Origin of the sequence: Psychrobacillus sp. NPDC058041, assembly GCF_042885655.1 — a bacterium.
In the GTDB taxonomy this organism is placed as follows: domain Bacteria; phylum Bacillota; class Bacilli; order Bacillales_A; family Planococcaceae; genus Psychrobacillus.
Genome location: NZ_JBHVRO010000011.1, coordinates 1 through 57,671 on the forward strand (window position 1 = coordinate 1; position 57,671 = coordinate 57,671).

63 protein-coding genes and 1 pseudogene are annotated in these 57,671 nt (G+C 35.2%); 48 read left to right on the forward strand and 16 right to left on the reverse strand.

Annotated features, from left to right (window positions below):
* Positions 1-938: 938 nt before the first annotated feature.
* The 3 genes from ACFVR1_RS15760 to ACFVR1_RS15770 all read right to left on the reverse strand — a co-directional run bounded on the left by ACFVR1_RS15760 (position 939) and on the right by ACFVR1_RS15770 (position 2,470).
* Positions 939-1,295: a YtxH domain-containing protein gene (locus ACFVR1_RS15760; RefSeq protein WP_387585373.1), complete on the reverse strand. Its 357-nt coding sequence runs from the start codon at positions 1,293-1,295 to the stop codon at positions 939-941.
* 104 nt (positions 1,296-1,399) lie between these two features.
* Entirely contained in the window at positions 1,400-1,924 is a 525-nt protein-coding gene (locus ACFVR1_RS15765; RefSeq protein WP_387585374.1) for a tryptophan transporter, read from the reverse strand.
* A gap of 120 nt (positions 1,925-2,044) precedes the next feature.
* The gene (locus ACFVR1_RS15770) at positions 2,045-2,470 is read right to left on the reverse strand and encodes an HIT family protein (protein ID WP_387585376.1); all 426 of its coding nucleotides are present in this window, start codon (positions 2,468-2,470) and stop codon (positions 2,045-2,047) included.
* A gap of 553 nt (positions 2,471-3,023) precedes the next feature.
* On the opposite strand from ACFVR1_RS15770, the gene ACFVR1_RS15775 reads away from it, so the two are divergent.
* The 3 genes from ACFVR1_RS15775 to ACFVR1_RS15785 all read left to right on the forward strand — a co-directional run bounded on the left by ACFVR1_RS15775 (position 3,024) and on the right by ACFVR1_RS15785 (position 6,336).
* Positions 3,024-3,773 (forward strand): ABC transporter ATP-binding protein, encoded by a 750-nt coding sequence (locus ACFVR1_RS15775; RefSeq protein ID WP_387585377.1) that lies wholly within the window; start codon positions 3,024-3,026, stop codon positions 3,771-3,773.
* On the forward strand, positions 3,757-4,953 hold the full coding sequence (locus ACFVR1_RS15780; protein ID WP_387585379.1) for an ABC transporter permease: 1,197 nt from the start codon (positions 3,757-3,759) through the stop codon (positions 4,951-4,953). Before ACFVR1_RS15775 ends, ACFVR1_RS15780 begins: the two co-directional genes overlap by 17 nt.
* A 396-nt stretch (positions 4,954-5,349) precedes the next feature.
* Positions 5,350-6,336, forward strand: coding sequence for an NAD(P)-dependent alcohol dehydrogenase (locus tag ACFVR1_RS15785; protein WP_387585380.1), 987 nt, complete (start codon positions 5,350-5,352; stop codon positions 6,334-6,336).
* Positions 6,337-6,501: 165 nt separating this feature from the next.
* On the opposite strand, the gene ACFVR1_RS15790 is transcribed toward ACFVR1_RS15785, so the two are convergent.
* Both ACFVR1_RS15790 and ACFVR1_RS15795 read right to left on the reverse strand, forming a co-directional pair.
* Complete coding sequence (locus ACFVR1_RS15790) at positions 6,502-7,671, reverse strand: M20 metallopeptidase family protein (RefSeq protein WP_387585382.1); 1,170 nt, start codon at positions 7,669-7,671, stop codon at positions 6,502-6,504.
* A 268-nt stretch (positions 7,672-7,939) separates the two neighbouring features.
* Positions 7,940-8,428, reverse strand: a complete 489-nt coding sequence (locus ACFVR1_RS15795; protein WP_387585384.1) for an antibiotic biosynthesis monooxygenase family protein — start codon at positions 8,426-8,428, stop codon at positions 7,940-7,942.
* 201 nt (positions 8,429-8,629) lie between these two features.
* On the opposite strand from ACFVR1_RS15795, the gene hemE reads away from it, so the two are divergent.
* Positions 8,630-9,682 (forward strand): uroporphyrinogen decarboxylase, encoded by a 1,053-nt coding sequence (gene hemE, locus ACFVR1_RS15800; RefSeq protein ID WP_387585386.1) that lies wholly within the window; start codon positions 8,630-8,632, stop codon positions 9,680-9,682.
* Positions 9,683-9,698: 16 nt separating this feature from the next.
* The gene (gene hemH, locus ACFVR1_RS15805) at positions 9,699-10,631 is read left to right on the forward strand and encodes a ferrochelatase (protein ID WP_387585568.1); all 933 of its coding nucleotides are present in this window, start codon (positions 9,699-9,701) and stop codon (positions 10,629-10,631) included.
* A 157-nt stretch (positions 10,632-10,788) separates the two neighbouring features.
* Here hemH and ACFVR1_RS15810 read toward each other — a convergent pair whose 3' ends face one another.
* Complete coding sequence (locus ACFVR1_RS15810; RefSeq protein WP_387585387.1) at positions 10,789-11,736, reverse strand: nuclease-related domain-containing protein; 948 nt, start codon at positions 11,734-11,736, stop codon at positions 10,789-10,791.
* 144 nt (positions 11,737-11,880) lie between these two features.
* Here ACFVR1_RS15810 and ACFVR1_RS15815 point away from each other — a divergent pair, with 144 nt between their 5' ends.
* From ACFVR1_RS15815 to ACFVR1_RS15880, 14 genes are all read left to right on the forward strand, one after another.
* Positions 11,881-12,825 (forward strand): YncE family protein, encoded by a 945-nt coding sequence (locus ACFVR1_RS15815; RefSeq protein WP_387585388.1) that lies wholly within the window; start codon positions 11,881-11,883, stop codon positions 12,823-12,825.
* Positions 12,822-13,496 (forward strand): response regulator transcription factor, encoded by a 675-nt coding sequence (locus tag ACFVR1_RS15820; RefSeq protein ID WP_387585389.1) that lies wholly within the window; start codon positions 12,822-12,824, stop codon positions 13,494-13,496. Before ACFVR1_RS15815 ends, ACFVR1_RS15820 begins: the two co-directional genes overlap by 4 nt.
* The gene (locus ACFVR1_RS15825; RefSeq protein ID WP_387585391.1) at positions 13,493-14,866 is read left to right on the forward strand and encodes a sensor histidine kinase; all 1,374 of its coding nucleotides are present in this window, start codon (positions 13,493-13,495) and stop codon (positions 14,864-14,866) included. The genes ACFVR1_RS15820 and ACFVR1_RS15825 overlap by 4 nt, the downstream gene beginning before the upstream one ends.
* A gap of 5 nt (positions 14,867-14,871) precedes the next feature.
* On the forward strand, positions 14,872-15,342 hold the full coding sequence (locus tag ACFVR1_RS15830; protein ID WP_387585393.1) for a FixH family protein: 471 nt from the start codon (positions 14,872-14,874) through the stop codon (positions 15,340-15,342).
* Positions 15,343-15,434: 92 nt separating this feature from the next.
* Positions 15,435-16,004: a TetR/AcrR family transcriptional regulator gene (locus ACFVR1_RS15835; RefSeq protein ID WP_387585570.1), complete on the forward strand. Its 570-nt coding sequence runs from the start codon at positions 15,435-15,437 to the stop codon at positions 16,002-16,004.
* Positions 16,005-16,071: 67 nt separating this feature from the next.
* Positions 16,072-18,261 carry a YhgE/Pip family protein gene (locus ACFVR1_RS15840; RefSeq protein WP_387585395.1) on the forward strand — a complete coding sequence of 730 codons (2,190 nt, stop codon included), beginning with the start codon at positions 16,072-16,074 and terminating at the stop codon, positions 18,259-18,261.
* A gap of 387 nt (positions 18,262-18,648) precedes the next feature.
* On the forward strand, positions 18,649-19,278 hold the full coding sequence (locus ACFVR1_RS15845) for a LysE family transporter (RefSeq protein ID WP_387585396.1): 630 nt from the start codon (positions 18,649-18,651) through the stop codon (positions 19,276-19,278).
* A gap of 99 nt (positions 19,279-19,377) precedes the next feature.
* Positions 19,378-19,827, forward strand: a complete 450-nt coding sequence (locus ACFVR1_RS15850) for an NUDIX domain-containing protein (RefSeq protein WP_387585397.1) — start codon at positions 19,378-19,380, stop codon at positions 19,825-19,827.
* 146 nt (positions 19,828-19,973) lie between these two features.
* Positions 19,974-20,372: a hypothetical protein gene (locus ACFVR1_RS15855; RefSeq protein ID WP_387585398.1), complete on the forward strand. Its 399-nt coding sequence runs from the start codon at positions 19,974-19,976 to the stop codon at positions 20,370-20,372.
* An 89-nt stretch (positions 20,373-20,461) separates the two neighbouring features.
* A complete protein-coding gene (gene plsY / locus ACFVR1_RS15860) occupies positions 20,462-21,040 on the forward strand; it encodes a glycerol-3-phosphate 1-O-acyltransferase PlsY (protein WP_053589499.1) in 579 nt (192 codons plus the stop codon).
* 133 nt (positions 21,041-21,173) lie between these two features.
* Entirely contained in the window at positions 21,174-21,461 is a 288-nt protein-coding gene (locus ACFVR1_RS15865; protein ID WP_387585400.1) for a TIGR04104 family putative zinc finger protein, read from the forward strand.
* Positions 21,462-21,694: 233 nt separating this feature from the next.
* Positions 21,695-22,120 (forward strand): ester cyclase, encoded by a 426-nt coding sequence (locus tag ACFVR1_RS15870; RefSeq protein ID WP_387585401.1) that lies wholly within the window; start codon positions 21,695-21,697, stop codon positions 22,118-22,120.
* A gap of 139 nt (positions 22,121-22,259) precedes the next feature.
* A complete protein-coding gene (locus tag ACFVR1_RS15875) occupies positions 22,260-22,799 on the forward strand; it encodes a VanZ family protein (protein ID WP_387585402.1) in 540 nt (179 codons plus the stop codon).
* Positions 22,800-22,919: 120 nt separating this feature from the next.
* The gene (locus tag ACFVR1_RS15880) at positions 22,920-23,258 is read left to right on the forward strand and encodes a hypothetical protein (protein ID WP_387585404.1); all 339 of its coding nucleotides are present in this window, start codon (positions 22,920-22,922) and stop codon (positions 23,256-23,258) included.
* Positions 23,259-23,556: 298 nt separating this feature from the next.
* On the opposite strand, the gene ACFVR1_RS15885 is transcribed toward ACFVR1_RS15880, so the two are convergent.
* Positions 23,557-24,510 carry an ATP-grasp domain-containing protein gene (locus ACFVR1_RS15885; protein ID WP_387585406.1) on the reverse strand — a complete coding sequence of 318 codons (954 nt, stop codon included), beginning with the start codon at positions 24,508-24,510 and terminating at the stop codon, positions 23,557-23,559.
* A gap of 1 nt (position 24,511) precedes the next feature.
* Positions 24,512-25,570, reverse strand: coding sequence for an LLM class flavin-dependent oxidoreductase (locus tag ACFVR1_RS15890; RefSeq protein WP_387585407.1), 1,059 nt, complete (start codon positions 25,568-25,570; stop codon positions 24,512-24,514).
* A gap of 256 nt (positions 25,571-25,826) precedes the next feature.
* Here ACFVR1_RS15890 and ACFVR1_RS15895 point away from each other — a divergent pair, with 256 nt between their 5' ends.
* Together ACFVR1_RS15895 and ACFVR1_RS15900 are read left to right on the forward strand one after the other, a co-directional pair.
* Entirely contained in the window at positions 25,827-26,594 is a 768-nt protein-coding gene (locus tag ACFVR1_RS15895) for a DeoR/GlpR family DNA-binding transcription regulator (protein WP_387585409.1), read from the forward strand.
* Between the two features lie 61 nt (positions 26,595-26,655).
* Positions 26,656-27,003 carry an NIPSNAP family protein gene (locus ACFVR1_RS15900; protein WP_387585410.1) on the forward strand — a complete coding sequence of 116 codons (348 nt, stop codon included), beginning with the start codon at positions 26,656-26,658 and terminating at the stop codon, positions 27,001-27,003.
* Positions 27,004-27,534: 531 nt separating this feature from the next.
* Here ACFVR1_RS15900 and yhfH read toward each other — a convergent pair.
* Entirely contained in the window at positions 27,535-27,660 is a 126-nt protein-coding gene (gene yhfH, locus ACFVR1_RS15905) for a protein YhfH (protein ID WP_387585412.1), read from the reverse strand.
* Positions 27,661-27,783: 123 nt separating this feature from the next.
* On the opposite strand from yhfH, the gene lplA reads away from it, so the two are divergent.
* The 7 genes from lplA (at position 27,784) to ACFVR1_RS15940 (ending at position 37,061) form a co-directional block, all read left to right on the forward strand.
* Positions 27,784-28,776, forward strand: a complete 993-nt coding sequence (gene lplA, locus ACFVR1_RS15910; RefSeq protein ID WP_387585413.1) for a lipoate--protein ligase — start codon at positions 27,784-27,786, stop codon at positions 28,774-28,776.
* Between the two features lie 126 nt (positions 28,777-28,902).
* Positions 28,903-29,604 (forward strand): response regulator transcription factor, encoded by a 702-nt coding sequence (locus ACFVR1_RS15915; RefSeq protein ID WP_387585414.1) that lies wholly within the window; start codon positions 28,903-28,905, stop codon positions 29,602-29,604.
* Between the two features lies 1 nt (position 29,605).
* Entirely contained in the window at positions 29,606-30,652 is a 1,047-nt protein-coding gene (locus tag ACFVR1_RS15920) for a sensor histidine kinase (protein ID WP_387585415.1), read from the forward strand.
* Positions 30,612-31,385, forward strand: a complete 774-nt coding sequence (locus tag ACFVR1_RS15925; protein WP_387585416.1) for an ABC transporter ATP-binding protein — start codon at positions 30,612-30,614, stop codon at positions 31,383-31,385. Before ACFVR1_RS15920 ends, ACFVR1_RS15925 begins: the two co-directional genes overlap by 41 nt.
* Entirely contained in the window at positions 31,357-33,294 is a 1,938-nt protein-coding gene (locus ACFVR1_RS15930; RefSeq protein WP_387585418.1) for an FtsX-like permease family protein, read from the forward strand. The genes ACFVR1_RS15925 and ACFVR1_RS15930 overlap by 29 nt, the downstream gene beginning before the upstream one ends.
* 113 nt (positions 33,295-33,407) lie before the next feature.
* On the forward strand, positions 33,408-34,970 hold the full coding sequence (locus ACFVR1_RS15935) for a fatty acid--CoA ligase family protein (protein WP_387585571.1): 1,563 nt from the start codon (positions 33,408-33,410) through the stop codon (positions 34,968-34,970).
* Positions 34,971-35,084: 114 nt separating this feature from the next.
* Complete coding sequence (locus ACFVR1_RS15940) at positions 35,085-37,061, forward strand: S9 family peptidase (RefSeq protein ID WP_387585419.1); 1,977 nt, start codon at positions 35,085-35,087, stop codon at positions 37,059-37,061.
* Positions 37,062-37,397: 336 nt separating this feature from the next.
* Here the strand turns inward: ACFVR1_RS15940 and ACFVR1_RS15945 are convergent, their stop codons facing one another.
* Complete coding sequence (locus ACFVR1_RS15945) at positions 37,398-38,753, reverse strand: amino acid permease (protein WP_387585421.1); 1,356 nt, start codon at positions 38,751-38,753, stop codon at positions 37,398-37,400.
* A gap of 128 nt (positions 38,754-38,881) precedes the next feature.
* Between ACFVR1_RS15945 and ACFVR1_RS15950 the strand changes: the two genes are divergently transcribed.
* The 4 genes from ACFVR1_RS15950 to ACFVR1_RS15965 are packed head-to-tail and all read left to right on the forward strand — an operon-like array spanning position 38,882 to position 41,637.
* Positions 38,882-39,409, forward strand: a complete 528-nt coding sequence (locus ACFVR1_RS15950; protein ID WP_387585422.1) for a GNAT family N-acetyltransferase — start codon at positions 38,882-38,884, stop codon at positions 39,407-39,409.
* The gene (locus ACFVR1_RS15955) at positions 39,406-40,131 is read left to right on the forward strand and encodes an ABC transporter ATP-binding protein (RefSeq protein WP_387585424.1); all 726 of its coding nucleotides are present in this window, start codon (positions 39,406-39,408) and stop codon (positions 40,129-40,131) included. Before ACFVR1_RS15950 ends, ACFVR1_RS15955 begins: the two co-directional genes overlap by 4 nt.
* Positions 40,128-40,883, forward strand: a complete 756-nt coding sequence (locus tag ACFVR1_RS15960) for an ABC transporter permease (RefSeq protein ID WP_387585425.1) — start codon at positions 40,128-40,130, stop codon at positions 40,881-40,883. Before ACFVR1_RS15955 ends, ACFVR1_RS15960 begins: the two co-directional genes overlap by 4 nt.
* Before the next feature lies 1 nt (position 40,884).
* On the forward strand, positions 40,885-41,637 hold the full coding sequence (locus ACFVR1_RS15965) for a hypothetical protein (RefSeq protein ID WP_387585427.1): 753 nt from the start codon (positions 40,885-40,887) through the stop codon (positions 41,635-41,637).
* A gap of 226 nt (positions 41,638-41,863) precedes the next feature.
* Here the strand turns inward: ACFVR1_RS15965 and ACFVR1_RS15970 are convergent, their stop codons facing one another.
* From ACFVR1_RS15970 to ACFVR1_RS15980, 3 genes are read right to left on the reverse strand one after another with little or no spacing between them, the layout of a single operon-like run.
* A complete protein-coding gene (locus tag ACFVR1_RS15970) occupies positions 41,864-42,400 on the reverse strand; it encodes an HAD-IIIA family hydrolase (RefSeq protein ID WP_387585428.1) in 537 nt (178 codons plus the stop codon).
* A complete protein-coding gene (locus tag ACFVR1_RS15975) occupies positions 42,400-43,401 on the reverse strand; it encodes a S66 family peptidase (protein ID WP_387585430.1) in 1,002 nt (333 codons plus the stop codon). Before ACFVR1_RS15975 ends, ACFVR1_RS15970 begins: the two co-directional genes overlap by 1 nt.
* Positions 43,402-43,432: 31 nt before the next feature.
* Positions 43,433-43,573 (reverse strand): hypothetical protein, encoded by a 141-nt coding sequence (locus ACFVR1_RS15980; RefSeq protein ID WP_387585431.1) that lies wholly within the window; start codon positions 43,571-43,573, stop codon positions 43,433-43,435.
* Between the two features lie 166 nt (positions 43,574-43,739).
* Here ACFVR1_RS15980 and ACFVR1_RS15985 point away from each other — a divergent pair, with 166 nt between their 5' ends.
* The 8 genes from ACFVR1_RS15985 (at position 43,740) to ACFVR1_RS16020 (ending at position 49,287) form a co-directional block, all read left to right on the forward strand.
* Positions 43,740-44,237 carry a GNAT family N-acetyltransferase gene (locus ACFVR1_RS15985; RefSeq protein ID WP_387585432.1) on the forward strand — a complete coding sequence of 166 codons (498 nt, stop codon included), beginning with the start codon at positions 43,740-43,742 and terminating at the stop codon, positions 44,235-44,237.
* Between the two features lie 176 nt (positions 44,238-44,413).
* Complete coding sequence (locus tag ACFVR1_RS15990) at positions 44,414-45,019, forward strand: protein kinase (RefSeq protein ID WP_387585434.1); 606 nt, start codon at positions 44,414-44,416, stop codon at positions 45,017-45,019.
* Positions 45,020-45,052: 33 nt separating this feature from the next.
* Positions 45,053-45,550, forward strand: coding sequence for a GNAT family N-acetyltransferase (locus ACFVR1_RS15995; RefSeq protein ID WP_387585435.1), 498 nt, complete (start codon positions 45,053-45,055; stop codon positions 45,548-45,550).
* 117 nt (positions 45,551-45,667) lie between these two features.
* Positions 45,668-45,919, forward strand: coding sequence for a hypothetical protein (locus tag ACFVR1_RS16000; RefSeq protein ID WP_387585437.1), 252 nt, complete (start codon positions 45,668-45,670; stop codon positions 45,917-45,919).
* 179 nt (positions 45,920-46,098) lie between these two features.
* On the forward strand, positions 46,099-46,737 hold the full coding sequence (locus ACFVR1_RS16005) for a class I SAM-dependent methyltransferase (protein ID WP_387585438.1): 639 nt from the start codon (positions 46,099-46,101) through the stop codon (positions 46,735-46,737).
* Positions 46,738-46,749: 12 nt separating this feature from the next.
* Positions 46,750-47,220, forward strand: coding sequence for an S-ribosylhomocysteine lyase (locus ACFVR1_RS16010; RefSeq protein ID WP_387585440.1), 471 nt, complete (start codon positions 46,750-46,752; stop codon positions 47,218-47,220).
* Entirely contained in the window at positions 47,220-48,152 is a 933-nt protein-coding gene (locus ACFVR1_RS16015; protein ID WP_387585441.1) for a PLP-dependent cysteine synthase family protein, read from the forward strand. Before ACFVR1_RS16010 ends, ACFVR1_RS16015 begins: the two co-directional genes overlap by 1 nt.
* Before the next feature lies 1 nt (position 48,153).
* Positions 48,154-49,287, forward strand: a complete 1,134-nt coding sequence (locus ACFVR1_RS16020) for a bifunctional cystathionine gamma-lyase/homocysteine desulfhydrase (protein WP_387585443.1) — start codon at positions 48,154-48,156, stop codon at positions 49,285-49,287.
* Positions 49,288-49,804: 517 nt separating this feature from the next.
* Here the strand turns inward: ACFVR1_RS16020 and ACFVR1_RS16025 are convergent.
* A complete protein-coding gene (locus tag ACFVR1_RS16025) occupies positions 49,805-50,077 on the reverse strand; it encodes a hypothetical protein (protein WP_387585444.1) in 273 nt (90 codons plus the stop codon).
* A gap of 176 nt (positions 50,078-50,253) precedes the next feature.
* Between ACFVR1_RS16025 and ACFVR1_RS16030 the strand changes: the two genes are divergently transcribed.
* Entirely contained in the window at positions 50,254-51,096 is an 843-nt protein-coding gene (locus tag ACFVR1_RS16030; protein WP_387585446.1) for a DUF2268 domain-containing putative Zn-dependent protease, read from the forward strand.
* Here ACFVR1_RS16030 and ACFVR1_RS16035 read toward each other — a convergent pair.
* A complete protein-coding gene (locus ACFVR1_RS16035; RefSeq protein ID WP_387585448.1) occupies positions 51,086-51,796 on the reverse strand; it encodes a class I SAM-dependent methyltransferase in 711 nt (236 codons plus the stop codon). The genes ACFVR1_RS16030 and ACFVR1_RS16035 overlap by 11 nt on opposite strands.
* Positions 51,797-51,962: 166 nt before the next feature.
* On the opposite strand from ACFVR1_RS16035, the gene ACFVR1_RS16040 reads away from it, so the two are divergent.
* The 6 genes and pseudogenes from ACFVR1_RS16040 (at position 51,963) to ACFVR1_RS16065 (ending at position 55,385) form a co-directional block, all read left to right on the forward strand.
* Positions 51,963-52,427 (forward strand): hypothetical protein, encoded by a 465-nt coding sequence (locus ACFVR1_RS16040; RefSeq protein ID WP_387585449.1) that lies wholly within the window; start codon positions 51,963-51,965, stop codon positions 52,425-52,427.
* A gap of 94 nt (positions 52,428-52,521) precedes the next feature.
* A complete protein-coding gene (locus ACFVR1_RS16045; RefSeq protein WP_387585450.1) occupies positions 52,522-52,884 on the forward strand; it encodes a hypothetical protein in 363 nt (120 codons plus the stop codon).
* Between the two features lie 42 nt (positions 52,885-52,926).
* Positions 52,927-53,460 (forward strand): annotated as a pseudogene (locus ACFVR1_RS16050) (GNAT family N-acetyltransferase); the annotation flags it as partial.
* A gap of 9 nt (positions 53,461-53,469) precedes the next feature.
* On the forward strand, positions 53,470-53,880 hold the full coding sequence (locus tag ACFVR1_RS16055) for a GNAT family N-acetyltransferase (protein ID WP_387585572.1): 411 nt from the start codon (positions 53,470-53,472) through the stop codon (positions 53,878-53,880).
* Positions 53,881-53,988: 108 nt separating this feature from the next.
* Entirely contained in the window at positions 53,989-54,486 is a 498-nt protein-coding gene (locus ACFVR1_RS16060) for an NUDIX hydrolase (protein ID WP_387585451.1), read from the forward strand.
* Positions 54,487-54,572: 86 nt separating this feature from the next.
* The gene (locus ACFVR1_RS16065) at positions 54,573-55,385 is read left to right on the forward strand and encodes a class I SAM-dependent methyltransferase (protein WP_387585452.1); all 813 of its coding nucleotides are present in this window, start codon (positions 54,573-54,575) and stop codon (positions 55,383-55,385) included.
* A gap of 135 nt (positions 55,386-55,520) precedes the next feature.
* On the opposite strand, the gene ACFVR1_RS16070 is transcribed toward ACFVR1_RS16065, so the two are convergent.
* Positions 55,521-56,399, reverse strand: coding sequence for a LysR family transcriptional regulator (locus tag ACFVR1_RS16070; protein ID WP_387585453.1), 879 nt, complete (start codon positions 56,397-56,399; stop codon positions 55,521-55,523).
* A gap of 136 nt (positions 56,400-56,535) precedes the next feature.
* Here ACFVR1_RS16070 and ACFVR1_RS16075 point away from each other — a divergent pair, with 136 nt between their 5' ends.
* Positions 56,536-57,504, forward strand: a complete 969-nt coding sequence (locus ACFVR1_RS16075) for a DMT family transporter (protein WP_387585455.1) — start codon at positions 56,536-56,538, stop codon at positions 57,502-57,504.
* The last annotated feature ends 167 nt before the right edge of the window (positions 57,505-57,671 follow it).

The window sequence follows — 57,671 nt, forward strand, 5'->3', positions numbered from 1 at the left end:
AGCGCCACATCGTGTGGCAACGCCTTCGTGACCAACATCCTGTTGGCCTCCGACTGGAGTCACCACCTTTCACTACAATCCATTAAGTGAGTAGTGACAAACAAGAAGATTTAGCTCAGCTATCGCTAAGAGGATAGAATTAGTTTAAGTAAAAGTAGTAATCATGCCATCCTGAAATCGTTGTTGAATAAGATGCTATTACTTTTTAAAATTGGTGAAATTTTGTGCATCCGGATAAAATGTAGTTCCTTAACTAATGAACTTGAAAGAATTAAATAATACTGGGGATTTTCGTTTCAGGTGGACGCGTTCCGTGGGGGCGCCGCTTTCGCGTCGTTTGTGATGGCTCATCTGTCTCACATAGGAACAAAGGCTAAGAGCGCCACATCGTGTGGCAACGCCTTCGTGACCAACATCCTGTTGGCCTCCGACTGGAGTCGCCACCTTTCACTACAATTCATTAAGTGAGTAGTGACAAACAAGAAGATTTAGCTCATATATCGCTAAGAGGATAGAATTAGTTTAAGTAAAAGTAGTGATCATGCCATTCTGTAATCGTTGTTGAATAAGAGATGCTATTGCTTTTTAAAACTTTGGTGAAATATTATGTATCCGATAAAATGTAGTTCACTTCTAATATTCATGGGATTTAAATGTTTCCTACGAAGCAATTATAAATCGTCCCATACATACTAGTTGGATAGGAGTTGACGGCGATTTCTGTGGGATAAGTTTGAGAGGAAGGTCCCGCAGGAACGTGAGAGAGGGGATTAAGGCTAAAGATGCTTCTTCCCTGAGGCAAAGCCTTCATGGTTTTGGAGACTGAAGTCATGCACGTAAAAAGCGTCCGTCGTTGCGGAAATCAGGCGACATTCATATGCTATTCTTCATGAAAGGACCGGGCATCTATTTGCCCGGTTTTTAAAAAAAAAATCTTCTTATGGTTTTGGTAAAGTTTTTTCTAATTCTTCGATTGCTTGTTGGATGGAATGGATTTCGGTTTGTAGTTGCTGCTGGATTGGAGCCGTTTCATTTTTCCACTCTGCAATGCTCTTTTTTAAATCATCGATAGCATCTGGGATAACTTCTTTTGACTCCTTATTTAATAGACTAACTGAGTTTTTAAGATTTTGTATTTGTAATTTTACATCTGATAGTTTGTCTTTAAAATCAAGTGAAGTAGATTTTATAGATGATCGAAGCTCTCCACCCGATTGCGGGGTAGAAAGAAGTACAGTAGTTGCCCCTGCGATTGCTCCTGTTGCAATACCTAATAAGAAATGTGTTGCTTTCATTTTATTCACCCCTTGTTTATATGTATTATTCCTTTCCTTGACCTAATTAAAACATAATTTTCTATACAAAAAAAGCTTTCCTTATAAAAGGAAAGCAAGTAATTTTAAGCTGTAATGGCAATTTCGAATTTTGTTCTTTTTATAATCTTTCCGATAATTGGATATATAATAAAGAATGCTACAGCATTGATAGCTATCGCTGGCAAAACTACACCAACTAAAAGCCCAACGAAAGGTATATTTGCTCCGATTAAGAAAATAGCACTTGATAAGAAAACTGTGCCAGAAACTAGAGTACCCACGCATGTTAGAACAACAGCTACCGCTAATTTATTTGCAACATTGTGAAGTAATACTACCAATCCGAAGAAAACGAATGCTGTGACAAATTTATCAATGATATTCGGAACAAATCCACCTGGGAATGTGGAAAACAATCCAGATATAACTCCTGTAGAAACCCCTAGTAAAAAAACACTTTTTACATTTGGAAATAATAAAATCCCTATAAACATCATTGTTAACATAAAGTCTGGTTTCATCCCACCATTAAATCCTGGGATAACAATATAAAGTACTGCTCCGACACCAATTAATAATGACATTAAAACTAAATTTTTTGTATTCAATTCTCATCTCTCCTCAGCTTTTCTAAGCTATAGTTTGTAAGATTCCTCTAATGTATCCTCTTGATCATTAGCAAGAAACTTAATTAGATTGTAAGTCTTTTTAAATTTATTTGCAACCTGTTAATTATTTAACTTTTCGAACAATTCGCCTGCTAAATTTTGAATAAATTCAGAAGTCATAGTTTTTTCTTTTGTATTCCACGTAGCACGGAAGCCATCTGTTTGATCATATCGAGGAATAAAGTGTAAATGAAAATGGAAGACACTTTGCCCAGCAGCAGCTCCATTATTATTTAAAAGGTTCATTCCAACGGGTCCATATGCTTCTTTCAATGCCGAAGCAATTTTAGGAACAACTTTAAATAAATTACTTGCCTCTTCTTCTGATAAATCATAAACGTTTTCTTTATGATTTTTTGGAATCACAAGTGCATGCCCTTTTGTAAGAGGCATTATATCCATAAAAGCATAAACATGCTCATCCTCATAAATTTTAGCGCTTGGAATCGAGCCGTCAATTATTTTGCAAAAAATACATTCACTCATGTAAAAACCTCCTATTCATTGTTACGAAAAGTTTAACATATAATAGGACAGGTTTGTTTATTAGAAGGTACTTAAAATTATTACTTCAAGTTATAGGGTTTAGTGCGGTGGCAATTTGCTTGCGATGAGCTTAAGCAGGGGAGATTAAACGTTGAAACGGCTCCCTATCCGCGGTCGTTGCTTCAGCTACCGCTATTCCCGCAGGAGTGTCGCCTTTTTCAACGATTTTCTAGAATTTAAAAGTATAGTGTAGAAATGTTAAAGCTTCCACTCTATTTCTAGGAGCGCTTTGAAAAAGTCTATACGATTTAGTATCAAATTACTGTGTCTATAAGTTATGTATTTAGGACGGCGGCAATTTTTTTTGCGACGAGCTTGCGCAGGAGCATGAGACTCGTCGCTCGCCACTCGGAAAGCGAATGCCAGAGCGCTAATCTTAACAGTAAATATCTAATGGAAAATTTGCTAGAATAATACTTAGTGCCATCGTTTAATGAAAGAAGATTTTTCCTACTAGCTTTGGTAAACTATCAATTAGAGATGAGGTGCAGATATGACAGTATTGGAAGTAAATAATGTCACAGGAGGCTATACAAAAAAGCCTGTTTTACATGATCTAAATTTTTCGATAGGGAAAGGTGAATTAGTTGGTTTAATTGGATTGAACGGTGCAGGAAAGAGTACAACGATTAAGCATATTATCGGTACAATGAATGCCACACATGGAGAAATTCGATTAGAAGGAAAAACTATGAAAGAAGATCCAGCAATATATCGTTCTTCTTTTTCATACATTCCAGAAACTCCCGTCTTATATGATGAACTAACGTTAATGGAACATCTGAAACTAACAGCTATGGCATACAACATAGATTCATCTGTATTTGAAGCGCGGAAAGATGCACTTCTAAAAGAGTTTCGAATGGAAAAGAGATTGAACTGGTTTCCAGCGCATTTTTCTAAAGGAATGCGGCAAAAAGTAATGATTATGTGTGCTTTTTTAGTAAGTCCTTCTTTATATATTATAGACGAGCCATTTGTTGGTTTAGATCCTCTAGGGATTCAATCACTACTTGATCAAATGAAAGCGAGAAAAGAAGAAGGGGCCTCAGTCCTTATGTCGACCCATATTTTATCCACAGCAGAAAAATATTGTGATCGAATCTTACTTTTACACAATGGGAAAATTAGAGCGCAAGGAACAATGAATGATTTGCGAGCAGTTTTTAATATGCCACATGCAACGCTAGATGATTTATATATCGAAATGACGAAGGAACAACAAGATGAAAAATTTGCGTGAAGTATGGAATAAACGTTTCGTATTTTATATAAATGAATTACAAAAATACTTAAAGTATATTGTTTCTGGTCATATTGCGATTGTGCTAGTTTTCGCAATTGGAGCAGCAGGATATGCTTACAGTGAATGGCTAAAAACTGCGCCAACTGATTTTCCTTCATTTTTACTTGTTGCTTTCTTATTAAGTCTATTTCTCATAATAAGCCCTCCTGTTTCGCTAATGAAACATGCAGATGGAGTCTATTTTTTACCTTTAGAAACAAAGCTGAAAGAATATTTTAAGCTAGCATTAAGATGGACTTACTTTTCGAGTGTCTTTGTTTCACTAGCGGTTTTTGTTGTTTCTATTCCACTACTTACCAAAATAGGTGGTATGGCAAAAAATGAGGTTTTTATTCTCTTTTTCGTTGTTCTAGTACTAAAAGGTTGGAACATGTTTGTGGAATTCAATTATCGTTGGGCAGCTAATGGAAAATATGTGTGGATGGATCGATTTGTCCGGTTTCTATTATTATTCTCCGCGTTATATTTCCTAATGAGTGGTTATTTAATAATTGCGATAGGAATAGCGATTATTGGAATAATTTATCTTGTTGTTTGGCAAAAGAAAAAGAAAGATATACCTTTTCCATTCGATCATTTCATTGAAGTGGAACAATCACGTATGATGCGTTTTTATCGATTTGCGAACTATTTCACGGATGTTCCGCATATTAAAGGTAAAAAAAGAAGAAGAAGATGGTTAGATGCTTTTTATAAATTTGCACCATACGCGCAACATAACGCACAATTTTATCTAGTGTTACGTACATTTGTACGAACAGATGATTATTTTTATTTATGGGTTAGATTAACTTTTTTATCGACTTTAGGAGCTATATTCATACCGTTTCCAATCGTAGCATTAATTTTTACAGGTGCACTTGGCTTTGCGACAGTTATACAGTTAAAGCATTCATTACTATCCGGTCATGAATTCCGTATGGATTTGTTATTTCCAATTGATTCGAATGCTAGAAAGCTAGCTGTAAATAAATTACTTCGTATGATTCAATTCGTACAAGCTTTATTTGTTTTACTTGGAATAACCGTCCAAGGTAATTTTGCTTTATCGTGGATGATAATACCGGTTATCGTGTTTGTCATATCCGAACTAACACTTCGCATGAGTAAAAAATAGACGAAATTCTGAACTTCAATCTAAGTGGTTCTCTTGTGGAGTACCCACATAGGAAAAAGTTGATATAAAAACAAGCATAAAAGTAGTGGATTTCGCAGCTGAAATCCACTACTTTTAGTATTTTTTCGAGGAAACATATGGTGCAATTACTAGAGGTGCTTATTCAACTTATCTAGCAGTTTTGTTGAAGAAATTTAAATTAAAAAACCACCAATTAATGGTGGTTAAATTGTCCAATCACAAGCAATATCTTGTTTCTACATTGAGCTGTTTGGACAGCTCTTTTTTCTTATTCAACTAAAGTAGGAGGATAGTTTAAGATCAGCTATTTGACTAATGGTCTATTTGTTCGAAAAACGTATTATATTAAGTATAAAACGAATTTGAGGTGGATAAATGAAAGCAATTGTGTACACAAGGTACGGTCCCCCAGATGTTCTTGAACTAAAACAGTTAGAAAAACCTATTCCGAAAGAAAATGAAATCTTAGTTAAAGTGAAAGCAACAACCGTAACAGTAGCAGACATTAGGACACGAAGTTTTACAGTTCCTCCTGCTTTCTGGCTGCCTGCACGTATAACACTTGGTTTAAGACGACCAAAAAAAGAAATCTTAGGAATGGAATTAGCTGGAGAAGTGGAATTGGTCGGAAAAAGTGTAAAAAAGTTTAATCCAGGGGACCAAATTTTTGCGTCATCCTTGGCTGGGTTTGGTGCTTATGCCGAATATAAGTGTTTGGAGGAAGATGGTCCTGTAGCTATTAAGCCTTGCAATATAACTTATGGAGAAGCTGCTGCCATTCCTATTGGAGCTCGCACAGCATTGTATTTTCTTAGAAAAGCAGGTATAAAGAGCGGTCAATCAATTTTAGTGTATGGTGCTTCAGGAAGTGTAGGAAGTTATGCAGTTCAGATTGCCAAACATTTCGGAGCAAACGTTACAGGGGTATGTAGTTACAATAATTTGGAATTAGTTAAATCTCTTGGAGCAGACAAAGTAATTGATTATACAGCTGAGGATTTTTCGAGTACAGATGAAACATATGATATCATCTTTGAAGCGGTAAACAAGAGTTCCTTTTCAGCTTGTATGAAATTGTTAAAGAACAACGGTACCTATATAAATGTTACTGAACCGCTACCAAGTGTACAAATGCTATGGACTAAATTGACGAGTAGCAAGAAACTATTATTGAGCCGAAATTCACCTGAAACTTCAGAAGCATTAAACTTCCTTAAAGAACTTGTTGAGATGGGGAAGATAAGAGCGGTCATTGACAGATATTATTCGTTTGATGAGATTGTGGAGGCTCATAGATATGTAGAGAAAGGACACAAGAGGGGAAATGTTGTTATAAATGTTGAACATAACAACAAATCCTAATTAATGAAGCAACCCCAAGTTGAATAAAATGGTAGTGTAAATGACCAAATAAGAGGATTTATACTTAAGCTAACTGGGCTTTAGTTGAATAAAAAAAACAGTGGCAAATTGGATTATTTGCCACTGTTTTGTATTGCATCTAAATTATATCGCTTGCACTAAATTTTATTGTGTTTGATATTTGATAGCTGCACATCCTAATGTTTTTGCTGCAATTAGCATTGCTCGCTCATCAAAATCGAATTTTGGACTATGATGAGGGAAAACCTCTCCTTGTGGCATAGCACCTGTGAAGAAAAAGGTTCCAGGAACTTTTTCCATGTAATAGCCAAAATCTTCACCAATCATGTGTAGAATGGATTCTTCTACCTTTTCAACACCTGGCACTTCATTTGCAACCTTCTCTAAAAACTCTGTTTCTGCTAGATGATTAATGACAGGTGGGTATCCTCTGTCGTAAGAAAAAGAATAGGTACAATCAGCTGAGATACAAGTGCCCTTAATAACTCTTTCTAATTCATGCTCCATCAAATCACGAACTTCTGGATTAAAAGTACGCACCGTTCCCGAAAGTTTTGCAGAATCTGCAATTATATTAAAAGCATTTTCAGCTACAAATGAACCAACTGAAAGAACTGCGGCTTCTGTTGGATTGACTCTTCTTGAAACTAATTGTTGTAAGTTTACAACTAACTGGGAAGCGACTACGATTGCATCCTTAGATTGATGGGGATTAGCTCCATGCCCACCTCTACCTTGAATGGTTATTTCAAATCGATCAGCAGCTGCCATAATAGGACCGGATTTATATTCAATCGTGCCAAGAGGAGTTAACGACCACAAATGTGTACCGAAAATAACATCTACACCTTCTAAACATCCTTCATCGATCATTGGTTTCGCTCCACCAGGTGCATATTCCTCTGCATGTTGATGAATAAACACGTATTCTCCTACTAATTGATCTTTTATTTCATTTAATGTGCGTGCAAGAATGAGAAGAGAAGCGGTATGTCCATCATGTCCGCAAGCATGCATCACACCGTCAATCGTAGATTTGTAGTCTACTTCTTTTTCATCTTGGATTGGTAGAGCATCAAAATCGGCACGAATAGCTACAGTTTTACCAGGTGATGCCCCTTTAATTCTTGCAACAACGCCATTTCCCCCAACATTTGCTTGAAAAGAAATTCCTAAATCCCTATAAAAGTCTTGAATGTACTTTGCTGTTTTCGTTTCTTGAAATGATACCTCTGGGTGCATATGTAAATAACGACGAATTGTAACCATGTCTCCGAAAGACTTCTCCAGCTTTTCTATTAACGCTACTGTCATACGTTTTACCCTCCGTTTTTACTTTTAATAAGATTATAGCAGAAAAAACCATTTATTTAGGCGTCCTTAATTGAAGACAAAAGCTTTTCTGAATAATACTTAACGAAATTTCACGTTAACTATTGTAATCAAGTAAGCAAAACCTCTTAAAATTAGGCTAGTCCGCGAAAACAAATGCCAAAGCGCGCTAAATCCTAGAAGTAAATAATAAAAAAAACAGTAAGCGAACTCTTCTTCGGGTTCGTTTACTGTCTAGGAAGTCTTTTATTTAGTCTTCATCTGTCGTTGACCTATAAGTTGAAATATAAGGTGCGCTCGTAAAAATATGTTGTTTATCAGCGACATGATCAAAATTCAGTGAAATCGATTTCTCCCATACGTCGAAACTGTTAGGACCTGACCACTCTGTTAAAATAATATACGTATCGGTCTGTAAAGGTTTAAGTACACGAAGTGCAATAAAACCTGGTTCTTTTTCCACTGTGCTCGTTAATTTGGTATACTGGAATTCGAATATAGGGCGGCCTTCATCCGAAACAGGAATATGTTGCAATACGAAATAACCTTTTCCGGTAAAGTTACCGTAAGATTCAAGTACTTCGTATTTCATAGGAGCCTGGAAAATAGATTTGCCAGTTGTTTCGTGGATAAGAAAGGAGTTCCCTACTCCATGTAGAAGAAATAGTTCTTCATTTGAGTATTTCTTTTTAATTGTTTCCATAAATTCTGGAGTTCCCGATGTCATATACAAGTTCATTAAAATTCCTCCAATCATAATTGATATTACTTTTCCCATTAAAGTCAATTTAAAAACTCAGTGTCTGAAGAAAGACTGGAAATACAGGACAAATTTATGACAATTACACTATATTTATATACAATTAGTTAGAGAACGTCTATAGTGAAAACGTATATTCAAACATAGAACGGTTATATAGAAGAAAGGCAGGAAAAGAAAATGACAACTTTTAATGATACATTACTACGTGCAGCTCGTGGAGAAGCCGTAGATCACACGCCAGTATGGTACATGAGGCAAGCAGGACGTTCACAACCGGAGTATAGAAAAATAAAAGAAAAATACTCGTTAGAACAAATTACCCATGAGCCAGAATTATGTGCTTATGTGACACGTCTTCCAGTTGAGAATTACAATGTAGATGCCGCAATATTGTATAAAGATATCGTAACACCTTTACCAGGTATTGGGGTAGATGTAAAAATAAAAGCGGGTGTTGGCCCAGTCATTTCGAATCCAATTCGTACTGTACAAGATGTCTACAATTTAGGCGATTTATCACCAGAAGATGATGTACCTTTTGTGTTAGAAACGATCAAATTGCTAACAACCGAACAATTAAATGTTCCATTAATCGGATTTGCAGGGGCTCCGTTTACGCTCTCCAGTTATATGATTGAAGGCGGACCATCTAGAAGTTATAACAAAACAAAAGCTTTTATGGTATCAGAGCCTCAAGCGTGGTTTGCACTAATGGATAAGCTTGCTGATATGATAATTGTATATATTAAAGCACAAGTGAAGGCAGGAGCGAAAGCAATTCAAATTTTTGATTCATGGGTTGGAGCTTTAAATGTAGAGGATTATCGTATTTTTATTAAACCAGTAATGACACGAATTTTCACGGAACTTCGTGAATTAGGTGTCCCACTTATTACATTTGGGGTAGGAGCGAGCCATCTAGCAATGGAATGGAATGATCTACCAGTAGATGTAGTTGGTCTTGATTGGCGCTTATCGATTGAAGAAGCTCGTGCAAAAGGTATTACGAAAACACTTCAAGGAAATCTTGATCCATCGTATTTAATCGGGGACTGGGCTGAAGTAGAGAAACGTGCCAAAGTTATTGTGGAACAAGGGGTAGCACAGCCAGGACATATCTTTAATATTGGACATGGCGTTTTCCCAGAAGTAAATCCAGATACATTAAAACGTTTAACAGCATTTGTACATGACTACAGTAGAGAACTAATTGCTGCTAAAAATAACTAAACTTTTTGAGGAGACTATTATGAAAAAAACAATGGGATTATTAGTAATGGCGTACGGAACTCCATACTCAGAAGCAGATATTGAACGTTACTACACACATATTCGTCACGGACGTAAACCAAGTGATGAACAATTAGCGGACTTAACAGGTCGATACCAAGCAATAGGTGGTATTTCTCCACTTGCTAAAATTACTGAAAATCAAGCAAAAGGTCTTTGCAATCGATTGAATGAAGTGCAAGATGAAATCGAATTTAAGCTATATATTGGGTTAAAACATATCGAACCTTACTTAGAAGATGCAGTTGCTGCAATGCATAAAGACGGTATTACAGAAGCCGTTTCTATGGTATTAGCACCTCATTTCTCTACCTTCTCGATTAAATCATATAATGGTCGAATTAAGGAGGAAGCGGAAAAGCTAGGTAATTTAACAATTACTTCAGTAGAAAGTTGGTATGATGAGCCTAAATTCATTCAATATTGGACAGAAAAAGTACAAGCTGCATTCGCAGCAATGTCCGAAGAACAACGTGAAAAAGCATGTTTAATTGTTTCTGCTCACTCACTTCCTGAAAAAATTAAAGAATTGGGAGATCCTTACCCAGACCAATTAAAAGAAACTGCAGATCTAATTGCTAAAGAAGCAGGCGTAAAAAATTATGCAGTTGGCTGGCAAAGTGCAGGACAAACTCCAGAGCCTTGGATCGGTCCCGATGTGCAAGATTTAACAAAAGAATTACATGAAGAAAAAGGATTTAATACATTTGTCTATACACCAGTTGGATTCGTAGCAGAACATCTAGAAGTACTGTACGATAACGATTACGAATGTAAAGTTGTCTGTGATGAAATTGGTGCAGCATATATTCGTCCAGCAATGCCAAATGATCAACCTCTCTTTATCGATGCAATGGCAGATGTTGTATTAAAGCATATTCGTGCATAAATAGAAATAGAAAGCCTCTAGCGTTTATTCGCTAGAGGCTTTTAGCTTCAAGAATCTAGGAATCTCGGAGTATCTCAGAAAATCTCAGAGTATCTCAGAAAATCCCGGAGTATCTCAGAAAATCTCAGAGTATCTCAGAAAATCCTAGAGTATCTCATTAAACCTCAATATTCTTTTGATAGACACTTTTCCTAGCAAAGTTTAGTCTACTTAAATTGCTTTTTTTTAGCATATAATATGCTTCGTGCGTTGAGGATAAGTGAAAAAAGTCCTTACATTCGGCAGTAGTAATGGTATCTTTAACTAAGAAGAAGTAGTCGTCGATATTATGGTCTATCGGATTTCTGTCAATTAATTCACATTTTGTGCACTTCCATGTTTTATTTGATATTTTCTTTAAAATGTTTCCGCAAACTTTACATAGTAATCCTTTGATAAGCGAATCCGGAGAAATTCTCCATCTGTCGCAAAGCGGTTTTCGTTGGACTACATGTTGCGTGGATTGAATTCTCCTAATTAGTTCATTAAATTGTGAAGTGTTTATTCGATCTTCTTTTTGATTTAAGTCTTGGATAAAAGAGGGTAGGTTTTTTCTAAAGAAGATAGGCTCGTCCATTGGAATGTTTTCTAATATTACTCGATTTGAAGAAAAAACGATTGCTTTGAAAATAGGTAGAGGTAGTTTCATTTGTTCGAGAGCTTGTATATGCCGATTGATTTGCGCAATTGGGCATTCAAAAGGAGTCTTTACGCCATCGAGCGTGCGTATTGTTTGTCCACTATGCTTTTGGAAAGTCATGGTTCCAACTATATTTTTCACTTCAATAACTAGCAGATACTTTTTAGTAATAATTAGAGTATCCATCTGAATGATGAGATGATCATGAATTTTCAAATGGACATCTGTTAAGGTACAACAGTGGGGAGGAAATTTTACTTCTAACAAAGTATTATCCACTAATTTTTCACCAAAATAGCCTGCCTCTATTTGATAAAACTTTTTTTCAAAATCTTTTTTACTAGGGTGTGTGGGCTCCAGTCGCATAAGAAGTCGACTTAACTCTATATAAGATTGAGGAAAAAAACGAGATATAATTGATATCACCACCTTTCCATTATCATAACAAGAGAGTTAATTATCTCCAAATCGAGACAATTTCATTTTGAATAGATTTTCCAAACATATTCATTTGCATTTCAAACTTTTTTCACATATTTTCGATAGACTAGAAGAAAAGGAGGCGAATTTTTGAGAAAAATACTGGGCTTTTTATTTTTATGTGGAATTCTTGTGGCATGTTCAGATTCCACACTTCCATCCATTAATTCGTCTACTGATTTTGTTGCAAGTTTAAACACAACAGAGCATTCCATTGATTTTATTTCAAAAGAACAAGAAGTGTTCAAAAGTTGGAAATTGGATGAGGCTTACACTGGCTTTACCCTTGTTTCAAAAGACTATATTCTCCTGTACGGCTATTCACTTAATAAAGCAGTGCTGATCCAACTTTCTACTGGGAAAATTGTAGAAACGTATGCTGTTCATGAAGGAACCTCAAATGCCTATGCAGTTGGAGACACCATTTATGTAGCCAATGGAAAAGAAAACACGGTAACTTTATTCGACTTAAATGGAAAAGAACTAGCGAAAGCTGAAACAGGTAGATACCCTATGTCGATGATCGCGGATGAGAAGTACTTGTATGTAGTTAATTTCAAGGATACTTTCTTGTCGGTTTTTACTATAAAAGATTTACAACTTGTTAAAACATGGGACATTCCAAACTCTTCTCATGGACTCTATTTGAATGGCGATGAGCTTTGGATAGGTGGACATGGAGCGGGAAGTCAGCCAAACAAAGGAATTCGCAAATACAATTTACAAAGTGGACAGTTACAAGGGGAAATGGAAGCTCCAATGATGCCTATTGGGTTTGCACAAACTTCTAATGGACATATTTATGTTGTTAGTCACGGAAATAGTAGTGTTCGAGAATTTACTAAAGACGGCGAGCTAGTTTCTTCTAATATAGTAGGAGCGAATCCCTTTTCTATTAATACTTTTGGTGATACGGTAGTTATTGCTGGGTATGATGATCACGAAGTATACTTTTTACGAAATGGAAAGATAATAAATAAGGTTCAAGTAGGAAAAGGCCCATTTCAGCTCATAACGAGGGAGGTAAGCAAATGACAACTATTTTAGTCGTAGATGATGAACAGGACATGCGCAGACTAATTGAGATGCATTTGCACCAAGCTGGATTTCAAGTAATTCAGGCTGGGAATGGAAATGAAGCAATTGACATTCTCCAAAGTAGAATAATAGATCTTGTGCTTTTAGATGTTATGATGCCTGAAAAAGATGGTTTTACCGTATGTAAGGAGATTCGTCAATTTTCAAAGATTCCAATTATTTTCTTAACAGCTCTCGATGCAAAAAAAGATTTGGTAAAAGGGCTTCAGCTGGGTGGGGATGATTACATTGTAAAACCATTCACTGCAGTAGAACTGACCGCAAGAATTAGTTCTCTTTTGAGAAGAACGGGATTTACAATGAATAGTAGCACGATAACTAAAGGACTACTAGTAAATGATACTTTGTCGAGACAAATAAAATTAGAAAATAAAAAGATTATCCTTACTCTAAAGGAATATGAACTTATTCGCCTCTTTATGGAGAATGAGGGAAAGGTCTTTTCACGGGAGCAGCTATTAGAACTTCTTTGGGGACTAAGTTATGAAGGTGGCACTAGAACAGTTGATACACATATTAAAACATTGCGTTTGAAACTCGGAGAAGTTGCTGGGAAATACATTGAAACAGTATGGGGAATAGGATACCGTTTTGAGGTAACAGAATGAAAAAGTTATCCTTTAAAATTTGGATGCTCTTACTTGCCTTTATTTCTATTACCATTGTTTTTTTAGTATTATTCACAAATTTCCTATATGAAGAACTTTACGTGCAACATACCGAAACGGCTATGAAAGAAGTTGCAGAAAATATCCAACATACATATCATGGTGGGGTTGTAACAGACGATTTTATTAAACAAACGGAGGACTATAATCGTTTTTCCGATATAGAAGTGTTTACTGTTCGAAACCCAAGGGAATTAAGTGCATGTATCCCTTTCGATATTGATTATGATAGTTTAATCGGAGCGGATGAACGTGCAGAGTTAATTGCGGGAAACCCTGTTTCAAAGCGAGGATTTGAGAGTCGATTTAATCGAGAAGTAGTATCGGTTATTTATCCACTTGTTGATGAAAATCGATTAGAAGGAATCATTTATTTGTATGTACCATTAACAAAAATAACAGAGCTCGCATCCAATGATGTCCTCTACTTATTAATATTCGTCTCATTCTTATTAATAGGAATGGCGTTCATTAGTTTAAAAAGCTTACAAAGAGTTCTGAATCCTTTAGAAAAACTAAAGCAAGCATCTATATCGATGGCGGCAGGAAATTACGAGACACGAGTAGATGTAAAATCCCAAGATGAAGTGGGCGAACTTGCAAGAACGTTTAACCAAATGGCCGCTTCAATTCAAGAAGAGGATGAAAAAAAGCGAGACTTTCTTTCTATCGTTTCACATGAATTAAGAACGCCTATTAGTTATATTAAAGGGTATAGTGAAGCATTTGCTCAAAAATTAGTCACCGAGGAACAAAAGGAAGAAATCTTACATCTCATTGTTCGAGAAGCAAACCGTATGCAGAAGCTGACTAATGATTTGCTAACTGTTTCAAGAGCTGAAAATTTAGAGGTTGTGGAGAAATCTCCTCTTATCATAGCGGAAACTATTCGTGAAGTAATTCACCTCATACAATCGAATATAGATGCCAAGAAATTAAAATTATCAGTGGATATAGATGAAGAACTAATATTAGTTGCAGATGAACAAATGACGAAACAAATCCTCATAAATATATTGGAAAACGCAATTCGGTATTCACCAGAGGGGTCAACTATATATATTTTAAATAACCATAATACTATCCAGGTAATAGATGAAGGATGCGGAATTGAAAAAGAGCATCTAACTCATATTACCGATCGTTTTTACAGAGTAAATAAAGCTAGAAGTCGTTTCGATGGAGGAACTGGATTGGGACTATCTATTGCTTTGCAATTAGTTACCAGTCAAAATGGAACACTCAATTTTACAAGCGAAGTAGGAAAAGGGACGACAGTACACATTACATTACCAATTTGGGAGGATTAACTCATATGAAAAAAATATTAACGGTATTAGCTTTAACGACACTCACTTTAGCAGGGTGCGGCGGTAAAGAAGCAACAACACATGACTCTCACTCACATAATGAAGGAACGCTTGAAGAAGTAGTAGTAAATATTCAGACTCCAGAGGCACTACCAGTAGGTGAAAAAGTTGCATTATCTGCAAAAGTTACCCAAGGAGATAAAACGGTGGATGATGCAGATAAAGTAGAATTTGAAGTCTGGGAATCTGGAATGCGTGAACATGGTACGATGCTAGAGGGCAAATTAACGAAAGATGGAGTATACGAAGCAAAATATACTTTTGATCATGATGGTATTTACTATATGTTTGCCCATACGAACGCGCGCGGCCTACATGTGATGCCAAAACAAGAACTAAAAGTCGGCAATCCCGATATGAGCAAAGTAATTCCAGACGATAGTGATAATTCAATGAGCCATAACGATCACAAATAAATACTTGCACAAAAAATAAAATAAGCGTATTATAATGACTAGATGACCAAAATGGTTTTCTGGTCATTTTTTATTTTAGGAGATGAGTAATGGTGGACCGTAGACAAGAAATAATTCTAGCTGCTACAAAATCCTTTTCTCTATTTGGTTTCAAAGCAACTACCATGGACCAAATTGCTAAAATTGCTAATGTAGGAAAAGGTACTATTTATACTTTTTTTGAAAATAAAGATATCCTTTTTCAAGAAATTGTACTTCGGATGATAAATGAAATGAAAACGGAAGCACAAAATGTCTTGAAAGAAGAAGCCTCGTTTCAAGAAAATGCTCATCGTGCACTAATGAAGATGTTGGAATTCCGTGAAACACATCAGCTATTTGCTAAAATTATTGCTGAAGAGAAGGAGTTGCGAACTCCCGCAGTACAGCAAGTTTTAATACAAATTGAACAAGAGATAGTTTCATTCATTCAAACGAAAATGGAAAAGGCAATTGTAAAAGGTGAAATTAGTAATGTGAATAGTGAACTTGTTGCTTATCTATTATTTAAAGCTTACTTAGCATTTATTGTAGATTGGGATTTGACACATAAAGAACCACTCTCTGAAGAGTGTATTGCTACCTTGTTTCAGGATACTATTTTTCGTAGTCTCTTAATTTGAGACTTCTTTTTTTGAACATAAATGACCAAATGAGTAAAATAGTCATTCGGTATTAGGGGGATTTAAAATGATTAAATCAGAATGGAAAAGTATATTTAAAGATAAAAAAATGTTGATTTCTATTATTGCTGTTTTATTTATTCCGGTTTTGTATGCAGTAGTGTATTTATGGGCTTTTTGGGATCCATATTCAAACTTAAATAATTTACCAGTAGCTATTGTCAATTCCGATAAAGGTGCTGATTTCGATGGTAAACAGCTTGTTCTTGGAAAGGAATTGACCGATAAGTTAGAGGAAAGTGACCAATTCCATTTTGTTTCAATGAATAAAGAAGAAGCAGAACAAGGTTTATTAAATCGAGATTATTATTTATTAATTGAAATACCGGAAAATTTTTCTCAGCATGCAACTACTTTATTGGATGATCATCCCCAAAAAATGGTGATAACATATAAGCCAAATGAAGGGTACAACTTCCTTTCCTCTCAAATTGGAACAACAGCGATGGAACGAATTCGTGCACAAGTGAATGAAGAAGTTACTACTACTTATGCGGAGCAACTTTTTGATTCGATTTCAAAACTAGGGAACGGTTTTGCAGATGCATCAAATGGTGCAGGGAAATTAAAAGATGGAGCATCTGAAGTCAATAATGGTGCAAGTGATCTAAAAGGATATTTAGAGCAATTGGCGAGTAGCACGATTGAGCTTCGTGAGGGAACAGGAAAAGTTACGACAGGTATACAAACAGCAGTAACTGGTTCGACCCAATTAAACGATGGTCTTTCTAAATTATCTAATGGTTCGACGCAATTAACTGAAGGTGCAAGCCAAACAGCAACGGGAGCTGAATCATTAAAAACTGGTATTTCCCAGTATACTGCGAGTGTTGCAAAATTGAATGAAAGCTATCAATTGCTTAGTGAAAAAGACAAAGCATTGATTGATTCATTAGCGCAATTACAAACTAGTTCAACTACATTAAAGAGCAGTGCAGAGCAACTGACGAAAGGTTCTTCCCAAGTAACATCCGGTATTCAAGCACTATCTAAACAAATTGCAGAATTAAGCACAACACTTCCAGCAGAACAAGCTGCTGCTTTAACGGAAACATTGAAGCAACTGGAGAATGGAAGTACAACTGTAACGGCGGGCTTAGAGAAACTAACAGATGGAACAACGGCGTTATCAAGTGGTACAGCTCAAGTACGTAGTGGAGCAGAACAATTAAGTGATGGATATAAACAAGCTAGTCAAGGCGTTGCAAAGTTAAATGAATCATCTGCTTCATTGGTAGAAGGCTCTGCTAATTTAGCAACAGGTACAAATACGCTTGCTGAAAAAATGAAAGAGTTAAACATGGGAATTGAGCAAGCATATGCGGGTTCAAATAGCTTAGTTAGTGGTTTAAATCAGTTGAAATCAGGTTCATCTCAATTACAACAAGGTACAGGAACGCTAGCTGAAAAATCTGGAGAACTTGCAGATGGATCTACAAAATTAGCGGATGGAACGAAAGCATTAGTAGATGGTACAAATACATTGCAATCGAGTTTACAAGATGCAAGTAGCGAAGCTGGAGAAGTAAGTGCGAATAACTCAACTTATGACATGGTAGCCTCTCCGGTAGATGTGAAGAAGGAAGAAATAAATGCCGTACCAAACTATGGAACAGGTCTAACCCCTTATTTCTTATCGCTCGGTTTATTTGTAGGGGCATTAATCATTTCCGTCGTATTCCCATTAGTACAAACAGCTGTTAAGCCAACTAGTGGAGCAAAATGGTTTGCAAGTAAAACAACAGTCCTTGCAGTTGTAGGTGTTTTACAATCTTTAATTGTAGTTGCTATTGCATTATTTGTACTTAAATTAGAAACACAAAGCGTTGGCATGCTCATCCTTACTGCGATTATTACAAGCTTTACGTACTTAGCAATCGTACAGCTATTAGTATCGGTTTTAGATAATCCAGGAAGATTTGTTGCTATTCTCATATTAATACTACAACTATCAACAAGTGCTGGAACATTTCCTTTAGAATTGATTCCACACCAATTACAAGTTTTTAATAAGTTATTACCGATGGCTTATTCAATTCAAAGTTTTAGAGCAGCGATATCAACAGGAGATACAAGCTTTTATTGGCATAACAATAGTGTATTAATAGGATTTATGATCGTGTGTTTAGCATTAACATTTGGGTACTTTATGTTATTGTTTAAAAAACGTTATTCTAAGCAATCGACAGAAGCTTAAATATTTAGAACGCCTATCTCATGAAAGGATGAGATAGGCGTTTTTAATTATGGTTATGTAAAAGGAAAAGGTTGAAACGTTCTACCTCGACGGAATCTAACATGCGACAAATGCGCAGGTGATTAATGTCGTCGAAGACTACATTACCTATTGTAACAATATCCTTATTCAAACGAAGTCCATGCTTTTGACAGTAACAATTCCATTCGCCCTAAAAATTAAAAGGTTTATTGCCAACTTAATAGAATTATAGACATAAGGTGTATTTTTACAAATTCACAGTTTAGTAGAAGTTGAGGTTGAATTAACCACACTTTTTTCTATATAATAATTCACATAAACGGACGAAAGAAGCTATCTATCTTTACTTATGAGAGAAGTGGTTATGTGAGTTTGTATTTTGCTTATGTAATGGTAGGGTTGGCCATTGCAATGCCTGTTGGGGCAATTACTGTCGAAATGACAAAACAAGGATTGAAAAATGGATTTATACATGGATGGGCAGTAGGATTAGGCGGTATGACAATTGATGTTGCGCTAATCATTTTGCTATCAACAGGACTTGCTTCTATATTGGCGTTACCTATTGTTCAAATTCCAATGTGGCTGATCGGAGCTGGTTTTTTATTGTATTTAGGTTACGATTCAATAAAAAATGCTGATAAAGATATCAGTTTATCTGGAGAAAAAGTATCAAAGTCTTTTATTAGCTCTTATAAAAATGGTCTTCTTGTGGCTATATCTCCAGGTAATCTTGTTTTTTGGGTAAATGTATTTGGAGTAGTGCTTGCAAAAAATTATGCAAGCGATGAAAATTATTTTTTCATAGTTGCATTAGGAATTTTAAGTGGAATATTGCTACATGATATTGGATTACTCACCATTATATCCATTACAAGAAAAGCACTAAATCGAAATATGATTAAATGGTTAACAATAATATCTGGGATTTTATTAATTGGTTTTGCAGGATATTTTATTTATGAGTTTATTCAAAGTGTAAAGTTATATATATAAAATTCTTTGAAAAAGTGATTGTTTCAATGACAATCACTTTTTCACTAACGGAGCAGGATAGTTTAAGAAGTAATGTATCAAGAACGAGGAGGTGTTTAATTGAAAACCACTAAGAACAATGGTTTTAATTTTCTTGATTTTCTTATTGTAAGAGAAGATGAAATATACGATTATCAACGATTAGCTGGCTCATATGCAGTAATCAAGTGTGATGACAAATATCTTTTATGTTATAACACGTGGAGAAAACAATGGGAATTGCCAGCAGGGCTAAGGGAGGAGAATGAAACGTCAAAGGATTGTGCAATCAGAGAACTTTACGAGGAAACTGGTCAAATCGTTTCAGATTTAGAATTTATGGGTTTGTTAAAAGTAAAAAGCCTATCGAATGATGAAGTGAAATATAATCCTATCTATTTTACTACTCTTGAAGAACTCCAACCATTTCAAAAAAATAATGAGACGTCTGAAATAAAATTGTGGGATTTAAAAGAACAGATTGGATATATAGATGAGGTAGACATTAAAATATTTGACTATATAAAATAGAATTTTGCTGTGGTCCTTATCGCACTACCGGGTGCTTTAGCTAATAAAAGTAGCTGCCTGTAAGGGTAGCTTTTTCTTGTTGAACTAAAGAAGCAGGTTAGTTGAACAAGCATAAGTGTAATAACTAAGTAAAAGGTGGAATTCTTATGATAGAAAAAAGTAATCGAAATATATGGATAGAAGCCGAAGAGTGGGAATCTAAAGAATGGGATGTTGAGGATGTAAATACGGATGTAAAGGTAACTCTTCCAGACCGTTCTGTTTGGATGGCAACATTTTTCACATACAAAAACATTCAGAATCTAAGAGAGAAGAATGAAAAGACAGGCGAATGTATGAATGGAACGTACTTTCAAGCAAGCGATATGGTTCTAATTGATATAGCAAGTAGAGAACGAATTGTTGAAGTTATTAAATACCTCACCGATAGTGGTGAGTTTGAGTCAGTTTTTACTAAGTACCCAGATGTAGATGCTGAAGAGGACCATTTGTATCCAAAGGGTTTCTTTAATAACGGTGAAGAAGAAACATCCTTATTGAACTAACGAAGCAGGTTAATGTAAGAAGGATTGCAGGAAATTATGTGCAATAAATAGAAAGACTTACTTAATAAACTATGTAAGGAGATAATACTGTGAACATTTTAACTTTGATTCTAAGTTATTTAATTGGCTCAATCTCATTTGCTTTAGTAATCGGTAAAATATTTTATAAGAAAGATATTCGTGATTACGGTAGTGGTAATCTTGGTGCAACTAATGCTTATAGAGTTTTAGGCATAAAAGCAGGAGTAATTGTTGCAATTGCTGATATATTAAAAGGTACATTTGCTTGTTTACTTCCCCTAATACTTGGTTCTACAGTTAACCCTATTGTATGTGGTTTATTAGCCATATTAGGGCACATATTTTCTGTTTTTGCTAGTTTTAAAGGTGGAAAGGCTGTTGCGACAGCAACTGGAGTTTTCTTGTTTTTGACTCCTTTAGGTGTTTTTGTTGGTTTTGTTATGTTTGTCTTAACTTTGCTATTTACAAAGTATGTATCACTAAGTTCAATGTTGGCTAGTATAGCATTATTCATTTACAGTCTTATATTTGAAGATAAAGTTATCATAGCACTTTCTCTACTAATAAGCGTATCAATAATCATACTACATCGACAAAATATAAAGAGAATTGTAAATGGAACAGAGAACAAAATAGTTGAAAATTAGTGTTTACTTGTTAAGCTAACGGTATGCTTTACATCAAGAAGGGGGTAAAGCTTTTTTTCTTGTTGAACTAACGGAGCAGGTTAATAAATCGACGCCTTAGAAAATTCGAAAATTATACTGGAGGTTATTAGCTTTGCAAAAATGCGAGAAATGCAATGCACATTTTAGTTGGAGTAAAATCTATGAATCCTTCTGGCTAAGTTATAAACCTATTGAATGTAACGAATGCGGGACAACACATAAGATAACATTACCAAGCAGGTTAATTTTTGTCTCTTTAACTATTCTTCCAATGCTCACCTTCGGTTATTTTCTGTCTCCTTTTAGCGATGGTCTTGTGACACTTGGCTTAGCTATTTTTATTTTTATAATTGGTTCTTTGTTGGCACCTTTTCTTGTTACTTATAAAGAGTCTTTGTGAACTAATGTACATAAGCTAACGGTGCTTTACTTCAAGAAGGAGTAAAGCCTTTTTCTTTTTAAATTAAAGCAACAGGTTAGTTGAATAAGAACTTAAATCTAGTTTCGGGCTTTTTAACTTTATCTATAACCCTGGATTAGGTAGAGAGGTTCCCTTCTACTCGACTAGTTTAATAGTAATAATAGCATCAATTCTGGTAGAATAAGCATTGAAATAAATATGGAGGTGTTCAAATGACACCAGAACAAATAATTAGAGAATTTTTTGAAGAAGTACGATCAGGTAAAAATCCTGACTACTCAAATCAATTAATGTCCGAACAAGTATTGGCTCATCAGATTGTATCCGAGGAAGAACAAACAGTCTTAAGGACGCCTAAAGATTATGCTGAACACGTTAGAGAAATGATTGAAGCCTATGGTAATTATTCTTTAGAAATTCAAGAATTATTGGTACAAGGACATAAAGTATATGTCCGCTGGAAACAAGTAGGTGCACACGTAGGAGTAGTCGATGGATATCAACCTACAGGACTTCCAATAACTCAAATAACAAGTGCCGTATATAAGATAGAAGATGAAAAAATTTCCGAGTATTGGATTCAAATTGATAGGTCAGGAGTACACAAACAATTAGAGTACAATAAACATATTAAATAGTTGGTTAATATTTTAAAGTGTTAGGATAATAACCTCTTCTTGAACTAATCCAGCTAATAGTTTGTCAATAAAAGGCCTTCATTCTTCAAGAATCTTATCGTAAAAATCACGCATTTCTTTATTGTTGGGATGGATTTATATGGAAAAATCGAAAAATAATCAAAATAAAATATCTGCTGGCTTGTTGGCCGTATATTTATTTGTATTAACATGGATTATACTCTTTAAAATGCAATTTTCATTTCAAGACTTGCATCATTTCACGGATTTTAGGGGAATCAACTTAACCCCTTTTGCTGGTTCAGTTATTGTTAATAATCAAATAGATTTTAATGAAATAATCTTAAATGTACTTGCATTTATCCCATTTGGAATTTATATCAGTATGGTAAAATCAAATTGGTCTTTCTTGAAAAAAATTGTACCAATAGCAGGAGTTAGTTTGTTATTTGAAGTATTGCAATTCATCTTTGCTATTGGAGGTAGTGATATAACTGACCTTATGGGAAATACATTAGGTGGAGTTATTGGAGTTGGAGTTTATATTGTATTTTGTAAGCTGTTTAGTACAAAAGCAAATAAAATCCTTAATGTTTTAGCTTTAATCGGAACTATATGTATTTTTGCATTAGTGCTGATATTAAAAATTGGTGTTATTAGGTACGGGAATTACGGATAATTATTAATGTGTCGGGGCTTCAATGTGAAATATTGCACTTCAACTAACGCAGCAGGTTAGTTGAAGAAGAACATCCGATAAAATAAACAATAAATTATACTAATAAGGGTGTTGTTATAAATGGAAAATCACCCGTTACTTGTTAATGTTTTACCTCATTTGGCAAATAGAATAAAAAACTATTTTACCAGTATATCCAGATTAGATATATTAGCTCAAGTAGATAATCTTCGAATAAAAGAACTCTGCAATTGCGGTGAACCCAGTTGTGGTTCATTTTATTTTTCTCATTATATAGAAAATGAAAATGAAAATGAAGATGAACTTGAAGGTTTTGCATTTGAAGGGATAGGAACAATTGAAGTAATAGAAGGTAAAATAGTTTTTGTAGAAATCTTCCCAAGTAATTATGGATATGAAATACGTTCAATATTAAAGAAATACAGTATATCTTATTAAACTAACGAAGGATTTTGTTGGGAAATGGAAAATAAAATACAATGAGCTTGGAGATACATCTCCGAGCTCATTTTTATGTGCATTTTTATTTTATATGAAATAACATCTATAATCTTGTCACATAGAATGCGAAGGACTACTACCGCCACAAGAATACCGAAAAAAATGGTTGAGAAGTGAAACAATCACTTCTCAATCCACAAAAGTCCCCGGTAACAGTCTAGCCAATGTTTCGTACAAAGCACTCAGGAAATGGAGGAGACAAGATGCACTTACGGGGTACTTTCGGTTTTTTTTATTACACCATTATTTTATTTTGTTCATTCAACAAAGCTTTTTCTAAAAACTTGGCTAGCTCCAGCATGCCATATTTTCCAGCTTTAGCTTCTGCATCCGCATTGTAGTTTGTATTCGTATTCACATCATACGTATATACTGTACCATTTGCGTCTGATATGAATTCAATACCGGCGACAGCAATTTTATTCGCTTCCAGGAATGATTCATATCTACCGATTTGTTCTCTATTAATATCTTGGATAATTTCAAACTTTGGTTTTTCTTCTTTTTCTTCACCGATCGGGCAAAATAAGTCATCTATTTGGCAGGCATCTGCAGGACATAATTCGAATCCTTTCGATGTATCTACACGTACAGCGTAGACGAACTTTCCACCAATAAATTCCGCTCTTGTTATAAAGGAAGCAGGAGATTGTATATATTCTTGGATGAGTGTGATTCCATCAACTGGCTGCTCATAGGATTCACTATCTAAGTAGTTTTCAAGTGCTTCAACAGAATGAAATAATTGCACACCTAATCCTTTACCAGCACGATTATGCTTCGTTATGAATGAAGACACACCAATTTTTTTAGCCGCGCGGACTATTTGATCCCGTCCTACCGCACCAATTGTTTTCGGTGTACGTACACCTGCCTTTTCTAAAGCGAGCTGTTGATTAATTTTGCTAATTTCCAACTGCAATGCCTTCGTACCATTAAATACGGTTTTACCGTGAAACTCTAGCCAAGTAAGAATGCTAGCAGTTAATTCAGGTGCATATCGATGGTTACGTGTATGAGAGGATGCACTCATTCTGCTATAAAAAACTCCTTCTGGTGGTTCAGAAGTTAAATCTACTATTCCTTCATCTAAATGCCAAAGTTCATAGGGAAGGTTCAATTCTTCCAATCGATTAGTTAGATGCACTGTCCATTCATCATTTTCATGTATTACATATATTTTTGACATATTAATTGACCCCTTGCTTATCTTGTTTTAATTGTTCAACTAGTGGCATCACTTGCTCGGAGAAGCGTTTCATTTCGGTATGTTGTGGTGAAAATTGTAAAATTAATAAATTGAGCCCTGCTTCTTCAAATGCAATAATCTTTTTAGCAATTTGTTCTGGTGTTCCGATTAAATTTGGACGTAGCCCACGATTCGAAACCGAGTAATCTTGCAGTTGTATGTCTACATTTAAATGTGACTTGCTTACAAAGTCTTTATAGCCTGCATAGCCAGCTGTTCCTTCTGTTACATTAGTAATTCGTGCAAGTTCCTCTTGCACTTCTTCTTCCGTATCTCTGCAAATAATGTAAGCTGCCATACCGAAATTTTCTAGAGGCACTTTTCCTAAGTTATGACGTCGATGTTTCATATCTGTAATTTTTTCCACAATTTCTTCTACTGTACCACCGTGCATGACATAGGAATCGCATGTATTTGCGATTGTTTGTTTTCCTGTTTCACTTTCGCCACCAGCATATAACGAGATATGTTTGTTCCGAACTGGTTTAGGCTCTAAATAAGTATTCTCGTAATCATAGAAGTTTCCTTTGAATGAATAAGGAGTATCGGTCCATAAACCTTTTAACACTGAAATAAACTCTTCCGTACGAGCATAGCGCTCATCGTGGGCAGTAAAGATACCTCCATATTGTCTTGCTTCTTCTTCCCACCAGGCAGATACTACATTTAATGACAAACGTCCCCCACTAATATGATCGATATTAGTTGCGGTTTTGGCTAACAATGCAGGGTTGTGAAAACCAGGGCGAATCGCTGTTAATATTTCTAATTTACTTGTTACTGCTGCAATAGCAGCTGCAGTAGACCAAGCATCTAAAGCAGGAGCATCTATTCCTTTAATATCATTTAAGTTTAATTCCGCGATTAACGTTAAGTCGTATCCCCATTGCTCCGCATTTTGAGCCAACTCTTTTACATATTCAAATGAAGCGGACATCTCCTCATTTTCCACATTTCGTAACCATCCTCCGAAAATCGGTAACCAAAAACCATATCTCATGTAAGAATGCACCTCACTTTTCATATATTCAGAAATATTTAATTAAGAGTAATCCTACCATAATACTTTGTTTTGAACAATAGGATATTTAATATCTAAAACATGCATAAAGAAGAATAAAAATGAATACTAAAGAACGTTAAAGTTGATAAAAATGAATAAACATAAAAAAATAAGAATGTAATGAGAGAAAAGGTGGGAGAAAACCCTAACAAACATGAAATTAGAAGAATAATTTAGAATAGGGGATGAATAAATGTTTTCCGAAGAAAGACGTGAACAGATTTTAGAGAAGTTGAAAAAAGAAGATCGTGTGTTAGCGAAAGAATTAGCAAACGAATACAATCTTTCCCTTGATTCCATTCGTCGTGATTTATCAATAATGGAAGAACAAGGATTACTAAAAAGAACACATGGAGGGGCAATTCCCATTCCGAATGTTCGAACGATGCCACAACCTCCTTCTAAGAGGTATGGAGAAGGAACGGTATATCAAAACGCAATTGCAAAAAGTGCAGCGACTTTTATTAAAGAAGGGCAAACTGTATTTATCGGTGGAGCGGCAATTCATTTTGTGCTGCTAAAGTATTTGCCTATGGATGTATCCTTCAGCGTTATTACGAATTCTGTGGAAGTTGCCTATAATTTGCGTGAGGTGGATAATATTCAACTATATTTGATTGGTGGGGAAGTGAAGAGTTCAGGAAATATGACGGATGCATTGGCTAATGAATTTGCTTGCCAATTCACGATGGATTTATGTTTTGCAGCAGGGGGTGGTTTATCACAAAGGGGCTTGAGCACAGCGACACCAGAAGTGTCCATTTTCCACAAAACCGTTTATGACAACTCTAAAGAAGTAATAGGACTTATTGAACACTCAAAGTTTGGAGTAGATCTCTTTAGCAGAATGTATCCGCTTCATAAACTGGATATGATTATTACAGATGAAGAGACCAGCAATGATAACATAGATATAATTAGTGCAAGTGGAGTTAATGTGATTGTAGCTAAAATCACTTAGTCAATTGTAATTATTCAATGCATTCTAAAAAAAAAATAAAAATGTAATTGGAGATTCGTATATGTTTTATAGGAGAAAATTTTATACTGTAAAAAGCAATTTTGTAGAGAAATTAAATGAACATTTCAACCAAACTAATTTACCGAACCAACTAAGGTATGGAGCACGTTTGGTTGGGCGATGGATGAAGGATAACAAAGATAATACCGTTGAAATTTTTGCCATTTGGGAATATGACAGTTATGAAGATTACATAGAAATAGAGAATAATGTAAAAGGTGACAGTGCTCATGTTAAACGAGTGAATGACTGGTACGAGAAAAATGGTGGTAAAGAACATGTACATAATAAGTATATTTTGGAAGTTAGAAACGAAGCGTTAGTGTCCACTCTAAATAAAGATAACTAATAATGTTAACTACTTCTTCAACTAATGGCTTTAGTTCAATCAAGAAAAAGAAAATATTTATAATCAAATAATTAAACGCTGATATAATAATCAGCGTTTTTTTATATCTTTTGCCATCCCCCCGCACGAAGTGTAGCGATGGAGGCTCGCTAGTTTGTATGCAGAAAGCAAAGTTCTTTTTCGGGATTCGATTTTCCTTACAATTTGAGTTAATTTCATAAATACCAATTAAATTATTGGAGCGACAGGCGGCGACTCCAGCGGGATGAGTGAGACAGATGAGACATCGCAAACGACGCGAATGCGGCGCCCCCGCGGAAAGCGTCCGCCGATAGCGGAAATCATGCTTTCACGTTAATATTGTTCGTGTTTTATGCTCTAAATTTGAATAATGAAATTGATTCATTTATTTTTTAAAAGAAAAGAGACTGTAAACAAACTCGATTTTTATAGAGTTTGTTTACAGTCTGCGTGAAGTGACTCAATTCCTCCGATAATGCACTTAAAGAAGGATTAGGCATTTTATATTTATTAAAGAGTATTGCATTTATCACATTGATTTCCATAGCACTCATGCTGCTCTTCAATTTTCTCACCGCATGTAACACATTTTTTTTCAGGTAGGTTTCGGAAAAATTCAATTACGTTTTCTAACATAGTTGTTCCACCTCCATCTGTTATATAACTGTTTAAGTTATACGGATTGTAATATAACACAAGCACTTTTGTCAACATATCGAGTGGACTTTCGGTTAAAATAAAAATAAAGGAGAGATGAAGATGTATTTTATAGATAACAAAGGAATTACTGACCCGCGTATTAACCTTGCAATTGAAGAGTATGCATTGAAAACAATGGATGTAGAAAAAGACTCTTTTCTGTTGTTTTACATAAACGAGCCTTCTATCATTATTGGTAGAAATCAAAACACGATAGAAGAAATTAATACTGAATTTGTGGAAAGTAACGGGATAATTCCTGTACGGAGACTTTCTGGTGGCGGTGCCGTATATCATGATTTAGGGAATCTGAACTTTAGTTTTTTAACAAAAGATGATGGGGATAGCTTCCGTAACTTTAAAAAGTTCACACAACCAGTGGTGGATGCCCTTCAAAAAATGGGTGTAGATGCAGAGCTTTCCGGGCGAAATGATATTTTAGCAGAAGGTAAAAAAATCTCTGGGAATGCTCAGTTTTCAACAAAAGGTAGAATGTTTAGTCATGGAACATTAATGTTCGATACAGAAATTGATGCAGTTGTTTCTGCTTTAAAAGTAAGCAAAGAAAAAATTGAATCAAAAGGAATAAAATCAATTAGAAGCCGTGTGACAAACATTGCTGAATTACTAAAAGAACCGATGACAATTGAAAAATTTAGAACTGAAATTCTTTCATCCATTTTCGGGGGAGCCGAGAATATTCAATATTGGGAGCTCACAGCGGAAGATTGGGAAAATATCCATAAACTTTCGGAAGAACGCTATCAACAATGGGAATGGAATTACGGAAAATCGCCTAAGTTTAATATGAAGCATTCTCACCGTTTTCCAACAGGTGGTGTAGATGTGCGATTAGAAGTGAACAAAGGGATTATGGAAGAAGTGAAGATTTACGGTGACTTCTTTGGTGTTGGTGATATGGAAGAAGTAGAAGATCTATTGACAGGAAAGCCGTATAGTAAACAGGCAATTGAAAAGGCACTTGAAAATATTGATGTACCAAAGTATTTTGGTGGTATTTCTAAGGAAGAATTAGTCCAACTAATTTATTAATTTTCGTTAGCTTGTTTATACGCCGTGGTGTTTTTGAATAATTATGGAAGAGTCTAACATATTAACGTATGTTGGGCTCTTTTTTGATATGATAGAGAGAGACTGTTTGTGAGGAGGATCCATGTGATGATACATCGAATCTTAGTTGTAGAAGATGATCGAAAAATTGCTGCATTACTTGCAGAAACATTACGTAAATATCATTATGAAGTGCATACTATACAAAACTTCGATTCCATTTTGGAGGAATTTGAAGCTTTTGACCCTCATTTAATATTATTAGATGTAAACTTACCATCTTATGATGGATATTATTGGTGTCGCCAGCTCCGTCAATTTACAACGTGTCCAATTATATTTGTTTCCGCACGATCAGGAGAAATGGACCAAGTTTTTGCTTTAGAAAATGGTGGCGATGATTTTATTACGAAACCTTTTCACTATGAAATCGTCCTTGCAAAAATACGAAGCCATTTAAGAAGAACTTATGGCGAATATGCTGCAAAGCAAGAGGAACGTATTGTTAAGGCAGGAAAGCTACAATTATTTTTAGAGAGAATGGAACTTCATATATCTTCAGAGGAAATACCTCTGCAAAAGAAAGAATGTACAATTCTAGAGTTGCTTATGAGAAATTATCCTAAGCTTGTTACAAGAGAGCAGTTATTAGAAGAATTATGGGATGATCAGTCATTCGTAGATGAAAATACTCTAAACGTGAATATGACGAGGGTTCGTAAAAAGCTAGCTGATTATGATGTCACATCGACAATAGAAACGGTTAGAGGAGCGGGCTATCGATTGATACTCAGTTCGGAGGAATCTTAATATGTTCCGATTGTTTATACGAGAACATTTAATCTTTCTTGTTTTTCAATTTTTATTAGTGTTATTTATAATGCTCTTATATTGGCTAGACGGGTTTCGAAACTTAGATACAGCAATATATTCAATTGTTATTAGTAGTATATTAACGATTACTTTTTTAGGAACATTATTTGTAAAGAAATATTCTTTTTATAAAAAGATACTTTCCGTACCAACAAAAATAGAAGTGGTTCTGCAACGAGAAGCGCAATCCCCTGAGATTAAACAGGTAGAAAAGTACTTGCATCATATTTATCGGCTTTATCAGAAAGAAGTGCAATTATTATATGCAAGGCAAAATAGGCATCTACAGTTTATGAATAGTTGGGTACATCAGATGAAAACACCAATTTCTGTACTCGAGCTGATGGCACAAAATGGAGATCAAATCGATTCAATGAGTGTATCGGAAGAAGCGGATCGGTTAAAAAGAGGACTAGACGCTGTTTTAATGAATGCAAGGTTAGATACGTTCGAAGAGGATATGCAAATTGAGCTAGTAGATTTAAAACAAATAGTTAGCCAAGTTGTGACGGAAAATAAACGCTTATTTATAACTCATCATGTTTTTCCAGTTATTTCAATTGAAGGGAATTGTATTATTACATCGGACACGAAATGGCTTCGCTTTGTCATAGCACAGTTTTTAACAAATGCAGTGAAGTATACGTTTGAGGAAAACAAAAAGGTTTATTTTGAGACGACAATAAAGGATGAACAGGTCATCTTTTCTGTTAGAGATGAAGGTATTGGTATCCCTACTTCGGATATAAAAAGGGTAACAAAAGCATTCTTCACTGGAGAGAATGGTCGAAAAACAGGAGAATCTACAGGAATGGGTTTATACTTAGCACAAGAAATTTGTGATCGTCTTGGACATGAGATGACGATTAATACTAGAGTTGGTGAAGGAACGACCGTCTCGATCGTGTTTAAACAGCTAGAACAAGAAGAACGGAGCGAGCATGATGTCGATATTAACACTCGAAGAAGTGACGAAAGTATATGAGGGGAAAGTAGCTCATCTTGCAATTAACCAAATAAGCTTTGAAGTAGAAAAAGGAGAATTTCTCGCAGTAATGGGTCCTTCGGGTAGTGGGAAAACTACATTGTTAAATATTGTTTCAACAATTGATTCACCCACTTCGGGAGATATCACTATTAATGGGACAAATCCTTTAAAACTAACTACGAACGATCTATCCCTCTTTAGAAGAAGGCAACTTGGTTTTGTGTTTCAAGATTTTAATTTACTTCCGGCCTTAACTGTAGAGGAAAACATGGTTCTACCTTTAACACTCGATGGGCAACCTGTGGAGAAAATGAAACAAAGGGTGAAGGAAATTGCATCTCATCTGGACTTATCTTCCATTTTAGAAAAAAGACCGACTGAAATTTCAGGGGGACAAGCACAAAGAACAGCCATAGGTCGGGCTTTAATACATGAACCAACAATTATTCTTGCAGATGAACCGACTGGAAACTTAGATTCTAAATCCGCGAAGGACGTTTTAGAAATATTATCCCAGGTGAATAAAAAGAATCAGACGACGATCATTATGGTCACGCATGATCCAGTTGCAGCTAGTTACTGTGACCGTGTGCTTTTTATAAAAGACGGGGAATATTTTAATGAAATTTATAAAGATGATCGAAGACAAACATTTTTTCAACGAATTTTAAATGTCTTGTCTTTATTAGGTGGAAACGTAAATGACCTTTCGACAATTCGCTTATCATAATGTAATTCGGAACAGTCGCGTATATGCTGCATTTTTCATGGCGAGTATTTTTTCTGTAATGGTATTTTTTATGTATTCAATGTTAATGTTCCATCCTAACATTGAGGACAAATTTTTAAGAGATATTGCATTTGGTGGAATGCTTATTGCAGAAATTGTACTAATTATTTTTACATTATTCTTTTTGTTTTATTCGATGAGTGCCTTTTTACAAGCACGATCAAAAGAGTTTGGGTTATTACTCAATTTAGGGATGGAAAAAAATCAGTTAAATCGGCTGATTTTCTTAGAAACGATGATTTTAGGAGCTATATCTATAACTGTAGGTATTTTTTGGGGATTTTCATTTTCCAAGTTTTTCTTTATGGTTATTCGTGAGTTATTTTTATTAGACAGTCTCCCACTATATTTGTCGTGGAAACCATTTGCTTTAACAATTATTGTTTTCTTATCTTTGTTCATTACTATTTCTATTAGTAGCGTTGTGTTTATTCGAAAAAAAGAAATCATTCAATTACTAAAAGGCTATTGGAAGCCTGATGAACAAGCGGAATATGTAAAGTGGAAAGCGTTTTTAGGAATAGCCTTAGTCCTAGCTTCCTACAGTCTAGTTATATTATCTCTAATAAAAATGTCTTTATGGCTAACAATTATTATCGCGGTATTAGCAACAATTGGCACTTACTTCTTTTTTACAGATAGTATGCTATATCTCATTATTCTAATACGTAAAAGGAAAAACTTGTATTGGCATCCGTTTCGATTAATTGCGTTTGCAGAGGGATCGATTAAAGTACGGGAAAATGCAGGCATGTTTTTTGTTGTAACAATTGTATCCACGATTGCTTTTTTGTCAGTAGGAGTAGTAACCTCTTTTACTTCATTTACCTCACAATATCGTGAATTAAATCCTGTAAGTATTTTTTACTCGAGTGAATGGAATAATCCCTTTGAAAAAAAGCATATTATAGAAATCTCACAAGAGTTGCAAAGAGAAAATTTATCCTATGAGCTAGTGAAATTCAATGTCAAAAAACAAACCTCATCCAATACAAATGAAAAAGTAAACCTTATAAAAGAATCGGAATTAAATAGTTTAGCACTTGCACTGAAATTTCCACTTGTAGATTTGAAACAAGGCGATGCATTATTAATATCAAATACGGAAGAGGATTTTGGAATTCTTACACAGCAAGAGGAACAAACTGTCCTAGAAGAAAGCAGTGTTCCGATACATTTAATAGGGGAATATAAGAAGAATATTTTTCCTTCATTAGTTATTAAACATAGAACTATCATTATCAGTGATGAAGATTACGAACTTATAACCGAACCTCTTTTTGGTCATGATTATAAAGAATCTACATCAACTTTTTATGCATTTCATGTACCTGAGTGGCTTAGAACAAAAGATGTAGGAACGGAAATTGATAAAATTATGGCTGCGACGATGGGAACAACAAATATTAACCCAAATCCTTTTTACTTTGTTAATCCTGGTTTAAATTATTCCATCATTCGTTCAACATTTTCTTTATTGTTATTCACTGGTTTACTCGTAGCGGCAGTTCTTTTACTTGCTGCTGGTAGCTTCGTTTATTTTAAATTGTATACTGATTTGGAACGAGATAAAAAGCAATACGATGTTCTTAGACGAATGGGAGTAACCGACCAAGAGCTTGTGAAGATCGTCAATCGGCAACTCATTCCTCAATTCTTTTTACCATGGGGACTTGCCATGGTACATAGTACTTTTTCATTTATTTATCTACAAGCTTTGTGGGTAGACTTAGCAGCTGTATCCATTGCAAAAGAAATGCTATTCGTGTTATTAGCTTTCACAGTTATACAAGTTTCTTATTTTTATTTAATCCGCTGGAGATATATAGCACATATTCAAGCATCATGATTTTTTCATGGTGCTTTATTCAATAAAAAATAAATTCTTTTAATTATTGAATAGTCAAAACTTTTTTTATATAATGAATTTAGGGATAATGAATGAGTATTCATTCAAATGAGATGGGGGACGAGAATATGAGTTTAGTTTCACGTGTTCAACAAATTGCTACTCAGCATCCGGAGAAAGTAGCCTATCATTTTATGGGGAAAGATACTACTTATGCAGAATTTCAACAAGCGGTTAAACAGTTTGCAAACGCACTTCAGTTACTTGGAATTGAAAAGGGAGATAATGTTGGGTTTCTATTAGGTAACTCTCCACATTTTCTTATTTCTTTATATGCAACGATGCATATAGGTGCAACTGCAGTTCCAATCAATCCAATTTACACTCCAGATGAAATTAGCTATATTGTAAAAAATAGTGATGCAAAAGCGATTATAGCACTGGACTCATTACTACCATTAGTTGAAAAGGCAGCGGATATATTTACAACTGTCGAAAACTATATCATTTGCGAAACACAACCCGATACAGCGGAGAAACTAGCAGCATTACCAGAATCTTTAAAAGTTAAAGTGAAATCGTTTACATTATTAATCAGTAATAGTTTACCTAGTGCAACACCAGTAGAAGTACTAGAAGACGACAACGCAGTAATTTTGTATACTTCTGGGACAACTGGTCAACCAAAAGGTGCGATGCTTACATATAAAAATATTTATTCAAACGCTCGCGATGTTGCGGAGTATTTGAGTTTTAATCCCAATGATCGCATTATTGCAACTTTACCAGTATTTCATGTTTTTGCGCTTACAGTTGTTGTTAATGCTCCACTCTTTATGGGTGCAACCATTTTATTAGTTCCTAGATTTAGCCCACAAGACATATTTAAAATAGCAAAAGAACAGAAGGCAACAGTATTTGCTGGTGTTCCGACTATGTATAATTTCTTGTATCAATTCCCAGAAGGAAAAGAGGAAGATTTATCATCGATACGTTTAGCAATTTCTGGTGGATCTTCACTACCTGTAGCATTACTTCATAATTTTGAAAAAAAATTCAAAGTTCGCGTTTCAGAGGGTTATGGATTATCCGAGGCGTCCCCGGTAACTTGCTTCAATCCAGTTGACCGAGAACGTAAACCTGGATCTATTGGAACTAATATTGTTAATGTAGAAAATAAAGTAGTAAATGAGCTCGGCGAAGAAGTTCCAGTAGGAGAAGTTGGAGAGCTAATTGTGCGAGGACCTAATGTAATGAAAGGTTATTATAAAATGCCTGAGGAGACAGAAAATACTATACGCGATGGTTGGTTGTACACTGGAGATCTAGCAAGACAGGATGAGGAAGGGTATTTCTATATTGTGGACCGTAAGAAAGATATGATTATAGTTGGAGGATATAATGTATATCCACGTGAAGTCGAGGAAGTACTATTTGAACATCCAAGTATTATAGAAGCGGCTGTAGTTGGGATACCAGATCCTACCTTTGGAGAAGAAGTGTTGGCTTTTGTAGTGAAAAAAGACCAATCATTAACAGAAGAGCAACTTCATGATTATTGTGCTGAAAAATTAACTAAATATAAAGTTCCTAACCGATTCGAGTTTTTAGAAGAACTGCCAAAAAATACGACAGGTAAAATATTACGTCGTTCATTAAAAAAACAAACTATTTAAAAGAATAATAGTCTACTCCCCTAAAAAAGGAGTAGTTTTTTTATGTAATAAGCAGGGAAATGATTTCGAGTGTCGAAATAAATCAAAGATAGATATTGAAAGCGAGGATATATAATGACAAAAAGAAAATTAGAAGCAAAAGATTTATTTAAACTGCATTCTATAACAAGCCCTGTATTTGCACCTAATGGTAAAGAAGCAGTTTTTATTCGAACACAAATGGATGAAAAGGATAATAAATATTATGCATATTTATATCACTTAAATTTGGATACGGAAAATATTACTCAATGGACGCATAAGAAAGAACGAGTTTCTTCTCCGCAGTGGTCGAACGATGGAAAATATGTCGCTTTCTTATCTAATCGAGAAGAAAAGAACCAAGTTTATATTCTCCCTACAAGTGGAGGAGAAGCAAAAAAAGTGACTGATTTAGAAAATGGGGTAGCTAGTTTTCTATGGTCACCTTGTGGAACGAAAATTTGGTTTTCTGCTTCCTTAAAAGAAGGAAGAAAGTGGACAGATGAACCAGAAAAAGAAGAGAAAAAATTGCCAGAAGCATATGTTGTAGACAAAATGAAATACCATGCAGATGGGGCAGGTCTATTACCGAAAGACATGTATAAGCATATTGGACGGATTAATATTGAGTCCGAAGAAATAACTCAATTTACAGAAGGTAATTTTAACTATAATTTACAAGCAGTTTCACATGATGGGAAGAAACTAGTAATCGGTGTAAATCGTGAAGAGAATCAAGATTTTTCATTCCGCCAACCAGTATACCTTCTAGATCCGGAAACAAAAGAAGAAACAGAAATTATAAATGAAGATGGTTATTTTGGTGGTGCTTCGTTTTCGAAGGATGATCAATATATTGCATTTGTTGGAATGCCACGAACTTTCCAAAATGCAACTCATGCAGAGGTATATGTATACGAAACAAATACTGGCATTCGTCAAATATTAACGGAAGGTATAGATGCACCAGTTGGTGATTTATCTGTAGCTGACTTTCAACAAGGGGCAAGTGCACCGGATGTAGTGTGGACTGAAGATAATCATCTATATTTCCAAGTATCAACAATGGGAGATGTTCGCCTCTATTTCGCTTCTTTAGAAGGAGAACTGTATCCTGCTACGGGAGAAGATGAACATGTGTATGGATTTGATGTGAATCGATCAGGAACGTACGCTCTTTTGACAATAAGCGACCCAATATTTCCCGGGGAATTATTTAAGCAGAATTTGTCGACTGGTGAAAGAACTGTTCTTACTAAATTTAATGAAGAATATGTAAATGACGTCGAACTTGTCAAACCGGAAGCGATCTTTTATAAAGGTGCTAATGATTGGGATGTGCACGGCTGGTTAATGAAACCTGCAGGATTTGAGGATGGGAAAAAGTATCCTTTCATTGTGGAAATACATGGAGGACCTCATGCCATGTATGGGAATACATTTTTCCATGAACTTCAGTTATTAGCTGCAAAAGGATATGGCGTGCTATATGTGAATCCGCGTGGAAGTCATGGCTATAGCCAAACATTTGTTGATGGTGTTCGCGGTGATTATGGTGGTGGAGATTATGCGGATATAATGGCTGGCCTCGATCAAGTATTGAAAGAAAATGACTGGATTGATGATAAACGACTAGGTGTAACTGGAGGAAGTTACGGCGGATTTATGACAAACTGGATTGTCGGTCATACAAATCGTTTTAAAGCTGCAGTAACACAACGTTCCATTTCGAACTGGATAAGTTTTTACGGAGTATCTGATATCGGGTACTACTTTACTCCTTGGCAAATTGGAGCAGACATGACCGATATTAACAAGCTTTGGGATGCATCACCATTGAAATATGCTTCCAATGTGGAAACACCTTTACTAATTCTGCATAGTGAAAATGATTACCGTTGCCCAATCGAACAAGCACAACAGTTATACATTACATTAAAAGCAATAGGGAAAGAAACAAGCTTCGTCCGTTTCCCTCAAGCGGATCACAATTTGTCGCGCACAGGTTTACCAAACTTACGATTGACACGTTTAGAGCAAATCACAGGATGGTTTGAGAAATACCTTTGAAGAAAAGCCCTTCATTTCGATGGTGAAATGAAGGGCTTTTTGGGGAAACGGATGACCATAGCTAATAATCGGATGACCGGCAGTGAGAATCGGATGATGAATGTCGATAATCGGATGATGAGTAACAATAATCGGATGATAGGCCACAAAAATCGGATGATCACCGGTAATATCGTAATCTGTTGCATATGTTTGACCTATTTAGAGCAAATCTCTTGAGAATAAAGAAAAGCCCTTCATTTCGATGGTGAAATGAAGGGCTTTTTGAGTGAATCAATCAATCATTGTTAAGAATCGATCAATCTTTTCCAACAATCGATCAATCTACTAAGAGAATCACTTCTTATCGAGTCCTTTTTTAAAGTAGACAAAGACTAATCCGATAATCCATATAGGTCCTACGATTAACGCAATTCGTGTATCTGGGAAGTACGCCATGAGACCAAGCACTAATACTAAGAAGGCAAGTGCTGCGTACGAACCAAGCGGATAAAATAATGCTTTGTATGTTAACCTTGAAACCTCACCTTTAGAAAGTGTTTTACGAAATTTTAATTGTGATAATAAAATAATACCCCAAGTCCAAACAGCCCCGAAAGTTGATATACTCGTCACCCATATAAATACTTTTTCTGGAACAAGATAGTTTAAGATCACACCTACTAACAATAATGCCGCGGAGAACAGAATTGCTTTGGAAGGTACACCGGTCCTACTAATTTTTTTGAAAGAAGCAGAAGCTTGCTTTTGTTCAGCTAAATTGAACAACATACGCCCTGTACTGAAAATACCACTATTGCAGCTCGATAATGCTGCTGTTAATACAACAAAGTTAATAATACCAGCAGCCGGCCCAATTCCAATTTTCTCAAACATCAAAACGAATGGACTTCCATTATTGCCAATCTCGTCCCATGGATAAATAGACATGATAACGAATAAAGCTCCAACATAAAACAATAATATGCGCCAAAATACAGTGTCGATTGCACGAGGAATGACAGTTTTTGGATTTTTAGCTTCTCCAGCTGTTACACCAATCATTTCAACCCCTAAGTAAGCAAACATTACCATCTGTAAGGACATTAAAATACCCTTTATACCATTAGGTGCAAAACCACCATTCGACCATAAGTTGCTAATACCAACAGCTACTCCGCCATTTCCAAGTCCAAAAATAATGACACCTAACCCGACAAAAATCATTGCTAAAATAGCAATAATCTTAATAAATGCAAACCAAAACTCAAACTCTCCATATGCTTTTACAGCGATTAAATTAACCAATGTCATTATGACAAGTGCAGTTAATGCCCAAATCCAGCTCGGTGTGCCTGGATACCACATTTTCATATACACACCTACTGCGGTAATCTCAGCCATACAAGTAACTACCCATAAGAACCAGTAATTCCATCCAGTAATATAGCCCGCAAGAGGTCCCAAATAATTTTTAGCATACCTACTAAAAGAACCTGCTACTGGATTGTGCACAGCCATCTCGCCAAGTGCACGCATTATTAGTAAAATTGCAAACCCACCAACTATGTATGAAATAAGAATTGCAGGTCCTGCTAACCTAATCGCAGTAGCGGAACCTAAAAATAAGCCGACACCAATCGCTGCACCTAAAGACATTAATGTGATATGCCGTTGTTCTAAACCACGTTGTAATTGCTGATTTCCGCTCAATATGTGTGTCACTCCTTATTATTTTGTTATATAACAATCTACCACAGTTGAGTAAATGAGGGAACAGTCTATATTATCGATATTGTGTTAAAATTATGTATATGTAAAGAGGTCAGGGGGGCAATAAATTGAAAAAAATAACGATAAAACCGGTAGTAGAAGAGGAAATCCCGCGATTATGGGAGCTTAGTGCAAAAGAATCAGCACCAGAATGGAAAAAATGGGATGCCCCTTATTTTCCTTACGAACCAAAGACCTTCGAACAATTTTTAGAGAAAAAAGATCAATATATAAATCAAGATGATTTATGGGGGATATATGTAGACGGAGAACTTGTAGGGTCGCTATGTTATTACTGGGAACACGAAGCATCGCTTTGGCTTGAAGTAGGAATTGTCATTTATGAACCAGCATTTTGGGGCGGCGGAGTAGGGACAGCAGCCATGAGAATGTGGATTACTCATATATTTAATGAATTACCCCTTGTAAGAGTAGGCTATACGACTTGGTCAGGAAACGAACGAATGATAAAAGTTGGGGAGAAGTTAGGGATGAAAATGGAAGCAACACTTCGCAAATGTCGATTTTATAATGGGGTTTATTATGACTCCATACATATGGGGATACTAAGAGAAGAATGGGAATCCCGAATATGAAGGCTTTATTAGAACTAAAGAATGTTTCGAAAAATCATTGGGATATCAATGAGGAGAACAGCCCCCATTTTTTATTTGCACATATTACAGCAACTCTTCATCAAGAAGACTGCATTGCTTTATTAGGTAAATCAGGGCAAGGGAAGAGCACTTTACTTCGAGCACTTGCACTACTTGATACGATAGATAATGGTGATATTTACTTCAATGGTATTTCTGCTAAGACCACGGATACTCGTGCTTGGCGTAAAAATATAGCTTATGTTGCACAACAATCAGTCATGCTTCCAGGAACAATTTTGGAGAATTTAAAAACGGTAAGTAAGTTACATAATAGTGCATTTGATGAAAAGTTTGCTCAAGAGCTAATGCAAAATGTAGGGCTCGCAAATATAGATTGGGGAAAACAAGCAACAGATATGTCCGGAGGAGAGAAACAAAGAGTCGCTTTAGTTCGTTCATTATTATTAAGACCTTCTATTTTACTTCTTGATGAAATCACGGCATCACTCGATCAGCAAAGTAAGGAGAAAGTGGAGCAGCTTTTATTGAGGTGTCAAAAGGAAGAAGGAATGTCCTATATTTGGGTAACGCATGATACAGAACAAGCAAAGAAGATAAGTGAGAGTATTTGGTACATGGAAGACGGAAAACTTGCGATAGACACAAGGACGGAACAGTTTTTTGAAAATCGAAACGTGAATAATTGGGTGACCTTATGAGTTTATTAGCATTAAGTTTCACCTTACTATTTGTTGTCATTACGATGCTTGTTTCTGTCTGGCAAAAGCTTGATTTGGAGAAGGACATTGCAAGTGGAACTGTTCGAGCGGCTATTCAGCTCTTAGCGGTCGGCTATGTATTGCAATTTGTATTTCAATCAAAGAATTTAATTTTTATTGTATTGATTATTTGCATTATGATTGTCGTTGCTGCTTTAAATGCAGCAAAAAGGGCAAAAGGTATGACAGGAGTAGTTTGGAGGATCATCCTCTCAATTGCAACGATGGAAATACTAATGATGGCACTTTTACTTGGTTTGCAAATTATCGAAGCAACACCTCAATACATCATTCCACTGAGCGGGATGACAATAGGCAATGCGATGGTTGCATGTGGTTTATTTTTAACCCAATTAAAACGAGAAACGGAAAGCTCAAAAGGGGAAATCGAAACATTGCTTTCACTTGGTGCTACGAGTAGACAAGCGGTGCAAGATGTACTAAAACGTTCCGTCAAATTCAGCATGATTCCAACAATTGATGCTATGAAAACGGTGGGACTTGTCCAACTTCCCGGGATGATGACAGGGATGATTATTGCTGGAGCAGATCCAGTGGAAGCTGTTCGATATCAGCTATTAATCATTTTCGTATTTACTAGCTCATCCGCTATCACAAGTATGATTCTTAGCGTGCTTTGCTATAAGAATCTATTTACAAAGGACTTGCAATTGAAGAATTGGAGGCAATAAAATGAAGCCCATATTAATTGAAGAAACGCCAGCACAAGTTACAGTTAAATATGATCCAACACCTTTACAATTACCATTAAATATTCGGGAGCAGCACCAGAAATATTGGGATACACAAATCGAGAAAAATTCTTACTTACGTAACGGAGAAGTATTTACGATAACACAAATCAATAAAACGCAGAAAGAACTCCAAGTAACAGTTGTGAAAACAGACTATAAACACTTTTTATATACAATTCGGCATGAAGATTGTGCGTTTCCTTGCAAAGTCATTTTCACATGTGTAGCCGTTATCACGAGTGATAACTATATAGCGTTCGGACGGATGAATCAAAATACAGCGACACCTGGACGATTACAATTTACTGGTGGGGGATTAGATGAGTCTGATTTAGAAGGCTCAGTATTTAACTTGGAGAAAAGTATTGGAAAAGAATTAAAAGAAGAAATGGGTTTAAGTATTGATTCGCCACATACAAAATCTTTTAGTCCAAAGTTTGTAAAGCATAAAGGGACATATGATTCTTGGGCAGTGATGTTCGAACTTAAAGTTGACAATACTTCCGAAGAACTGAAAATATTATTTGAAAGACATAATCAGAGTCTAATTGAAACAGGAGAACAACCTGAATTCGAGGAATTTCTTTTAGTCTTGTTAAATAGCGATAGCGTAGAATCATTCATTAAAAATGACTCATCATTAAAAGAAGACTACTTAGAGCCGATTTTGAGGAAGTATGTTGAAGAATGAGTTATGCACTGCAAAATGCAGGGAGGACTAGTTTCCTCCCTGCTTTTTTTACTAGAAATTTTTTAGTTGGAATTTAGAGAGGTTTAGTTGGAAAAATATCTTTCTTAGTTGGAATTTTAGAGCATTTAGTTGGAAAAATTGTATGATTAGTTGGAAAAGGGTATTTTATCCAGAAAAAACGACCATTTTTCTTCAATGGTCGTTTTTTAAAAATAAGAACAGGATATTAATCAATTTTTAACAGCCATCGCACGGCTTCCAATAAATTTGATGCAATATAATCAGGTGCAACGTCTTTCCAAGCATCACGATATTGATTTAAAGAACTTTTCCCCCAACCCGTTAACACTAATATTCTCCCTGCTCCCACGGCATGGGCTGCCAACATATCAGTGTCGCCGACGTCACCAATTACAACACATTTCTTAAGGTCTAAATTGTGTTTCTTAGCAGCTTCTAACAGCATTCCTGGATTAGGTTTACGACATTTGCACTTATCATGTTCACTATGGGGACAAATAAATGCATCATCAAATCCATAAGAAAGGAACTCTTCTTGAAAATCCTGTAGAGAAGCTTCTTTACGACTTATTCGATGTTGGTTAGTAAATGCAAAGGTTTTGATTCCGTGATCTCGAAGTAATTGAAATGCATCTTCACTAAAGTCATAAGGTTTAAAATTCTTCGGATGAATAAAATGACCAGTACCGCCAATTGTCCCATCCCGATCTATGAAAACAGCTTGTATATCTTCAACATTCATCATTTTATCCACTGTTCCATCATTATTACTTCTTTATTTGTTGCATCTAGTTTCACATTTCGTCCGATTGGCATCGTTAGCATTGGATGCGTATGGCAACAATCAAAGTCTGCAAGAATGGGAATAGATGTTTTTCCAATCGTTTCAACTAAAATATCATATGGTTGTCTTCCAGTTCCTTGATCATCAAAAAGTTCATGCTTTCCTAATATAATTCCAGAAACACGATCGAATACACCGTTTAATTTTAGGAGGTTAAAATTCTTTTCAATAACAGAAGCAGTCTTCATCGTATCTTCTAAGAAAAGAATATCCCCCTCTTGGATAAAGGGCATATATGGACTTCCCCATATACCGTGCATCGTATTTAAATTGCCCCCAATTAATCTTCCTTCTGCAATACCTTCGTTTACACAAATCCAATCATTGGTTCTCAGTTGCTTGTCCTCTGTTTTAACTTCCCAATTTAATGGCTCATCGGTCCAATAAGGTGGTACTGGAAAAGGAAAAGGAACTTGCTGCTCTTCTATTAACATGTCACGGAAATAGTCGTATGTATAATGAAGAAAAGGTTCAAATTCTCCAAAAGAAGGAACCAGTGCTGGACCATAAAACGTCGGTATACCTGTTTGTGCATAGATTCCGAGCAAAATAGCTGTTGCATCAGAATAGCCAATTATGATTTTTGGATCCTTCTTGAAAGCATCATAATCAATATACGGCAAAAGTGCATTGGAATTTGTACCACCAATCGTTGACATAATACAACGAATGTTGGGATTTCTAATAAGTTCGTTTAATTCATTTGCTCGCTCCTGTATAGTTCCGGAGCGATAGTGATCATGTTTCCCAGTTAAATTTCCTTCGATAATTTCAAAACCTTTCGATTTTAAAAAAGATTTAGCTCTCTCAAAACGTTTTGGAGATGAATAAGTGATAGGTGATGAAGGCGAATAAACCCCAATCTTATCACCTGGTTTTAAACGGTTTAAAAGTGTCATAGTATAGATTCTCCTTTAATATTTCTTTACATTAATTATAGAACAGAAACTTAAGAAGGATGCCAACAATTCCAACTCCTAACACAATAAGAGATTTAATGTTCTTGTTTTTACTTTCCTTACGACGGCGATCTTCTTTTAGAATCGGATATTCCCTTTCAAGATTTCCCAAGCAATTCACTCCTTTAATTATAGTAGTATGCTTTGTAAGTATAGGTAAGTATTTACAATTATAGACGATATGAGATACTATTAAAATAGAATTTTCAGAAAGAGTATTAGCAAGAATTCTTGGAGAATAGAGAAACTCTTAGTTAATATATGGGGGTAAGGAACTGATGGTAACTGAACATGTTAAGTTGTTTAATAGAGATGAATATTATATTAGTACTGATAAAAAGCTACTAGATGTGGAACTTATACATAATTTTCTAGGAAAGGAATCCTATTGGCTAAAGGGTGTCAAGAAAGAATTAGTTATAGCATCAATTGAAAATTCTATTTTTTGTTATGGTGTTTATGAAGGAGACCCAACTACTGGCTCCCCAAAGCAGATCGGTTTTGCACGAGTTGTTTCTGACCTTGTAAGATTTTCGTGGCTAGGGGATGTATTTATACTTCCTGAGTACAGAGGCCGTGGTCTTAGTAAGTGGTTGATGAGTATCATAACCGAACATCCTAACTTAAAAGGAACGAGCTTTCATCTAGCAACAAGAGATGCTCATTCTCTATATGCCCAATATGGCTTCAAACCACTAGAGTGGGTTGAAAACAGCATGGCTAGACCACTAGATTGGCATGCGATAAATGAAGGATATAAGACAGACGATAATTAAAGGGTTTTTAAACAATTTAACTAGTAGTATGTTACTAAGCCAAACTTTGAATTAAAACTCCAAAGGAATATATAGTAAATGATTTTAATAGAACGAAACAGATACTTCTTCTAAAATGAGGAAAGCTCTTAGGATTAATAAATTAAAGGAATATTAGGGTATCGAAAGGAAAAAGCATGCTAGAAAAAGATATTCAGTTTATTATAGACAACCTACATAATCTTTGTACTAATGAAACATTTGTTGGAATTGGTTCTACAAGAAAGGTATTTCGATATAAAAATTTTGTTATCAAGAAACATTTACATCCGATAGGTTTTAAACAATCGAAAAATGAATATAACATATTTACAAAATTAAATAGGAAAGATCTTACTAATTATATAGCAGAGATCGTATATGTAGATGAGCAAATCTCTATCCAAAAATATTATTCTAACCTGTCATTAATTGACGCACAATCATATGATCTTGAAATAAGCAAAGATACACGATTTACAAAAGAATTAAGAGATGCAATACAATTAATCGACATGGAATATGATGGTTTCGACCTAAAGGATAGCGGTAATTATGGGCTAAATGAGAATGGATATTTTGTATTAATAGATTATGGAATGACAAAAGCGTTATATGAGAAGGAATGGGTACCTTTGGCCGAAGTTGGGATTTTACCACAAATATATTATGAAAAATGTATGGTCTGTGGAAATGAAAAGGAACTTCGTATTTACGGTGATACAGATCTAGATAGAAGGTGCTTTGCTTGTGGTAAAGAATAGTTTCATACTTAAATTAAATAAAGAGGGATAATGATGGATTTTGTTATTCGTACTATGCAGAAGGAAGACATACAGGCTGTCCAACAGGTTGCTAAGGTTAGCTGGCATGCTACATATGAAGGAATTATTCCTTTGGAAATTCAAGAAAGCTTTTTAAAGTCTGCTTATAATGATGACATGATGAAAAGGCGTTTAGAAGGGTCGTTCATGTTTGTGGCGGAAGTTAATAATGGTGTTGTTGGCTTTGCGAACTACTCTCCTGTACGAGAAGATGGAAAAGTGGAGCTAGGTGCAATTTATTTATATCCAGAGTATCAAGGAAAAGGGATAGGATCTTCCTTGTTACAAAAAGGAATTGGCTTAGAAGGTGTAAAAGAAATTTTTATTAATGTGGAAAAAGATAATAAAATTGGTATGACTTTTTACAAAGCAAAAGGTTTTGAAATTGTTTCTGAATTTGGTGATGATTTTGATGGACATACTTTACAAACAGTTCGAATGGTTTTGAATATATGGGGTACAGAGGATTAAAAAAAAGCACGTTTCTTTACAGGAATTTTTTTCTAGTTAAGTTTAAGATAATAAGAACAATCTTTATAATAACGACTTTAATGCTGCATATAAGAGTTTCAAAAGGTGGAGATATTTTTGAATTTTTGGAAGTATTTTTTTGCGGGAATAATCACAAAAATAATTGCGGAAATGACAATATATAAGCTAGATTTTTTTCATTATACTTTATTTAAAAATTTTAATTGGGTATCTTTATCCAGCTTTTTAGTAGAAATAATAATCTTTGCAGGAATTTATAGCATGGTGTTTTACATCCTAACACACTTCAGCGAGTGGAAGATGCGTGTAAAATATGAACTTGCTCAGAAAAGAAATAACCAAGAATAATTTTCGTCTATATTCTGCACAATTTCATCTCATGTTTTGGAAAATTTTAAAAGAGCTTCTCCGCATAGGAGGAGCTCTTTTTTATTTGACAATTTTTCTTATTATGTTATAACTATTAATGTTAAGCCTAAAACAAAGTATTCAACTAGGAATAATATGTTTCTAAAAGGAGTCTGATTATGGGTAGAGAATTTGTAGAAATTTTTGATGAATGGGCACACTCTTATGATGCATCTGTTTCTGGTGAAGATCCCGAATATCGCGATGTATTCGAAGGCTATGAAACTATTTTAAGTGAAGTAGCAAAACGTGTTTCGGGCACTGTTATTGAATTTGGAACTGGGACTGGAAATTTAACAGCTAAGCTAATCGAAGCAGGTAACTCTGTCATAGGTATTGAACCTAATACGAAGATGCGTCAAGTAACCGCAGATCGATTTCCTGCGACGAAAATAATAGATGGAGATTTACTTCAATTTAATGTAGCGACTGAAAATATAGATGCAATTGTTAGCTCATATGTTTTTCATCATTTAACGGATGAGGAAAAAGGAGAAGCCTTAAGGACATATGCTCAGCTTTTGCCTACAAACGGAAAAGTAGTATTTGCGGATACTGCTTTTATTACAGAGGATGCAAAAAAAGATCAAATTATAAAAGAAAGAAATCGTGGTTTCCATAACGTGGCTGACGACTTATTAAGAGAATACTATACTACTATCCCTATCCTAACGAAGCTATTTGATGATGCAGGATTTCAAGTAAGCTTCCTAAAAATGAATGATTTTGTTTGGTTAATGGATGCAACAAAAAAATAAGGAGCGTTGAAAATGAAAAAAATGAATGTAGAAAGTTTTAACTTAGATCATACGAAAGTAGCAGCACCGTTTGTACGTTTAGCAGGAACAAAAGCTGGCATTCATGGCGATGAAATTTATAAATATGATATCCGATTTAAACAACCAAACGAACAACATATGGAGATGCCTAGTTTACATTCACTTGAGCATTTGATGGCAGAAAATATTCGTAACCACACGGAGCAAGTAGTAGATATTAGCCCAATGGGTTGTCAGACTGGCTTTTATTTATCAGTTATAAATCATACAAACTATGATGAAATCTTAGAAATAATTGAAAAGACATTACAGGATGTGTTGGAAGCGACAGTAGTTCCAGCTTGTAATGAAGTTCAGTGTGGCTGGGCAGCAAGCCATAGCTTAGAAGGTGCAAAAGAAATTGCCGCTGACATGCTTGAGAAAAAAGATGAATGGCGACAAATTTATAAAGAGGAAGCGTAATGAACATTTATAGTAGTGTACAAGAATTGATAGGAAACACACCAATTGTGGAAATCACGCATATTCCGATTCCTAATAATTGTCGGATATTTGCCAAGCTCGAATATTTAAATCCTGGTGGAAGTGTAAAGGATCGTCTCGGAATGTCGTTGATTGAGGACGCAGAGAAAACTGGAAAACTATTGCCTGGTGGAACGATTATTGAGCCAACAGCTGGGAATACAGGAATAGGAATTGCCTTAGCTGCAATCGGAAAAGGATATAAAGTGATGTTTGTTGTTCCTGAGAAATTTAGTATAGAGAAACAAACATTGATGCGCGCTTTAGGAGCAGAAATAGTTAATACGGATACAGCACTTGGAATGAAAGGTGCCATTGAGAAAGCACGTGAATTAGTGAATGAATTACCAAATGCTTTTTCACCATCTCAATTTTCGAATCCTGCCAATCCTGCTACCTATACAAAAACCCTCGGTCCTGAACTGTGGCGTGATTTAGATGGCAAAATAGATGTGTTTGTTGCAGGTGCTGGTTCAGGTGGAACATTTATGGGTACAGCAACATTTTTAAAAGAGCAAAATGTAGATGTTAAGACCGTCATAGTAGAGCCAGTTGGTTCAATTTTAAATGGTGGGGATGTAGGATCTCATTTGACCGAAGGAATCGGAATGGAATTTTTACCGGACTTCATGGATCGTTCTTATTTTGATGCCATTCATACAGTGAGTGATGAAGATGCATTTGCACAATTACAAGCTTTGTCGAAAGAAGAAGGTTTGTTAGTTGGAAGTTCTTCAGGAGCAGCTTTTTATGCGGCAATGAAAGAAGCAGAAACTGCAAATGAAGGAAGTCATATTGTAACAATATTCCCAGACTCGAGCGAGCGTTATTTAAGTCTGAAAGTATACGAATTATTTAAGGAGGAGAAATAATATGCGTGCAAAAACGAAACTTATTCATGCAGGAATTGTAGGGGACGAGGCAACAGGTGCTGTATCAACACCTATTTATCAAGTAAGTACGTATAAACAAGAAGCAGTCGGAAAATTTAAAGGCTATGAGTATTCACGTACTGGAAATCCTACTCGTCATGCGTTAGAAGTATTGATTAGTGATTTAGAAGGTGGCGTGGCTGGTTTTGCATTTGCATCCGGTATGGCTGCAACAAGTTCGATTATGATGCTCTTTAGCAAAGGCGATCACGTTATATTAACGGATGATGTATACGGTGGAACATATCGCGTCATGACAAAAGTATTAAACCGTTTCGGTATTGAAGCAACATTTGTAGATACGAGTGATCTAACTAATGTGGAAGCTGCTATTTTAGAAAATACGAAAGCTATTTTTCTAGAAACACCGACAAATCCTTTATTAAAAATTACAGATATACAAGCAATCGCGAAACTTGCCAAAGAAAAAGGATTACTTACAATTGTGGACAATACGTTCATAACCCCTTACTTCCAACAGCCAATTGCACTCGGAGCTGATATTGTTGTGCATAGCGCAACGAAGTATTTAGGTGGCCATAGTGATGTGGTTGCTGGGTTAGTGGTTGTGAATTCAGAGCAACTTGCGACGGACTTACATTTTGTACAAAACTCTGTTGGTGCAGTGCTCGGACCACAAGATTCATGGTTACTAATGCGCGGCATTAAAACGCTTGGTTTACGAATGGAAGAGCATAATTTAAACGCCCAGCGAATTGCAGAGTTTTTAAATAACCATGAAACTGTTGGAAAAGTATATTATCCAGGTCTAGTTAATCACCCAGGTCACGAATTAATGAAAAAGCAAACGACTGGCTTTGGCGGAATGATTTCATTTGATGTTGGAAGTGAAGAAAAAGCAGATGCACTACTATCGAAGCTTCGTTATTTCACACTAGCAGAAAGCCTTGGGGCAGTTGAAAGTTTAATCTCGGTTCCAGCAAGAATGACTCATGCATCCATTCCTCGTGAGCGTCGTTTGGAGTTAGGAATTACTGACGGGCTTGTACGAATTTCGGTTGGAATTGAAGATGTAGAAGATTTATTGGAAGATTTAATTCAAGGATTAGAATAAAGAAACACGGTACACCACTTTCGAGGAGTGGTGTGCTTTTTTTGTTTAATAAACTCAGAAAATCTCGGAGTATCTCAGAAAATCTCGGAGTATCTCAGAAAATCTCGGAGTATCTCAGAAAATCTCGGAGTATCTCAGAAAATCTCAGAGTATCTCAGAAAATCCCGGAGTATCTCAGAAAATCACGGAGTATCTCAGAAAATCACGGAGTATCTCAGAAAATCTCATGAGTATCTCAGAAAAACACGGAGTATCTCAGAAAATCTCAGAGTATCTCAAAAAATCTCATGAGTATCTCAGAAAAAACAGAATAACTCAAAATATCTACTTAGTAGGGATTGTAGATTTTGAAAAGCGTATATCAAAAGAAAAGCTTCTCCTAATTTCAAGAATAAAAGTAGTATGAATAAGGAGTTAGGAAGAGAAATACTAAAAAGGGAATGGAATAATCTGATAACCTATTCCCTTTTTTAGTTTTAAATTGAGCATGTGTAATCCTAAAGTCGTATTGGATGTCTTACCAAAAAAATGCTGCTGCAAGGGCAATTGTTGTAATTGCACCAAAAGCGAAGCCAATTCCAAATCCGCCCCATCCCCATCCGCCATATCCGCCATATCCGCCATAGTAACCCATACCATAGCCGCCAAGACCTTGGGTAGGTCGAATCCAAACCATTTGTCTATTAACTCTAGTAATTTCACCTACATGAACTCTACCATCCCGACCAGTAATTCTTACTCTTTGCCCATGATATTTACAACATTGATTATATAAATGAGAGTGATTCATTTCAATCCTCCTTTCAAGACTTTCTACATACAAGTATGTTCTATTAACATATGCATTTAATAATGTTGCGTAATAGACATTTGTCTAGTAAATCGAGAACAATGATAATTTGAAGTTTGACAAACAAAGGATAAAAAAATGCATATGATAAAGAAAAAGTGAAAAGGATGAGAAGTATGTCGGTAATTCAAACACAATCTTGGCTATATAATTTTGTAGAATTATGTGAGAAACAGTCTGAAAAAGATAAATCTTACATACAACGTGAGATAATATGTGATCCTCTTAAGGAATGTTTTCCGAATATAAATTCAGAAGTTGTGCAATATGAACTTTTACTGCAAGGATTATTTGATCCTGAAGAATGGTTAACAGTAAAAAGTACAGTAAAGGAAATGGAGTCAAAGAAAGTTTGGCATTTAGTGAAACAAGAATATAAATATTTAAGAAAGTTATGGAAGGGTCCAAAGGTTTCCATCTACATTTTTCCTATAAAAAAAGCTAATCTTAAATTGGGAGAGCAAATACCTACTAAGAATGGGGTAGCATATAAAAATGCACTTTTTTTATTTTTATCAACAGATCTCATGGAAGATGAGATAAAGGCACTATTAGCTCATGAATATAATCATGTTTGTCGATTAAAACGTTTAGATTTGATGACAGATAAAATTACATTGAAAGATTCACTTATAATTGAAGGACTTGGAGAGTATTCTGTGAAGGAATTACATGGTGAAAAATGGTTAGCCCCATGGACAAAATATTATTCGTATGAAGAAGCTCTGTATTTTTGGAACAAACATTTTATACCTTCGCTAAATGTTAAGGGAATTACAAAACATCATCGTTTTTTGTTTGGTAAGGATAGAAGTGAGCTTCCTCGATGGATTGGTTATCATTTGGGTTATCATATTGTAAATAGCTTTCAAGAAAACCACGGCCCTTTTCCTACAGGTGAGTTGTATACAAAATCTGCTGATGAGATAATTGCAGGTTCTAACTTTCCTATCTTGTGAGTTGACATTTAAATACACGATAGCCTATTAAATGGTGGTAATGAAACAAAAAATTATTATGTTCCTCCCACAAGTCAAAGAGATCTGCTTGGATGTTTTCCGATTGATTTATGTCATTTATTTCACTTGGAACAAGTTCAGTTGGGGTATTTATAATATCAATTTGGGTAAACCCTAAATCCTGTAATCTCGATATCCACTCTTCCTCATTTAAAATTTCATTTATGCCGTAGAGATTGGAAACTTTTCTTCTTAATTCTTCTGATAGATTTTGTTCAGCTGTCATTTCAATGATTATCATACTTCCACCACTTTTTAGAACTCTGGAAAGTTCGTTTAACGTCTTTGAAATATCCGTAAAAACGATAACTGACTCTGCGATAATATAGTCAAATGTACTATCTGCAATATTTAAATTTTGTGCGTCTCCTTCCATCACATTGACAATGAAGTCACTCTCTTTGAATCGTTCTTTAGCTTTCTCTATCATTATTGGGTGATTATCAATGGCAGTGACATGACACTTGAATTGTTCGGCTAAGAAAGCTGCTGTCTGTCCCGTTCCACAACCTATATCTAGTACAGATTCGGTAGGAAGAATGTTTTCATTTTGCAATAATGTTTTGGTTAACGAGAAACCTCCAGGATGCGCCCCACCAATTCCGAAATATGCTAATAAATCTAAATAAGTTTTTGACAATTAGATTACCTCCTATATTTATTAAAACTATAGTATGCAAAAAAAATATTACTGTAGATGTATAGGGGACTTACAAAAAAACTGAGTGAATTTGGTTCTTTTAGAAAAATTAGTAACTATATCTAGTTATGACCGTCTACTTATTTAGAGAGGGGAGTGGGTAAAATTGAACTATCGAATATTTACTTTATCCTTATTAGTAGTACTAACGCTAATAGGTTGTTCAAGCCAACAAATAGTTGGAGATAAGCCGCCAACAGTCATGATTTCAATAGGGAATGAAAAATATGAGACAAAATTAGGTTCTTATTGTTGGCAAAATGGAAATACAGGTGCATGTGTTGATACCGCTGGACCAGTTGATCTTTTAGCAGATGCTCCACCTATTAGAGTAAAGCCAGGCGAACTAATAACGTTCGTAATGAATTATGAACCTCAACCTAATGAATTCCATGTTGTGCGGATGACCGAAAATAAGGAAACTGATATTGAATTGAAAGAAAATCATATTATCGCACCTGAAGAAAAAGGTATATATTATTATTCTTACGGAGTATGGTGGATGGATGAAAATAAGAAAAATGTTTCACATGGCGATGCTTTTTATGCGTTTGTAATTGAGGTGAATTAAAAAGAGTGCCAATTCGGTGCTCTTTTTTATTGGGAGGTGTTTAAAGGAGATAATACCAGTTTTGGAGAATACAATTAGTTAGAGGAGTGATAATATGAGTAAACATTTTTTATCTGTTTCGATTGTTTTATTAAGCATAGCTCTTTTTTTCTTAGCTTTTCAACTTGGTAAAAGTAATAACGTATCATTAGAAGCTAAAGCCCCCATACATAAAGTAGAAGTACTGGACAATGGATTAATCACAGCAAAGGAAGTTGCAGAATATTTAAGTATGGATGTTGAACAGTTTAATAAATTAATAGCAAGTCAAACTCTTGAAAGAGCAGGTTATTCGAGCTTTGATACATATCGATTTATACCTTATATTCAATTGAATGGAGAAAAGTATTTTACTAAAAAACAAGTCGACGAGTGGATAAATTATAATATAACTACTTGGGGAAATATTCATTTTTAAGAAATCGATAGGAAAATAATAGGGTTGTGCGAGGGATACGGAATGCAAGAAATTTTAATCAGTGAAAGTGTATTTTTACGTGAAATGGAAGAAAAAGATTGGATAGATGTGCATGAATATGCTTCAAAAGAAATGGTTTGCCAGTATCAACCATGGGGTCCAAATACCGAGACGGATTCAAAGGAGTTTGTAAAGCAAGTTCTGTTAGATGCTAAAAGGGAAGAAAGAACACGATTTGTTTTTGCTATAGTTGAAAAGGAAACTGAGAGATTGATTGGTGCAGGAGAGTTTAATATTCGAGACATCCGAAATAAAACAGGGGAGATAGGTTATATTATCAATCCAGATTTTTGGGGCAAGGGGATAGCTACAGAAGTGGCAAAACTGTTGATAGGATTTGGATTTAAACAATCTCAACTTCATCGTATTTATGCTACTTGTGATCCTCGAAATATTGCTTCATCCAAGGTATTGGAAAAAGTCGGCATGACTCTTGAAGGTAGAATGCGTGAAGATTTATTAATAAAAGATGGTTGGAGAGATTCTTCTTTATACAGTATCTTAGAGCAGGAGTGGAAAAAAAATATGGAACAAATTAAAGAGAACATCCATTTTCGAGCATATACAGAAGAAGACTTTGAAAGCATTCACAAATTAAACATACAAGAAGAATGGAATAATCTTGTGACAAAAAAGGAAGAGACAAAAAATGCATGGAGTAATTCAAATGTTGCATTTGTTGCCTGTGCAAATGACAAAGTAATTGGAAGTATAAGAGGTATAACTGACGGCTATATTTCACTCTTCGTTTGCGAAGTAATAATTGATCAAAATTATAGAGGTTTGGGAATCGGTACAGATTTATTAAAATACGTACATAATTGCTTTCCTAAAACGCGAATGGAACTTCTTACTTCCAGTTCTTCCAGCACGTATTATGAGAACCAAAGTTTTAGAGGGTTTTATGGATTTAGGAAAACGTTGGAGGAATGGTGAATGAAAGAAGGAGAACTGGCTAAAGGTCATAACTTTTTTTTCGCCTAATCTAATGGTTTTCCATAATTCTCATGAAGAAGAAGCAATCTCAAAGGGAGGGAAAAGAGTATGACAACGACCTATGTCCAATGGGGCGAATCAAAAGTTAAATTAACTTGGAAACGTGATAATCGACTTCCTGAGCAGAATTTAATTACAAGTGTCCATGGCTTTTGTTTTCACAATAACAAACTATTATTAGTTGATTTAAATCATAGAGGATGGGACTTTCCTGGAGGCCATCTCGAGTCAGGTGAGACCTCTGAGGAATGTTTTAAAAGAGAAGCAATGGAAGAAGGCTATGTCGGCGGAGAATGTCATCTTCTTGGCTATATAATTGTTGATCATCATGATAATCCTAAATGGAATGAAGAGAGTTCATATCCTAAGGTTGGATATCAGGTTTTCTATCGAATGGATATTAGCAAAATACATGCATTTGATGCAGCTTATGAGTCATCACAAAGGGTCTTTATAGATCCTGGTGAAGTTAAAGATTATTATCATAATTGGAATGAACTCTATCAAGAAATGCTGAATGATGCTTTGAATTTTCATTTAGTGTAAATACTTTGCACGGTTTAGTTTTATTAAAGTATGGGATTCACTAAAAAATGTAGACGTAAGTAACTATAAAGGATGTAGGTGGATGTATGAGTAACATTATTGATTACTATCGGAAATTCGATGAATGGGGACGACTTGATAGAGAACCAATTGAATTTCAAGTGAATTGGCATTACATAAAAAAATATATGCCTAAAAATGGTTGTGTATTGGATAACGGAGCAGGACCAGGAAAGTATTCCATGGAGCTAGCTAAAGAAGGCTATAAGGTTACATTGACTGATTTAACACCAAAGCTAGTTGAAGTTGCGGAAAGTAAAGCAAATGAGCTTAATTTAAATGAGCAGTTTAATGGATTTTATGTTGCCGATGCTAGAGATCTTAATAAACTTGAAGATAATCAGTTCGATGCGTCGCTAATGCTTGGTCCTATGTATCATTTGCAAGAATCAGATGATCGTATTAAAGCTGTGGAAGAATTATATAGAGTTACTAAAAAAGATGGGATTGTTTTTGTAGCTTTCATGTCTAGAATTAGGCATATTTTTTCATCACTTATATCTCCAGAGAATTGGAAACCGAACAATAACATGGATTCCATCACTCAGTTTTCTCAAACGGGCTGCTTTAATCATGCAGATGAAGGACGTTTTACAGGTGCATATTATTTTAATATTGAAGAAATAAAACCGTTTATGGAAGCACAAGGATTTGAAACTTTAGAGTTAATAGGTTCAAATGTAGGTGCAATTTTAAATAATGAAAGCTGGAACTATTGGAGAGAAAAAGGAGAAAATGAGGTAGAAAAAATTATTGATTTAATTATAAATAATGCTGCAGATCCTCATATTCTAGGAGTGTCATCTCATTTACTTTATGTTGGTAGAAAAAAGCATTAGGTAAACAAAGAAGCAGAGAGGCTAGAAAAATGAAACAAAACACTGGTGTAACAGTTTCTTGAAATTGATGTATTGGCGTCTTCTTCTACAGGTCAACCTTGTAGATAGAAGACGCTTTTACTTTTGGTGAAATGGTTAAAAAGACATCAACTCAGATGTTTCACCTTTGCTATGTTCAATTGTTTCGATAAACTTTTCGACGGTCGTTGTTAGGTATGTATTAGATCGTCTTATAAAAACGGTTTTAATTTTACTATATTTTTCAGGTAGAGAATGGCATTTGATCAGTCCTCTTGCTTGCAAGTGGGACACTGCCGATTTCGGAACAAATGTAATACCAAGACCAGCCACAACACTGCTTAAAATGGTTTCCAATGTGCCGAATTCCATGACTTTTTTAGGAGTAATATTTTCGTCTGTGTACCACGCTTCGAGTCTTGCTCGGTAGCCACAACCCTTGCTAAAACATAAGATTGGCTCGCTCTTTAATTGTTCAATGGATATGGTGTTCCTATCCGATATTAAAACAAGCTCCTCTTGAAAAACATCGTGAGCGATTAAATCAGGATGGATGTCTGTCTCTGTTACAAAAGCTCCGTCCAAACGGTGGTTCAACACTTTCTCCTGCAACTTTTCCGTTACTCCTGAGAAAAGAGAAAAATCAACGTTTTTATACTTTTTCGTATAAGTAGATAAAATAGTAGGTAGTTTGATGACTGTTTCTACTGTGCCAATCTCTAATTTTCCAGACGGTTCTTCTTTACTTTGTACCACTTTTTTCATTTCATTTGTTAGCGAAAGTATTTTCTCGCAATATACTAAAAGTTTTTTTCCTTCAGGTGTTAAACTCATTCCACGATTGTGTCGGTTAAACAATGGAGTATTTAACTCTGTTTCGAGCTTCTGAATTCTCGAAGTGATATTTGATTGTACATAACTTAATTCTTTTGCAGCTTCTGTGACAGTCCCTTTCTCGGCGACCTTTTGAAAAATCTCTAAATCCTTAAACTCCATTTTTGAAACCCTTTCTAACCTTTTTCTCTATGATATCACTAAAAATGATAGTAAACATCAATATTACTCATTTTACATGATAGTAGTTTATAAAGTTTAATGTATAAGGGAAAACCAAGAAGGAGATTTTAGTTTTATGAAAAATAATATTTTACTAGGTACTTTTTTATGTTTTATTGCGAGTGTGTCATGGGGTGCTATGTTTCCTGTCGCACATGATGCTTTTAAATATATTGATCCGTTCTATTTTACTATTTTCCGTTATGGAACAGTGACAGTTATTTTAGTAGTGATTCTTTTATGGAAAGAAGGAAAACAAGCATTTCGATTCGAAGGAAAAGGGATACTATTATGGTTTTTCGGTACGATGGCTTTTACTGTATATAACTTACTAATCTTTTTTGGAGAGAATCTTTTAGGAGGGCCAGGGGTAATGGTTGCTTCTATTATGGAATCTTTAATGCCGATGATATCTATAGTGATCTTTTGGATCCTACATAGAAGAAGACCATTTACGTTCACATTGGTATGTGTATTACTAGCTTTTATTGGCGCTTTGCTTGTTATTACGAAAGGTAATTTTAGCTCGTTCTTATCTGCAACAAACAATATCATTCCATTTTTCCTTATATTATTAGCGGTTATTGGATGGGTTGTTTACACAATGGGAGGAAATAAGTTTAGAGGTTGGTCTGCGCTCCGTTATTCAACATTAAGTTGTCTATTAGGTACAGGAACTGCGGCACTAATTGTTTTCGTATTAACTCTTTCGGGAAAAGTAAACTTACCGAGTATGGAAACAATCCAAATTGTCAGTCCGCATTTAACTTTCATGATTATTTTTCCAGGAATTATTGCATTACTAGGTTGGAATATTGGAGTTAGTATTCTATCTCCTTTAAATGGTCTATTATTTATTAACTTTGTACCAGTTACAACGCTTGTTATTTCCAGTATTCAAGGGAATCAAATAACATCTTATGAAGTAATAGGTGTCGGGCTAATTATATTCGCTTTAATTTCCAATAATATTTTTGTCAGAATGCGGCAGAAGATAGATGCACCTACGCAGGTCAAAAGAGGCTTGCAAGAAAGTGTTTCTTGAATTTACGAATAAAAGTGTTTTCTTCTACAGATGAAATTCTGTAGAAAGAAGACACTTTTATTTTTTTTGGAATTCATTATGATAATTCCTCATTCTCCCAAACCGTAACACTAAATTCATCTTCCGTTCATCTAGCGAGAATATACTCTAGCTATCAAGAAAATACG

What these genes read in the sequence shown, in the direction of transcription:
- ACFVR1_RS15760 (WP_387585373.1), bottom strand. Translation starts at nt 1,295, where the DNA reads ATGAAAGCAACACATTTCTTATTAGGTATTGCAACAGGAGCAATCGCA.
- ACFVR1_RS15770 (WP_387585376.1), bottom strand. Translation starts at nt 2,470, where the DNA reads ATGAGTGAATGTATTTTTTGCAAAATAATTGACGGCTCGATTCCAAGC.
- ACFVR1_RS15775 (WP_387585377.1), top strand. Translation starts at nt 3,024, where the DNA reads ATGACAGTATTGGAAGTAAATAATGTCACAGGAGGCTATACAAAAAAG.
- ACFVR1_RS15780 (WP_387585379.1), top strand. Translation starts at nt 3,757, where the DNA reads ATGAAAAATTTGCGTGAAGTATGGAATAAACGTTTCGTATTTTATATA.
- ACFVR1_RS15785 (WP_387585380.1), top strand. Translation starts at nt 5,350, where the DNA reads ATGAAAGCAATTGTGTACACAAGGTACGGTCCCCCAGATGTTCTTGAA.
- ACFVR1_RS15790 (WP_387585382.1), bottom strand. Translation starts at nt 7,671, where the DNA reads ATGACAGTAGCGTTAATAGAAAAGCTGGAGAAGTCTTTCGGAGACATG.
- ACFVR1_RS15795 (WP_387585384.1), bottom strand. Translation starts at nt 8,428, where the DNA reads ATGAACTTGTATATGACATCGGGAACTCCAGAATTTATGGAAACAATT.
- hemE (WP_387585386.1), top strand. Translation starts at nt 8,630, where the DNA reads ATGACAACTTTTAATGATACATTACTACGTGCAGCTCGTGGAGAAGCC.
- ACFVR1_RS15820 (WP_387585389.1), top strand. Translation starts at nt 12,822, where the DNA reads ATGACAACTATTTTAGTCGTAGATGATGAACAGGACATGCGCAGACTA.
- ACFVR1_RS15825 (WP_387585391.1), top strand. Translation starts at nt 13,493, where the DNA reads ATGAAAAAGTTATCCTTTAAAATTTGGATGCTCTTACTTGCCTTTATT.
- ACFVR1_RS15830 (WP_387585393.1), top strand. Translation starts at nt 14,872, where the DNA reads ATGAAAAAAATATTAACGGTATTAGCTTTAACGACACTCACTTTAGCA.
- ACFVR1_RS15840 (WP_387585395.1), top strand. Translation starts at nt 16,072, where the DNA reads ATGATTAAATCAGAATGGAAAAGTATATTTAAAGATAAAAAAATGTTG.
- ACFVR1_RS15855 (WP_387585398.1), top strand. Translation starts at nt 19,974, where the DNA reads ATGATAGAAAAAAGTAATCGAAATATATGGATAGAAGCCGAAGAGTGG.
- ACFVR1_RS15870 (WP_387585401.1), top strand. Translation starts at nt 21,695, where the DNA reads ATGACACCAGAACAAATAATTAGAGAATTTTTTGAAGAAGTACGATCA.
- ACFVR1_RS15875 (WP_387585402.1), top strand. Translation starts at nt 22,260, where the DNA reads ATGGAAAAATCGAAAAATAATCAAAATAAAATATCTGCTGGCTTGTTG.
- ACFVR1_RS15880 (WP_387585404.1), top strand. Translation starts at nt 22,920, where the DNA reads ATGGAAAATCACCCGTTACTTGTTAATGTTTTACCTCATTTGGCAAAT.
- ACFVR1_RS15885 (WP_387585406.1), bottom strand. Translation starts at nt 24,510, where the DNA reads ATGTCAAAAATATATGTAATACATGAAAATGATGAATGGACAGTGCAT.
- ACFVR1_RS15890 (WP_387585407.1), bottom strand. Translation starts at nt 25,570, where the DNA reads ATGAGATATGGTTTTTGGTTACCGATTTTCGGAGGATGGTTACGAAAT.
- ACFVR1_RS15895 (WP_387585409.1), top strand. Translation starts at nt 25,827, where the DNA reads ATGTTTTCCGAAGAAAGACGTGAACAGATTTTAGAGAAGTTGAAAAAA.
- ACFVR1_RS15900 (WP_387585410.1), top strand. Translation starts at nt 26,656, where the DNA reads ATGTTTTATAGGAGAAAATTTTATACTGTAAAAAGCAATTTTGTAGAG.
- yhfH (WP_387585412.1), bottom strand. Translation starts at nt 27,660, where the DNA reads ATGTTAGAAAACGTAATTGAATTTTTCCGAAACCTACCTGAAAAAAAA.
- lplA (WP_387585413.1), top strand. Translation starts at nt 27,784, where the DNA reads ATGTATTTTATAGATAACAAAGGAATTACTGACCCGCGTATTAACCTT.
- ACFVR1_RS15915 (WP_387585414.1), top strand. Translation starts at nt 28,903, where the DNA reads ATGATACATCGAATCTTAGTTGTAGAAGATGATCGAAAAATTGCTGCA.
- ACFVR1_RS15920 (WP_387585415.1), top strand. Translation starts at nt 29,606, where the DNA reads ATGTTCCGATTGTTTATACGAGAACATTTAATCTTTCTTGTTTTTCAA.
- ACFVR1_RS15925 (WP_387585416.1), top strand. Translation starts at nt 30,612, where the DNA reads ATGTCGATATTAACACTCGAAGAAGTGACGAAAGTATATGAGGGGAAA.
- ACFVR1_RS15930 (WP_387585418.1), top strand. Translation starts at nt 31,357, where the DNA reads ATGACCTTTCGACAATTCGCTTATCATAATGTAATTCGGAACAGTCGC.
- ACFVR1_RS15935 (WP_387585571.1), top strand. Translation starts at nt 33,408, where the DNA reads ATGGGGGACGAGAATATGAGTTTAGTTTCACGTGTTCAACAAATTGCT.
- ACFVR1_RS15940 (WP_387585419.1), top strand. Translation starts at nt 35,085, where the DNA reads ATGACAAAAAGAAAATTAGAAGCAAAAGATTTATTTAAACTGCATTCT.
- ACFVR1_RS15955 (WP_387585424.1), top strand. Translation starts at nt 39,406, where the DNA reads ATGAAGGCTTTATTAGAACTAAAGAATGTTTCGAAAAATCATTGGGAT.
- ACFVR1_RS15960 (WP_387585425.1), top strand. Translation starts at nt 40,128, where the DNA reads ATGAGTTTATTAGCATTAAGTTTCACCTTACTATTTGTTGTCATTACG.
- ACFVR1_RS15965 (WP_387585427.1), top strand. Translation starts at nt 40,885, where the DNA reads ATGAAGCCCATATTAATTGAAGAAACGCCAGCACAAGTTACAGTTAAA.
- ACFVR1_RS15970 (WP_387585428.1), bottom strand. Translation starts at nt 42,400, where the DNA reads ATGAATGTTGAAGATATACAAGCTGTTTTCATAGATCGGGATGGGACA.
- ACFVR1_RS15975 (WP_387585430.1), bottom strand. Translation starts at nt 43,401, where the DNA reads ATGACACTTTTAAACCGTTTAAAACCAGGTGATAAGATTGGGGTTTAT.
- ACFVR1_RS15985 (WP_387585432.1), top strand. Translation starts at nt 43,740, where the DNA reads ATGGTAACTGAACATGTTAAGTTGTTTAATAGAGATGAATATTATATT.
- ACFVR1_RS15990 (WP_387585434.1), top strand. Translation starts at nt 44,414, where the DNA reads ATGCTAGAAAAAGATATTCAGTTTATTATAGACAACCTACATAATCTT.
- ACFVR1_RS15995 (WP_387585435.1), top strand. Translation starts at nt 45,053, where the DNA reads ATGGATTTTGTTATTCGTACTATGCAGAAGGAAGACATACAGGCTGTC.
- ACFVR1_RS16005 (WP_387585438.1), top strand. Translation starts at nt 46,099, where the DNA reads ATGGGTAGAGAATTTGTAGAAATTTTTGATGAATGGGCACACTCTTAT.
- ACFVR1_RS16010 (WP_387585440.1), top strand. Translation starts at nt 46,750, where the DNA reads ATGAAAAAAATGAATGTAGAAAGTTTTAACTTAGATCATACGAAAGTA.
- ACFVR1_RS16015 (WP_387585441.1), top strand. Translation starts at nt 47,220, where the DNA reads ATGAACATTTATAGTAGTGTACAAGAATTGATAGGAAACACACCAATT.
- ACFVR1_RS16020 (WP_387585443.1), top strand. Translation starts at nt 48,154, where the DNA reads ATGCGTGCAAAAACGAAACTTATTCATGCAGGAATTGTAGGGGACGAG.
- ACFVR1_RS16025 (WP_387585444.1), bottom strand. Translation starts at nt 50,077, where the DNA reads ATGAATCACTCTCATTTATATAATCAATGTTGTAAATATCATGGGCAA.
- ACFVR1_RS16030 (WP_387585446.1), top strand. Translation starts at nt 50,254, where the DNA reads ATGTCGGTAATTCAAACACAATCTTGGCTATATAATTTTGTAGAATTA.
- ACFVR1_RS16045 (WP_387585450.1), top strand. Translation starts at nt 52,522, where the DNA reads ATGAGTAAACATTTTTTATCTGTTTCGATTGTTTTATTAAGCATAGCT.
- ACFVR1_RS16055 (WP_387585572.1), top strand. Translation starts at nt 53,470, where the DNA reads ATGGAACAAATTAAAGAGAACATCCATTTTCGAGCATATACAGAAGAA.
- ACFVR1_RS16060 (WP_387585451.1), top strand. Translation starts at nt 53,989, where the DNA reads ATGACAACGACCTATGTCCAATGGGGCGAATCAAAAGTTAAATTAACT.
- ACFVR1_RS16065 (WP_387585452.1), top strand. Translation starts at nt 54,573, where the DNA reads ATGAGTAACATTATTGATTACTATCGGAAATTCGATGAATGGGGACGA.
- ACFVR1_RS16070 (WP_387585453.1), bottom strand. Translation starts at nt 56,399, where the DNA reads ATGGAGTTTAAGGATTTAGAGATTTTTCAAAAGGTCGCCGAGAAAGGG.
- ACFVR1_RS16075 (WP_387585455.1), top strand. Translation starts at nt 56,536, where the DNA reads ATGAAAAATAATATTTTACTAGGTACTTTTTTATGTTTTATTGCGAGT.